52 protein-coding genes and 2 pseudogenes (2 of these 54 cut by a window edge) are annotated in these 56,744 nt (G+C 60.8%); 26 read left to right on the plus strand and 28 right to left on the minus strand.

Features of this window, described 5'->3' with window-relative positions:
- The 3 genes from PspCFBP13509_RS23620 to PspCFBP13509_RS23630 all read left to right on the plus strand — a co-directional run.
- Positions 1-77: the final stretch of an alkene reductase gene (locus tag PspCFBP13509_RS23620; protein ID WP_137212774.1), read on the plus strand. The gene continues 1,024 nt to the left of window position 1, outside the view; 77 of the gene's 1,101 nt are visible here — the last part of the coding sequence; its start codon lies off the left edge, out of view; its stop codon occupies positions 75-77.
- Positions 78-623: 546 nt separating this feature from the next.
- Positions 624-1,484, plus strand: a complete 861-nt coding sequence (locus tag PspCFBP13509_RS23625; RefSeq protein WP_242001098.1) for an alpha/beta fold hydrolase — start codon at positions 624-626, stop codon at positions 1,482-1,484.
- 22 nt (positions 1,485-1,506) lie between these two features.
- Positions 1,507-1,968, plus strand: a complete 462-nt coding sequence (locus PspCFBP13509_RS23630) for an SCP2 sterol-binding domain-containing protein (RefSeq protein WP_242001099.1) — start codon at positions 1,507-1,509, stop codon at positions 1,966-1,968.
- On the opposite strand, the gene PspCFBP13509_RS23635 is transcribed toward PspCFBP13509_RS23630, so the two are convergent.
- The 4 genes from PspCFBP13509_RS23635 to PspCFBP13509_RS23650 form a co-directional block, all read right to left on the minus strand.
- On the minus strand, positions 1,868-2,236 hold the full coding sequence (locus PspCFBP13509_RS23635; protein ID WP_137212775.1) for an NAD-dependent epimerase/dehydratase family protein: 369 nt from the start codon (positions 2,234-2,236) through the stop codon (positions 1,868-1,870). The genes PspCFBP13509_RS23630 and PspCFBP13509_RS23635 overlap by 101 nt on opposite strands.
- A gap of 54 nt (positions 2,237-2,290) precedes the next feature.
- Complete coding sequence (locus PspCFBP13509_RS23640) at positions 2,291-3,826, minus strand: amidase (RefSeq protein ID WP_137212776.1); 1,536 nt, start codon at positions 3,824-3,826, stop codon at positions 2,291-2,293.
- A 213-nt stretch (positions 3,827-4,039) separates the two neighbouring features.
- Positions 4,040-4,672 carry an ANTAR domain-containing response regulator gene (locus tag PspCFBP13509_RS23645; RefSeq protein ID WP_065926083.1) on the minus strand — a complete coding sequence of 211 codons (633 nt, stop codon included), beginning with the start codon at positions 4,670-4,672 and terminating at the stop codon, positions 4,040-4,042.
- On the minus strand, positions 4,669-5,817 hold the full coding sequence (locus tag PspCFBP13509_RS23650; protein WP_065926082.1) for a transporter substrate-binding domain-containing protein: 1,149 nt from the start codon (positions 5,815-5,817) through the stop codon (positions 4,669-4,671). Before PspCFBP13509_RS23650 ends, PspCFBP13509_RS23645 begins: the two co-directional genes overlap by 4 nt.
- 650 nt (positions 5,818-6,467) lie before the next feature.
- Here PspCFBP13509_RS23650 and urtA point away from each other — a divergent pair.
- The 11 genes from urtA (at position 6,468) to PspCFBP13509_RS23705 (ending at position 16,435) form a co-directional block, all read left to right on the plus strand.
- On the plus strand, positions 6,468-7,649 hold the full coding sequence (gene urtA, locus PspCFBP13509_RS23655) for an urea ABC transporter substrate-binding protein (protein ID WP_137212777.1): 1,182 nt from the start codon (positions 6,468-6,470) through the stop codon (positions 7,647-7,649).
- Between the two features lie 79 nt (positions 7,650-7,728).
- Positions 7,729-8,631: an urea ABC transporter permease subunit UrtB gene (gene urtB / locus PspCFBP13509_RS23660; protein WP_027603389.1), complete on the plus strand. Its 903-nt coding sequence runs from the start codon at positions 7,729-7,731 to the stop codon at positions 8,629-8,631.
- Between the two features lies 1 nt (position 8,632).
- On the plus strand, positions 8,633-9,781 hold the full coding sequence (urtC, locus tag PspCFBP13509_RS23665; protein ID WP_027603388.1) for an urea ABC transporter permease subunit UrtC: 1,149 nt from the start codon (positions 8,633-8,635) through the stop codon (positions 9,779-9,781).
- Positions 9,778-10,515 carry an urea ABC transporter ATP-binding protein UrtD gene (gene urtD, locus PspCFBP13509_RS23670; RefSeq protein ID WP_027603387.1) on the plus strand — a complete coding sequence of 246 codons (738 nt, stop codon included), beginning with the start codon at positions 9,778-9,780 and terminating at the stop codon, positions 10,513-10,515. The genes urtC and urtD overlap by 4 nt, the downstream gene beginning before the upstream one ends.
- 2 nt (positions 10,516-10,517) lie before the next feature.
- Positions 10,518-11,207, plus strand: coding sequence for an urea ABC transporter ATP-binding subunit UrtE (gene urtE / locus PspCFBP13509_RS23675; RefSeq protein ID WP_027603386.1), 690 nt, complete (start codon positions 10,518-10,520; stop codon positions 11,205-11,207).
- Between the two features lie 23 nt (positions 11,208-11,230).
- Positions 11,231-11,671 (plus strand): urease accessory protein UreE, encoded by a 441-nt coding sequence (gene ureE / locus PspCFBP13509_RS23680; protein WP_137212778.1) that lies wholly within the window; start codon positions 11,231-11,233, stop codon positions 11,669-11,671.
- Positions 11,668-12,423 (plus strand): urease accessory protein UreF, encoded by a 756-nt coding sequence (locus tag PspCFBP13509_RS23685; RefSeq protein WP_137212779.1) that lies wholly within the window; start codon positions 11,668-11,670, stop codon positions 12,421-12,423. The genes ureE and PspCFBP13509_RS23685 overlap by 4 nt, the downstream gene beginning before the upstream one ends.
- Positions 12,424-12,468: 45 nt before the next feature.
- Complete coding sequence (locus PspCFBP13509_RS23690) at positions 12,469-13,164, plus strand: urease subunit beta (protein ID WP_137212780.1); 696 nt, start codon at positions 12,469-12,471, stop codon at positions 13,162-13,164.
- A 3-nt stretch (positions 13,165-13,167) separates the two neighbouring features.
- A complete protein-coding gene (gene ureC, locus PspCFBP13509_RS23695) occupies positions 13,168-14,880 on the plus strand; it encodes an urease subunit alpha (RefSeq protein WP_065947804.1) in 1,713 nt (570 codons plus the stop codon).
- 26 nt (positions 14,881-14,906) lie between these two features.
- Positions 14,907-15,560, plus strand: a complete 654-nt coding sequence (gene ureG / locus PspCFBP13509_RS23700; RefSeq protein WP_027603381.1) for an urease accessory protein UreG — start codon at positions 14,907-14,909, stop codon at positions 15,558-15,560.
- Positions 15,557-16,435, plus strand: a complete 879-nt coding sequence (locus tag PspCFBP13509_RS23705; protein WP_083221215.1) for an urease accessory protein UreD — start codon at positions 15,557-15,559, stop codon at positions 16,433-16,435. The genes ureG and PspCFBP13509_RS23705 overlap by 4 nt, the downstream gene beginning before the upstream one ends.
- A 131-nt stretch (positions 16,436-16,566) precedes the next feature.
- Here PspCFBP13509_RS23705 and PspCFBP13509_RS23710 read toward each other — a convergent pair whose 3' ends face one another.
- The 3 genes from PspCFBP13509_RS23710 to PspCFBP13509_RS23720 are packed head-to-tail and all read right to left on the minus strand — an operon-like array spanning position 16,567 to position 18,307.
- Positions 16,567-17,406: an MBL fold metallo-hydrolase gene (locus PspCFBP13509_RS23710; protein WP_065926075.1), complete on the minus strand. Its 840-nt coding sequence runs from the start codon at positions 17,404-17,406 to the stop codon at positions 16,567-16,569.
- Between the two features lie 21 nt (positions 17,407-17,427).
- On the minus strand, positions 17,428-17,754 hold the full coding sequence (locus PspCFBP13509_RS23715) for a hypothetical protein (RefSeq protein ID WP_065926074.1): 327 nt from the start codon (positions 17,752-17,754) through the stop codon (positions 17,428-17,430).
- Positions 17,747-18,307: a sugar ABC transporter gene (locus PspCFBP13509_RS23720; protein ID WP_074845708.1), complete on the minus strand. Its 561-nt coding sequence runs from the start codon at positions 18,305-18,307 to the stop codon at positions 17,747-17,749. Before PspCFBP13509_RS23720 ends, PspCFBP13509_RS23715 begins: the two co-directional genes overlap by 8 nt.
- 157 nt (positions 18,308-18,464) lie before the next feature.
- On the opposite strand from PspCFBP13509_RS23720, the gene PspCFBP13509_RS23725 reads away from it, so the two are divergent.
- The gene (locus PspCFBP13509_RS23725; RefSeq protein ID WP_137212781.1) at positions 18,465-19,367 is read left to right on the plus strand and encodes a LysR substrate-binding domain-containing protein; all 903 of its coding nucleotides are present in this window, start codon (positions 18,465-18,467) and stop codon (positions 19,365-19,367) included.
- A 144-nt stretch (positions 19,368-19,511) separates the two neighbouring features.
- The gene (locus PspCFBP13509_RS23730) at positions 19,512-20,000 is read left to right on the plus strand and encodes a GNAT family N-acetyltransferase (RefSeq protein WP_074845701.1); all 489 of its coding nucleotides are present in this window, start codon (positions 19,512-19,514) and stop codon (positions 19,998-20,000) included.
- Between the two features lie 252 nt (positions 20,001-20,252).
- Here the strand turns inward: PspCFBP13509_RS23730 and PspCFBP13509_RS32255 are convergent.
- Both PspCFBP13509_RS32255 and PspCFBP13509_RS23740 read right to left on the minus strand, forming a co-directional pair.
- Positions 20,253-20,774: pseudogene (locus tag PspCFBP13509_RS32255) on the minus strand (methyl-accepting chemotaxis protein); the annotation flags it as partial.
- 1,390 nt (positions 20,775-22,164) lie between these two features.
- A pseudogene (locus PspCFBP13509_RS23740) lies at positions 22,165-22,299 on the minus strand (methyl-accepting chemotaxis protein); the annotation flags it as partial.
- 139 nt (positions 22,300-22,438) lie between these two features.
- Between PspCFBP13509_RS23740 and PspCFBP13509_RS23745 the strand changes: the two are divergent.
- The 10 genes from PspCFBP13509_RS23745 to PspCFBP13509_RS23790 all read left to right on the plus strand — a co-directional run bounded on the left by PspCFBP13509_RS23745 (position 22,439) and on the right by PspCFBP13509_RS23790 (position 34,406).
- Positions 22,439-23,431, plus strand: coding sequence for a SphA family protein (locus PspCFBP13509_RS23745; RefSeq protein WP_065926069.1), 993 nt, complete (start codon positions 22,439-22,441; stop codon positions 23,429-23,431).
- 55 nt (positions 23,432-23,486) lie between these two features.
- Positions 23,487-24,668 (plus strand): MFS transporter, encoded by a 1,182-nt coding sequence (locus PspCFBP13509_RS23750; protein ID WP_065926068.1) that lies wholly within the window; start codon positions 23,487-23,489, stop codon positions 24,666-24,668.
- A 48-nt stretch (positions 24,669-24,716) separates the two neighbouring features.
- Positions 24,717-26,165, plus strand: a complete 1,449-nt coding sequence (locus tag PspCFBP13509_RS23755; protein ID WP_065947809.1) for a carotenoid oxygenase family protein — start codon at positions 24,717-24,719, stop codon at positions 26,163-26,165.
- Between the two features lie 346 nt (positions 26,166-26,511).
- Positions 26,512-27,363, plus strand: coding sequence for a fumarylacetoacetate hydrolase family protein (locus PspCFBP13509_RS23760; RefSeq protein ID WP_137212783.1), 852 nt, complete (start codon positions 26,512-26,514; stop codon positions 27,361-27,363).
- A 2-nt stretch (positions 27,364-27,365) separates the two neighbouring features.
- Complete coding sequence (locus PspCFBP13509_RS23765) at positions 27,366-28,187, plus strand: IclR family transcriptional regulator (protein ID WP_065926065.1); 822 nt, start codon at positions 27,366-27,368, stop codon at positions 28,185-28,187.
- 21 nt (positions 28,188-28,208) lie between these two features.
- Positions 28,209-29,855 (plus strand): bifunctional 3-(3-hydroxy-phenyl)propionate/3-hydroxycinnamic acid hydroxylase, encoded by a 1,647-nt coding sequence (locus PspCFBP13509_RS23770; RefSeq protein ID WP_065926064.1) that lies wholly within the window; start codon positions 28,209-28,211, stop codon positions 29,853-29,855.
- 23 nt (positions 29,856-29,878) lie between these two features.
- Complete coding sequence (locus tag PspCFBP13509_RS23775; protein WP_065926063.1) at positions 29,879-30,727, plus strand: VOC family protein; 849 nt, start codon at positions 29,879-29,881, stop codon at positions 30,725-30,727.
- Positions 30,728-30,801: 74 nt separating this feature from the next.
- Entirely contained in the window at positions 30,802-32,280 is a 1,479-nt protein-coding gene (locus PspCFBP13509_RS23780) for an aldehyde dehydrogenase family protein (RefSeq protein ID WP_065947810.1), read from the plus strand.
- Between the two features lie 89 nt (positions 32,281-32,369).
- A complete protein-coding gene (locus PspCFBP13509_RS23785) occupies positions 32,370-33,368 on the plus strand; it encodes a helix-turn-helix domain-containing protein (RefSeq protein WP_137212784.1) in 999 nt (332 codons plus the stop codon).
- Between the two features lie 303 nt (positions 33,369-33,671).
- Positions 33,672-34,406: an EthD domain-containing protein gene (locus tag PspCFBP13509_RS23790; RefSeq protein ID WP_042727883.1), complete on the plus strand. Its 735-nt coding sequence runs from the start codon at positions 33,672-33,674 to the stop codon at positions 34,404-34,406.
- Between the two features lie 44 nt (positions 34,407-34,450).
- Here PspCFBP13509_RS23790 and PspCFBP13509_RS23795 read toward each other — a convergent pair whose 3' ends face one another.
- The 19 genes from PspCFBP13509_RS23795 to PspCFBP13509_RS23885 all read right to left on the minus strand — a co-directional run.
- The gene (locus tag PspCFBP13509_RS23795; RefSeq protein ID WP_083221216.1) at positions 34,451-35,584 is read right to left on the minus strand and encodes an FAD-dependent oxidoreductase; all 1,134 of its coding nucleotides are present in this window, start codon (positions 35,582-35,584) and stop codon (positions 34,451-34,453) included.
- A 315-nt stretch (positions 35,585-35,899) separates the two neighbouring features.
- Positions 35,900-37,369 (minus strand): NAD-dependent succinate-semialdehyde dehydrogenase, encoded by a 1,470-nt coding sequence (locus PspCFBP13509_RS23800; RefSeq protein ID WP_065926059.1) that lies wholly within the window; start codon positions 37,367-37,369, stop codon positions 35,900-35,902.
- A 16-nt stretch (positions 37,370-37,385) separates the two neighbouring features.
- The gene (locus PspCFBP13509_RS23805; RefSeq protein ID WP_137212785.1) at positions 37,386-38,402 is read right to left on the minus strand and encodes a dihydrodipicolinate synthase family protein; all 1,017 of its coding nucleotides are present in this window, start codon (positions 38,400-38,402) and stop codon (positions 37,386-37,388) included.
- Positions 38,403-38,431: 29 nt separating this feature from the next.
- Complete coding sequence (locus PspCFBP13509_RS23810) at positions 38,432-39,442, minus strand: ornithine cyclodeaminase family protein (RefSeq protein ID WP_137212786.1); 1,011 nt, start codon at positions 39,440-39,442, stop codon at positions 38,432-38,434.
- Between the two features lie 99 nt (positions 39,443-39,541).
- Complete coding sequence (locus PspCFBP13509_RS23815) at positions 39,542-40,492, minus strand: LysR family transcriptional regulator (protein WP_242001100.1); 951 nt, start codon at positions 40,490-40,492, stop codon at positions 39,542-39,544.
- Positions 40,489-41,220 (minus strand): FadR/GntR family transcriptional regulator, encoded by a 732-nt coding sequence (locus PspCFBP13509_RS23820; protein ID WP_027603329.1) that lies wholly within the window; start codon positions 41,218-41,220, stop codon positions 40,489-40,491. The genes PspCFBP13509_RS23815 and PspCFBP13509_RS23820 overlap by 4 nt, the downstream gene beginning before the upstream one ends.
- The gene (locus PspCFBP13509_RS23825; protein ID WP_027603328.1) at positions 41,217-42,002 is read right to left on the minus strand and encodes a cyclase family protein; all 786 of its coding nucleotides are present in this window, start codon (positions 42,000-42,002) and stop codon (positions 41,217-41,219) included. The genes PspCFBP13509_RS23820 and PspCFBP13509_RS23825 overlap by 4 nt, the downstream gene beginning before the upstream one ends.
- On the minus strand, positions 41,989-42,996 hold the full coding sequence (locus tag PspCFBP13509_RS23830; RefSeq protein WP_137212787.1) for an NAD-dependent epimerase/dehydratase family protein: 1,008 nt from the start codon (positions 42,994-42,996) through the stop codon (positions 41,989-41,991). The genes PspCFBP13509_RS23825 and PspCFBP13509_RS23830 overlap by 14 nt, the downstream gene beginning before the upstream one ends.
- Positions 42,987-43,979, minus strand: a complete 993-nt coding sequence (locus PspCFBP13509_RS23835; protein WP_137212788.1) for a fumarylacetoacetate hydrolase family protein — start codon at positions 43,977-43,979, stop codon at positions 42,987-42,989. The genes PspCFBP13509_RS23830 and PspCFBP13509_RS23835 overlap by 10 nt, the downstream gene beginning before the upstream one ends.
- The gene (locus PspCFBP13509_RS23840) at positions 43,976-44,548 is read right to left on the minus strand and encodes a cupin domain-containing protein (protein WP_065947816.1); all 573 of its coding nucleotides are present in this window, start codon (positions 44,546-44,548) and stop codon (positions 43,976-43,978) included. The genes PspCFBP13509_RS23835 and PspCFBP13509_RS23840 overlap by 4 nt, the downstream gene beginning before the upstream one ends.
- A gap of 62 nt (positions 44,549-44,610) precedes the next feature.
- Complete coding sequence (locus tag PspCFBP13509_RS23845) at positions 44,611-45,564, minus strand: PDR/VanB family oxidoreductase (RefSeq protein ID WP_137212789.1); 954 nt, start codon at positions 45,562-45,564, stop codon at positions 44,611-44,613.
- Entirely contained in the window at positions 45,564-46,607 is a 1,044-nt protein-coding gene (locus PspCFBP13509_RS23850; protein WP_065926053.1) for an aromatic ring-hydroxylating dioxygenase subunit alpha, read from the minus strand. Before PspCFBP13509_RS23850 ends, PspCFBP13509_RS23845 begins: the two co-directional genes overlap by 1 nt.
- Positions 46,604-47,677 carry an aromatic ring-hydroxylating dioxygenase subunit alpha gene (locus PspCFBP13509_RS23855; protein ID WP_137212790.1) on the minus strand — a complete coding sequence of 358 codons (1,074 nt, stop codon included), beginning with the start codon at positions 47,675-47,677 and terminating at the stop codon, positions 46,604-46,606. Before PspCFBP13509_RS23855 ends, PspCFBP13509_RS23850 begins: the two co-directional genes overlap by 4 nt.
- Positions 47,678-47,725: 48 nt before the next feature.
- On the minus strand, positions 47,726-48,925 hold the full coding sequence (locus PspCFBP13509_RS23860; protein ID WP_065947819.1) for an MFS transporter: 1,200 nt from the start codon (positions 48,923-48,925) through the stop codon (positions 47,726-47,728).
- A gap of 126 nt (positions 48,926-49,051) precedes the next feature.
- Positions 49,052-51,580, minus strand: a complete 2,529-nt coding sequence (locus tag PspCFBP13509_RS23865) for an efflux RND transporter permease subunit (protein ID WP_137212791.1) — start codon at positions 51,578-51,580, stop codon at positions 49,052-49,054.
- A 4-nt stretch (positions 51,581-51,584) separates the two neighbouring features.
- Positions 51,585-52,688 (minus strand): YCF48-related protein, encoded by a 1,104-nt coding sequence (locus PspCFBP13509_RS23870; RefSeq protein WP_137212792.1) that lies wholly within the window; start codon positions 52,686-52,688, stop codon positions 51,585-51,587.
- Positions 52,689-52,759: 71 nt separating this feature from the next.
- A complete protein-coding gene (locus PspCFBP13509_RS23875) occupies positions 52,760-54,124 on the minus strand; it encodes a DUF1329 domain-containing protein (protein ID WP_065926048.1) in 1,365 nt (454 codons plus the stop codon).
- Positions 54,125-54,136: 12 nt separating this feature from the next.
- Entirely contained in the window at positions 54,137-55,816 is a 1,680-nt protein-coding gene (locus PspCFBP13509_RS23880) for a DUF1302 domain-containing protein (protein WP_137212793.1), read from the minus strand.
- Between the two features lie 128 nt (positions 55,817-55,944).
- Positions 55,945-56,744: the 3' portion of an FAD-dependent oxidoreductase gene (locus tag PspCFBP13509_RS23885; RefSeq protein ID WP_065947821.1), read on the minus strand. Its footprint extends 325 nt past the window's final position; only the last 800 of its 1,125 coding nucleotides appear in the window; its start codon lies beyond the right edge, outside the window — the gene reads right to left on this strand; it ends in the stop codon at positions 55,945-55,947.

The raw sequence follows: 56,744 nt of genomic DNA on the forward strand, positions 1-56,744 counted from the left end.
CCACCCTCTACGGCGGCGGTGCGACGGGCTACATCGACTACCCGACACTGGCCGAATCAAGCGCTGCCACCAACTAGGCGGTGCCTGACCGGGCCAGGTTTTATTTGTGCATCCCTCTCACTGCGTGACCGAAGCTTGTATCCGGGAAGGTCCAGGTAACTCCGTATAAATGGCGCGCTTGGTGTCGTTACCTGTGTTCTGGCACCAAACGAGCCAGCGTCGATTACAGAACGATCACGACTGGGGGCACAAGGGGTAAGGCAGGAGCGCGCAAAAGGCTGGAAAGATGAAGTTGAATAACGATAAGTGCGACATCAATGAGTGCGTTGAATCAACCGCAGCCGCACCACCCGATACAGGACACACAGGCCCAGATCAGGATCAAGCGCCACAACGTGACGAAGCGACACCTGCGCAGTCACCGACCAGCAAAGTACCTGAAGACGCGGCTCAGCCTGTAATCGTCTGGCGTAGCTTGATGTTGCAGCAGTAACACTGCGAAGTCGCATTGCTCCGTCAACACCCGTCGCAGTGCAACCAGACATCGAGCCCGGTGCGGACAACCCGCGCGGGTGCAATCTGTACCCAAACAGCCATGGTTTGCTGCATCAGATGACAACCCCTTGGAAGACTTCAAAATGAGCTATAGCCATCTAACCGCTCCTACCCTGTATATCGACGTCGATGGCGAGACATTTGCCTATCGCCGCTGGGGCAATGACAAGACAGATCAGCCTCCGCTGTTCCTCCTCCAGCATTTCCGTGGCGGCATGGATCATTGGGACCCCATCATGACGGATGGGCTGGCGGCAGGGCGCGAGGTCATCCTCTACAACGGTCGCGGCATTGCCTCTTCTTCCGGAGAGCCGCGTAACCGAATTGAGCTGATGGCCGACGACGCTGCCGCAGTGATCCGCGCACTCGGTCTATCAACAGTCGATGTGCTGGGTTTCTCGCTTGGCGGTTTTATCGCCCAGGACCTGACACGACGCCATCCCGACCTCGTGCGCAAACTGATGCTGCTGGGTACCGGGCCTCGTGGCGGTAATCCGGACTCAGACCCTGGCGTGCTGGAGGCCGCACCACGGCCCATTCCCACAGTGGACGATTTTCTGTTTCTGTTTTTCGGTCGCTCCGAGGCGGCGCGGCAGGCAGGGCTCGCGTTCTGGGAGCGCCGTCATCAGCGTGTCGACCAGGATCCACCCAGCTCTGTGCAGGTGATGCAGGCACAGATCGAAGCCCACATGCACTTTATGCCCAAGCTGGACCCAAATGATCCCTTCAATCATCTGCGCGCTATCAAACAGCCAACGTTCATCCTGAACGGCATGAATGACGTCATGATTCCAACAGTCAACTCCTGGTACATGGCCCAGAACATCCCGAACGCCCAGTTATTCCTGTACCCGGATGCGGGCCACGGCGCCCAATTCCAATGCCCTGAGCGCTTTCTGAAACACGCCATCGCGTTCCTCAGCGAATGACAACTTACGGAGCCAGCACATCATGCTGAAGTTTAAATTTTTGTTGTGGGCGCTGACCAAGCTGTTTCAGCGGGCCATCAAGAAAAACCCCGGCTGCGCAAAATTTGTTAAAGGCAAGTCGTTGGTCTTTCAGATTCGAACAGAGGATGGCGTGGGTCGCTACTTCACCGTTGCGAACGGAAAGATAAAATCCGCCGCAGGTTTAACGCAAAAGCCGGCATTCACGCTGTCGTTTAGAAACACAGAAAGAGGCTTCGCCATTCTGTCGGCTAAAGACAGCAAGGATGAATTCCTGACGGGGTTGCGTACAGGCGATCTGAAAATCAGCGGTGATTTTGTCGAGGTGATGTGGTTCCAGGGATTAACAGAATACTTGCAGCCGGCTAAAGACCCCGCGCAGGTTTTTTCACGACGCCTTGCATCGTGCGGCTGCCGATCATCACGATTCGGGCGCCGGGGTGCAGCCTGGCGTGCAGGGTGTTGACCAAATGGCTCGCCGCCGCCACGTGAACCTGCCACATGGCTTGGCCATCCTGCGGCTGCAACTGCCCCAACGGGGCGGTACGCATGAAACCTGCCGCGTGGACGATGGCATCCACCGTTTCGATGGGCTGCAAGGCTTGATCCAAGGCCTGCAAGTCACTCAGATCGCATTCAGTCCAGTGAAAGCGCGGATGGTCGATACCGGCAGCGCGGCGACTCAGCCCCTGCACACGCCAGCCTTCTGCCAGCAGGCGTTGCGCGCTGGCCATTCCAGGCCCAGTCGCCAGCGAACGTATTCGCCAGCGCCTGGGCAGGCCATCGGTTTACAGCGCCGGGGGTTTAGGGAATACGCCGCGGGCGTGTTCGTAGGCCTGGGCAACGCGCAGTGCGAGGGCGTCCTGGAAGCGCGGAGCAACGATCATCATGGCGACCGGCAAGCCGTCCGCAAGCCCCGCCGGGATCGATGTCGCGGGGTGCCCCGTGAGGTCAAACGGCGCGGTATTGGCAAGCATGTCCAGTGCACTGTGCACGTACTCCTCCACGGGTGCGTCCGCGGCGGTCAACGGCGTGGCTACGAAGGGCATGGTGGGCATCACCAACACGTCAAAATCCTTGAATGCCTCGTCGTACTGGCGCGTCAGCTCCGGTACCAGCATCCGCGCCTTGGCGTAGTAGGCGCCATGCAGGTTTTTCAGGCTGTAGTGACCGGTCAACGCAACCGCTCGCACGCTACTGGACAACGCATCGGCGTGTTCGCGGCGTTTTTCGCCGAAGTAACTCATGATGTCCGGGTCGTAATAACCGTCGACGTTCATGCCGTAACCATTGCCCTGCAACATCTGATACGCCGCGCCGTCAGTGGCAATCACGTTCCACAGATCCAACGCCACGCCCGTGTGCCACGGCGCGCTTGCTTCGCCGACGCTGGCGCCCAGGCTTTCAAGCTGGGCAACCGCCGCCTTGACCAGGGCATCCACCTGCGGCTCGGACATTCCCGGGATCGCAAAACCTTCTCGCAGCAAGCCGATTTTCAAGCCGGCCACGCCCTGCTCCAGCGTCGCGAGGCAGTTGACCGCTGGCGGATTTTTCTGCCGGGAATCAAGCCCATCGGCCCCCGCAATGACATCGAGCATCGCTGCCACATCGCGTACGTTATTGGCCATCGGGCCCACATGGTCGATGGTCCGCTCAATCGGAAAAGCGCCGGTGTAAGGCACCAGGCCGTAAGTCGGCTTGTGCCCGACGATGCCGCTCCAGGCCGACGGCATCCGGATCGAACCGCCCTGATCGCCGCCGATGGCCATGTCGACTTGGCCAAGCGCCACCAGCACCGCACTGCCGCTGGACGAACCGCCTGCGTTGCGCGTCAGGTCCCAGGGGTTTTTAACCGGGCCGCTGGCGGAGGTAAAACTTGCCCCGGAAAAACACAAGTCTTCACACACCGACTTGCCCACCACCGTGGCCCCGGCCGCCAGCAAGCGTTTGACCACAGTGGCGTCTTCGGACGGGATATAACCGTCCAGGCTCAATGAGCCGTTAGCCATGGGCACGCCAGCCACCGACACATTGTCCTTGATGACCACCGTCTTGCCGGCCAACGGGCCTTGCGCCGCGCCGACGATTCGGGTTTTCACGTACCAGGCGCCGTGCAGGTTGTCTGCCTCGGCGGCTTTGTTGTATTCGCGTTCAGGCGGTTCCTGCGCGACGTTGGCAGCGTAGAGCGCATCGATGGCTTCGTAGGAATTCAACGTTTCATCGGCCAGGTTGAGGAAGGCCTCCATCTGGCTATCTGTCAGGTGATAACCGTGGTCTTCGGCGGCAATCAGAAAGTCGGCTTTGCTGGGGCGTTTTACGGACATGGTGTTCTCCAAATGACGTTAAGAACCACCCGATCTCGGGCGATCATTGACGCGCGCCACCCGTGCCCACTGCACAGGTTACGGCTCGCTCCGGAGGACTCCATTGTCCACGCCGGTCGCCACGCGGTGATCCATACCTGCCAAGGGAGGCGTATGGCAAACGTCCACGCAGAAGAGGATCAAGCCCTCACAAGCTTGATGCTCAAAGGCTGTTCAGGAACAGGCTTGTCGGAACAACTCATGGGCCTTGACCAGCGCTTCGGCGATTTTTTCCACCGGTTCGCGTTTGGCCATGGCTTGATCTCGCAAGGCGTTGTAGGCATCGGTCTCCGACATGCCCTTGGTTTCGATAAGGATTATTTTCGCCTGCTGCACAGTGCGCATGACCGCCATGCGCCCTTCCAGGCGCTTGACGTGCCGTTCCCGTTCGCGGGCCTTGCGTGACTGACTCAGGGTGATCGCCAAAGCGGTCAGCAAACCGAACGACTTCACGGGCGAAGGGATGACAGCGCAAGCGTTCAGTTGCACCAATGCCTCGACGATGATCGGGTTCTCATAGGCAATCACCGGAATGATCGGCGGCGTGCTGGCGTGCAGCAGCCATGGCGTGTTGGTCGACAGGCTTTCCGGCGACACCGCCAATACGATCACGTCCGCCTCGGCGCTCAAGCGCTCCGGAATCGGCCATTGCACACGCACCTGACAACCGATGCGCTGCAACTGCTCGATCAGGTTGCGTCCATCCTCGTCATCCGGGTGGATCACCAATACGCTGACATCGCGCAGGTCCTTGATGCCTGTCGCGCTGTCGTTGCGCAGGCGTTTCTTGGCGGCGCGCAAGGTCATGGACGTCTCCCCACCGAGCCGGACCATTCATTGAAATTGGGTGCAATGGCATAAGGGTCAGGCTTGAGTGCACTCTGGCTTTCGTAAAGGATGTCGAATTGGCCCTCGACGTTGGCCCGGCCAATCCGCGAAAACAGGTACGTGTGGTGATTGTTGGCATCGACCCGAATGCGTCCTTGTGGCGCTTCGAATTCCAGCCCGCGCATGGCCTGCAGCACATCCTCCACTTGCGTGCTGCCAGCTCGAATGATCGCCTTGGCCAGCAAGTGCACCTGAAAGTACGCCGCCTCCCAGCAACGGTCAGTGACCTGGTGTTGACCAAACAACTCGCGGTATTGGGCGATGCATTGGCGGTTGGTCGGCGTGTCCACCGACTGAAAATACGTAGCCGCCGAGATATGCCCAGTGCCCAGGTGAACCCCCATTTGCTGGATGTCGGTTTCGCTGGTCGTCAGGCTGGCAATCGGCATCACCGAGGGGTCGAAGCCTGCGTCGGCGTAGGCCTGGTACAAATGCCCCATGGTTTCGCCGACGACCGTCGAGAAAATAAACGAGGGCTTGAGCTCCCTGGCCTTGACCATCAGTTTGGCAAAATCTTCCGGACGTGCGTTTTTCAGCGGCAGGTAATACTCGCCCAGCTTGGTACCGCCACGCTCGTACAACAGGTCGCTCATCAAGCGATTGGTTTCGTACGGGTAGACGTACTCGGAACCGATCATCAACACGCGATTGCCGAAGTTGTCGAGCATGTAATTGCCCAGGGGCAAGGCATTGTGATTCGGTGTGGCGCCGGTGTAGATAATGTTGCGCGAATACTCGAAACCTTCGTAATACACCGGGTACAGCAACAGGGCGTCGTAGCGCTCGACAATCGGCAGTGCCGCCTTGCGTGCAGCCGAGGTGTAGCAACCAAAGAAAAACCGCAGGTGTTCTTCGCGGATCAGCGATTCGATATGCATGGCGTACAGCGCAGGCGTTGAATCGGGGTTGCGGGTGATCAACTGCAGCGGGCGACCACCGACCCCGCCTGCCGCATTGATCTGCGCAATTGCAAACTGCGCGCCGCGCATCGTCGAGCCCTCGGCAGCCGCCGTGACACCGGTATCGGAAAACAGACCGCCTATGCGGATCGACTGGTCAACCATGCCTATCAACCTTGTTCAACGTGAGAAAAGACACCCGCTCGTGGATGGGGGTCTGGAGGCCTGTGCAAATAATGATTGAGCGAGACGCCGTATAACAAAATGGCTGCTCTCAGGCGGGTTGTGCCTGGGGCTGGCGCGACAACACTGTCAGGGCCAGTCATGCGAGGGGCCTTCCACACCTGCCGAGAATGGGCGTGTGACAAGGGACCCTGCGAGGGTGTTGCCTGTCGCTCATGCAGATAGTGGGCCACACGCAATGGGCGAGCTGCACCCGCGGCGCCGGCCGGTTTCAATCCTTGCCGTGGAGCCCATCCATGCCGCCCACACGCTCACGGTATTGGTGCATTCAGGGTGCATTCGCGCCAAAGCAGCGCAGGCCAGTGACACGCGACAATAGATGCAGGCGTCACTCGCACGCCCCTTCGACTGCCCGGAAAACGCCCTGGTCGCAATTGGCACTGCCCTTGCTATAACTCTCCAGAGACATCGCGCCAGCTGTTTGCCCTACGCCCTCTTGGCAAGTAGGGAAGCACCTCGCGTACGACTGGATCGGACACAGCTGTCCCGCCAGATTCGGCACAAGAAGCCTGATTTCCCGACTATTGATTTAGCCGGGATGTCGGGCTTTTTTTATTCCTGGAGAGAAGTGAATGCACAACGACAAACGCCGTTTGATCAAGCATGCCCTGTTGCTGGGCGCCTTCAGCCTGTTGCCGTTTTCCCTGGTCAGCCAGGTGCAGGCAGCCGAGACCGTGAAGGTCGGCATCATCCACTCGCTGACCGGCACCATGGCCATCAGTGAGGCCTCGGTGGTGGACGCGGAAAAACTCGCCATCGACGAAATCAACGCCAGCGGTGGCGTGCTCGGCAAGACCATCGAACCGATCGTCGAGGACGGTGCCAGCGATTGGCCGACCTTCGCCGAGAAGGCGCGCAAGCTGTTGGAAAACGATCACGTTGTCGCTACGTTCGGCGCCTTCACCTCGGCGTCGCGTAAAGCGGTGTTGCCAGTGTTCGAACGCAACAAGGCGTTGCTGTATTACCCGACGTTCTATGAAGGCCTGGAAAAATCCCCGGCCATCATCTACACCGGCGCCGAAGCGTCGCAGCAAACCCTGGCAGCCGTCAGCTGGTTGATGGCCAACAAAGGCAAGACCGTCTACCTCGTGGGCTCGGACTACATCTGGCCGCGCACCACCAACAAGCTGGCACGGGCGTCGGTGACCAAGCAGGGCGGATCCATCGTCGGTGAGGATTACCTGCCCCTGGGCAACATCGAGTTCTCCTCGGTGATCAACAAAATCAAGGCCGCCAAGCCCGACATCGTACTGTCCACCATCGTCGGTGGCTCAAACGTGGCGTTCTACAAACAGCTCAAGGCCGCCGGCATCGACAGCAGCAACCAGACGCTGATGGCGCTGGCCGTCACCGAAGAAGAAGTCACCGGCATCGGCGCCGAAAACCTCACCGGCTTTCTCACCTGCATGAGCTACTTCCAGAGCCTGAAAAACCCGGTCAACGAGAAATTCGTCGCCGCCTTCAAGGCCCGCTATGGCGACAAACGCGTAGTCGGCGACCCGATGGCGGCCGCGTACACCGCCGTGTACCTGTGGAAGAAAGCCGTGGAAAAAGCCGGCAGTTTCGACGTCCCGGCCGTGATCGCCGCGTCCTCGGAGCTGACCCTCGACGCGCCTGAAGGCGAGGTCAAGGTCCACAAGGACAACCACCACCTGTGGAAGCGTGCGCGCATCGGCGCCCTCAACGCCCAGGGCCAGGTTGACGTGATCTACGAGTCCGCGCCCATCGAGCCTAACCCTTTCCCGAAACTGTGATGCAGGGTCGGGCGCGATCTGACTCGCGCCCTCTCCCGCCCACGCGGTCCGCCAACGTGCAGCGACAGGTAGCGACGCAATGACTTTCGATATTTTGGTGATGCAGGTCTTCAGCGGGTTTTCGCTGTTCTCGGTGTTGGTGCTGATGGCCCTGGGGCTGACCATCGTGTTCGGCCTGATGGGCGTAATCAACATGGCCCACGGCGAGTTGATGGCGATGGGATCGTACATGACCTACGTCACGTCCGTGGTGTTTGCGCGCTACTTTCCCGACTACATGGGCTGGTATTTCGTGATCGGCATCGGCGTGGCCTTCGTCGTGACCTTCGCGTTCGGTTTCCTGCTCGAGCGCTGCTTTATTCGCTTCATGTACAACCGCCCGCTCGACACGCTTCTGGCGACCTGGGGCCTGTCGCTGGTGCTGCAGCAGGTGTTCCGCCAGGTCTTCGGGCCCAAGGAAGTCAGCGTGCCCACGGTGCAATGGCTGCAAGGCGCGTGGAAGATCAGCGAAGGCCTGGAACTGCCGCTCAATCGGATTTTCATCATCGGCCTGACACTGGTGATCGCCGGCGCCGTGTTTCTGTTTTTGTACCGCAGCCGCTGGGGGCTGCGCATTCGCGCGGTGACCCAGAACCGCGCCATGGCGGGGGCAGCCGGCATTAACACCGCCCGTGTCGATGCGGTCACGTTTGCCCTGGGCTGCGGGCTGGCAGGGATCGCCGGCAGCTCGTTCACCATGCTGGCCTCGACCGGCCCGGTCAGCGGCCAGCAGTACCTGGTCGACACCTTCATCGTCGTGGTGTTTGGCGGGGTGGAGAGTTTGCTGGGCACCTTCCTGTCGGCCTTCGCCATCGGCCAGACGCAGATTTCGCTGGAATACCTCACCACCGGGTCCATGGCCAAAGCCATCACGCTGCTGGTGGTGATCGTGCTGCTGTTCTTCCGCCCCAACGGCTTGTTCGCCGCGAAAGTGAGACGCTGAGATGAACGATATGACTGAGACGCCCCTCACCCGCCCCAGCACCTCGACGCCGACCACGCGCCGGCTGCGCACCGGGTTGCTGCCGTTGCTCGAGCGCCACAGCCTGGTCTGGCTGTCGCTGCTGTTGCTGGTGATATTGCCCCTGAGCCTGGGCGACTTTCGCCTGGGCCTGGCCGGCAAATACCTGAGCCTGGCGTTCTGCGCCGTGGGCATGGTGATGATCTGGGGCTACGGCGGGATACTCAGCCTGGGCCAGGGCATCTTCTTTGGCCTTGGCAGCTACATGATGGCGATGTACCTGAAACTTGAAGCCACCGCCAACGACGAAGCGGCGAGCGCGCTCGCCGCCTTCTACGGCTCGGCGTTGCCGGACTTCATGATCTGGAACAGCGTCGACGCGCTGCCCTGGTGGTGGAAGCCTTTCGAGTCGGCGACATTCACCTTTGCGGCGATCCTCGTCCTCCCGGCATTGCTCGCGTTTGTGTTCAGCTACGCGTATTTCAAGAAGCGCGTGGGCGGCGTGTACTTCTCGATCATCACCCTGTCGTTGGCGGCGATCATGTCGATCATGATCATCGGCCAGCAAGGCTACACCGGCGGCGTCAACGGCCTGACCGACTTCAAGACCGCCTTTGGCCTGAGCCTGCAAACGCCTCAAACGCCCTGGATTCTGTACCTGATCACCACCCTGTTGCTGCTGGGCTGCGTGGCGTTGTGCGGGTTCATCCTGCGCAGCCGGCTGGGCAAAGTGGTGGTGGCGATCCGTGACCGTGAGGACCGCGTACGGTTTTCCGGCTACAACACGGCGCTGTTCAAAGCGTTCATCTTTGCCGTCGCAGCACTGATCTCGGCGCTCGGCGGGGTGATGTTCACCCTGCAGGTCGGCCTCGCGTCGCCGTCGCTGGTGGGCATCATTCCTTCGACCGAAATCGTGATTTACGCAGCCCTTGGCGGGCGTCTGTCGCTGGTCGGTGCGGTGTACGGCACGCTGTTGATCGGCGTGGCCAAAACCTACCTGTCGGAAAACTTCGTCAACTTCTGGCAGTACTTCATCGGTTTCCTGTTCATGGGCGTGGTGCTGTTCTTGCCGACCGGGCTGGCCGGTTTGCTGCAACGCCTTGGCCACAACAAACAGGAGGTGCAGTCATGAGTGGCCTGTTGCTGAGTGTCGAAGACCTCACGGTGTCGTTCGACGGTTTCAAGGCAGTGGACAGCCTTAATTTCTATGTCGAAGAAAATCAGGTGCACGTGGTGATCGGGCCTAACGGCGCGGGCAAGACCACCCTGCTTGACATGATCTGCGGCAAAACCCGCCCGAGTGCCGGCAGCATTCGTTTCAAGGACCTGCAACTGGCCAACATGATCGAATACCAGATCACCCGCGCGGGCGTTGGGCGCAAGTTCCAGAACCCTTCGGTGTATGAAGACCTCACCGTGCGCGAGAACCTCGACATCTCATCGCCCGGCAAACGCGGCATTTTCAACTGCCTGTTCGCCCGCAAGGACCCGGCCCTGCAAGCAGAGATCGAGCAGACCGCCGAGATGATTTTCCTGCAGGACCAGCTGGGGCGCAAAGCCGGGCTGTTGTCCCACGGGCAAAAGCAGTGGCTGGAGATCGGCATGCTGCTGATGCAGCGCCCGGAACTGTTACTGCTGGACGAGCCGGTGGCCGGCATGAGTGCAGGCGAGCGGGAAAAGACCGCAGGCCTGCTCAAGCGCATCGCCAAGGGCCGCGCCATGGTGATCATCGAGCACGACATGGAGTTCGTGAAGTCAGTGGCTGACAAAGTCACCGTCCTGCACCAGGGCAAAACCCTGGCCTACGGCTCGATGGATCAGGTGCAAAACGATCCTCGCGTCATCGACGTCTACCTGGGGCACTGAGCATGCTGACCGTCAATAACCTGAACGTGTATTACGGCGACAGCCATGTGCTGCGCAATCTCGACCTGACCCTCGCACCGGCCGAGTCCCTTGCGATCATGGGTCGCAACGGCATGGGCAAGACCACCCTGCTCAGAAGCCTGGTGGGCATGCTGCCGGCGCGCAGCGGCAGCATCACGCTGGCGGGCCGGGAACTCACCGCCAGCAAGAGCTATGAGCGGGTCGCCGCCGGGGTGGGCTTCGTGCCGCAGGGGCGGATGATTTTTCCGTACCTGACGGTGGAGGAAAATATCCTGACGGGCATGCAGGGCGCCCCTGCCGCACCGATTCCCGACTACATCTACGAGTACTTCCCGGTGCTGTTCGAGATGCGTCGACGCAAGGGCGGCAACCTCTCCGGCGGCCAGCAACAACAGCTGGCGATTGCCCGCGCGCTGGTCTCCAACCCCAAAGTGTTGATCCTGGATGAGCCGACCGAGGGCATTCAGCCGTCGATCATCAAGGACATCGCCCGGGCCCTGAACCTGCTGAAAAAAGAACGGGGATTTTCGCTGATCGTCTCCGAACAGGTGCTGTCGTTTGCGATGGCGGTGGCCGACCGTTACCTGATCATCGAGAAAGGCGAGTTCGTGCACAGCGAGGTCCGGGAAACCGTCGACCGCGAGCGCATCCTGCGCTACCTGACCATCTGAAACCGGACCTGGGAGCACACACCATGTTGATCCTCGACCGCATTCTGGGCCAGGCCAGCGACCCTGCCCTCGCCGACCGTTTGCATGACCTCAGCCACGCAGGCCTGGTCGAAACCCTCAGCCTGTCGGCCAGCGACATTCAGCGTCATCGCCTGCGCCTGGCCAGTGATCGCGGCACCGACTGTGCGATTCGGCTGGAGCGCCATCAGCAGCTGCGTAACGGCTCGGTGCTGATGCTCGACGGTCAGCGCGCCATCGTCGTGCACATGCAGGACGTGCACTTTCTCGACCTGCAACCGCGGGACGCTGCCGCCGCGCTGGAGCTGGGGTATTTCGCCGGCAACATGCACTGGACCGTGCGCTTTGCAGGCACTGCGTTACGGATCCCGCTGAATGGCCCGGAGGCCGACTACCTCGAGCGTCTGGCGCCGCTGCTCGCGGACGGCCGGGTGCTGCGCCTATGAACGCCGCACCGGCCGAGTTGCGCAGCAGCCTGTTGGCACTGCAACAGGCCGACAGTTTTTTCCCTGGTGGTGCGGTTGCCTGGTCATGGGGCCTGGAAACGCTGGTGGCCGATGCGCGCCTGGGGCAGAACGCCGCGATGACCGACCCCGTCCCTGTCAGGCGCCGTCAGCGCGGCCTGCAGAATGATTGCAGCGTTCAGGTGCGGGCCTTCGTCGAAGGTCAATTGCGCCATCGCTGGAACAGTTTTGACCGGGTGTTTTTATGCGCCGCCTGGCATGCAGCGGCTGACCTCGCCACCCTGATGGACCTGGACAGTCACATCGAGGCCCTGACCCTGGCCGAGGAACTGCGCCAAGGCTCACGTCGCGTCGGCCAATCGTTGCTGGGCGTGCATGTCGCGCTCGGTACCCCCGGCGCTGCCGCTTACCAGCAACACGTGCTCGCCCGGGCAACGCCGGGGCATTTGCCGGTGTTGCAAGGGCTGCTGTGGCAACAACTCGGCATGCAACTCGAGCACTGCCAACTCGCCGCCGCCCATGGGCTGTGCACCGGATTGGTCAGTGCCGCTGTGCGCCTGGGCGTAATGGGGCATGTGGATGCGCAGCGGGTGCTCACCGACATCCAGCCCTTGCTGCTGCAACTGCTGGCTCAGGCGCCACTCACCCTCGACGACGCCAGCGGCTTCACACCCATGGCCGAGATCGCCGTGATGCGGCACGAAACCCAGGACCTCCGTCTTTTCGCCAATTGAGGTGGCGGGCACGAAAACGCCTGCTGCCGACACAGGAGCTTGAACATGCTGCTGACGCCCACCGAACTTGAGCGGCTGACGCTATACACCGCCGCCGAACTTGCGCGCAAACGCCGCACCAAAGGGCTGCGCCTGAACTTTCCGGAAGCCTCGGCGCTGATTGCCGATGAGATACTGGAAGGCGCCCGTGAGGGTCGCAGCGTGGCCGAGCTGATCGGTTTCGGCTCGACACTCCTCAACACTGACGACGTCATGCCCGGCGTGGCCGATCTGCTGCCGGTGCTGCAGGTGGAAGGTACGTTCCCCGATGGCACCAAACTGGTCACCGTGCATCAGCCGATTCGACCCGGGCAGTTGCCGTTGGCCGTCATGCCGACGCCTGGGGAAATCATCTCGCCCGAGGGCGATATACAACTCAACAGCGGTCGCCCCACGACCACCGTACGGGCCATCAATACCGGCGACCGGCCGGTGCAAATCGGCAGTCACTACCACTTTTTCGAAGTCAACAAGGCGCTGGATTTCCCGCGCGCCGCCGCCTTCGGCATGCACCTGGACATTCCCGCGGGCACTGCCGTGCGTTTTGAGCCGGGGGAGCTGCGCGAAGTGCAGCTGGTGCAATTCGGCGGCACGGGGGACATCCACGGTTTCAGCGGTTTGACCAATGGCAACCTGCACGATCCGGCCTGCAAAGCCATCGCGCTTGATCGAGCCCGCGCACAACAGTTCAAGGGGGCGTGACCCATGGCAACAATGACGCGCAAGGAATACGCCGCGATGTACGGCCCCACCACCGGCGACGCGGTGCGCCTGGGGGATACGTCGCTGCTGGCCGAGGTGGAATTCGACTACGCGGTGCCCGGCGATGAATGCCTGCACGGCGGCGGCAAGACCCTGCGCGACGGCATGGGCCTGATGCCGGGGCATGACAGCGCAGACGGCGCGCTGGACATGCTGATCTGCAACGCGCTGATCATCGACCCGGTGATCGGCATCGTCAAAGGCGACATCGGCATCAAGGACGGCAAGATCGTGGCCATCGGCAAGGCCGGCAATCCGCAGGTCATGGACGGTGTCCATCCGCAATTGATCTGCGGCGTCGCAACCACCGTGCGCGACGCAGAAGGCCTGATCGTCACGCCGGGCGGGATCGACGTGCACGTGCATTTCGACTCGGCGCAACTGTGCGATCACGCGCTGGCGGCGGGCCTGACGACGCTGATCGGCGGCTCGCTCGGGCCGATTACCGTGGGGATCGACTGCGGCGGCGAATGGAACGTCGGCAAGATGCTGCAGGCCTCTGAAGCCTGGCCAATCAATTTCGGCTTTCTCGGCAGGGGCAATTCCAGCAAGCCGGAATCGCTGCTCGGCCAACTGCGCGGTGGCTGCCTGGGATTGAAGATACACGAGGACTGGGGCGCGATGCCCGCCGTGATCGATACCTGCCTCAAGGTCGCCGATGAATACGACTTCCAGGTGCAGTTGCACACCGACACCCTGAATGAATCGGGTTTTCTCGAAGACACCCTGGCCGCCATCGGCGACCGCACAATCCACATGTACCACACCGAAGGCGCAGGCGGCGGCCACGCCCCGGACATCATCAGCGTGGCGGGAAAATCCAATTGCATCCCCTCCTCGACCAACCCGACCAACCCGTACACCGTCAACACCTTCGACGAGCACCTGGACATGATCATGGTCTGCCATCACCTCAATCCGGACGTGCCGGAAGACGTGGCGTTCGCCGAATCCAGAGTGCGTCCGCAGACCATCGCCGCCGAAGACATCCTGCACGACACCGGGGCGATTTCGATCCTGGGTTCCGACAGCCAGGGCATGGGGCGCATCAACGAGGTGATCTGCCGCACCTGGCAGCTGGCCTCGAAGATGAAAGACCAACGCGGCCGTCTACCGGAAGAAAAAACCGGATTGGGCGACAACGAACGCATCAAGCGTTACATCGCCAAGTATACGATCAACGCTGCGCGGGTGTTCGGCATCGACAGTTACATCGGCTCGCTGGAGCCGGGCAAGCTCGCTGACCTGGTGCTGTGGCGGCCGGCCTTTTTTGGCGTCAAGCCTGAGCTGGTGGTCAAGGGCGGGTTTATCGTGCACGGCGTGATGGGCGACTCGGCAGCCTCGCTGTACACCTGCGAGCCGCTGATCATGCGCCCGCAATGGGGGGCCTTTGGTGAGGCCAAACAGGCACTGTCGGTGAATTTCGTCAATCGCCTTGCGGTGGAGGCCGATACCGCTGAGAAACTGGGCCTGAAAAAAGCCCTGTTGCCGGCCTTCGGCACCCGCACGCTGCGCAAGTCCGACATGTTGCACAACGACGCCTGCCCGGACATTCGCGTCGACCCCCAGACCTTCGATGTGTACGCCGACGGTGAGCGCCTGACCTGCGAGCCGGTCAGCGAAGTGCCCCTGGCCCAGCGCTACATGCTGCGCTGATCACAGCCAATAAAAGGAACCTGCTAATGAGCACTGCATTCAACGCCGCACCGCAGCCGCAACCCCACCCCGGCGCCGCGCGCGTCGGGATCGGCGGCCCGGTCGGCTCGGGCAAGACTCGCCTGCTGGAGCAACTGATTCCGCGCTTCATCGCGCGCGGCACCGAGCTGGCCATCATCACCAACGACCTGGCGACCCGCGAGGACGCCGAACGCGTGCAGCGCAGCGGCCTGATCGACCCACAACGGGTGCTCGCGGTGGAAACCGGCGCCTGCCCGCACACGGCGATCCGCGAAGACCCGACGCTGAACCTGCAAATGGCCGACGAGCTGGAAGCGCGATTCGAGAACCTGGACCTGATCCTGATTGAGTCCGGCGGCGATAACCTGGCCTCGACCTTCTCGTTGGATCTGGTGGATTACTGGATCTTTGTCATTGATGTCGCCGGCGGCGATGACATCCCGCGCAAACGAGGGCCCGGCGTGTTGAGCTGTGATCTGCTGGTGGTCAACAAATATGATCTGGCGCCCTATGTGGGCGTGGATCTGCCACGCATGCGTCGCGAGTCAGCCGAAGCCCGCAACGGCCGGCCCGTGCTGTTCACCAACTGCGCGACGGGTGACGGGGTCGACGCGGTCGTCGACGCCATCAGCCGCGCCGTGTTGTTTGACCGACCATGAACGCGCCGCAGGAACTGTTTCACCCGTTGATTGCACCGCCCAAGGCATCCTCGCAGGTGCAGGCCCGGATTGCCTTCAGCAAAGCGCCGTCCGGCGCCAGTTATATCAGCGAACAGCGCGTGGGCTATCCCTTTCATCTGGGCCGCACCCTGAAGCTGCCCGACGACCCGAAAGGCATGGCCGCCGTGTATGTGCAGTCTTGCTCGGGCGGGATTTTCGCAGGCCAGGATTTGCGGATGCACCTGCATGCCGGGCCGGACACTCAAGTGCATGTCAGCACTGGCGCGGCGACGGTAGCCCACAGTATGCTCGAGCAATCGGCACGGCAGACCGTCAGCCTCACCGCCGAACACGGAGCGCTACTGGAGTACCTGCCTATGGCGACGATCCTGTTTCCCCAGGCAAAACTGCACAGCCAGGTAAGGGTGAATCTGCACCCGGGCGCCAGGGTGATGCTGTGCGACGCGTTTTGCCTGCACACCCCCCAGGACAGTGCCGGCCTCTTCGATGTCTACCGCGCCGACCTGGAAGTGCGCTGCCCGGCAGGCCGCTTGCTGGCCGGCGATCGCCTGGCGCTGAACGGGCAAGACCTGCTGCGGCAATTACCGGGCGTCAGTGGTGCCTTCCAGACCCTGGCGACATTCATGCTCGTGGGTCAGGGCTTGCCTGTCGAAGCGCTGAAAACCGCATTGCGCAATGCCCTGCCCACTCACCCCGACAGCTATCTGGGTGTCAGCGCATTGCCCAACGATTGCGGGGTTTCATTACGCATCATGACCCTTGATGCCGTGTCACTGCGCAACAGCCTTCACATAGCCTGGGCGTGTGTACGTGAGCATCTGACCGGTGTGGCACCGCGTATGCGCCGCAAATGAGGAGTGACGATTGCAATCCACGCCGGCTGACGGCGTTCAGCGATTTTCTGTTCGACCGCTGGCAGGAGGCGCCGTGGGATCAATGACCTCATTCGCCGCAGCCGATGCATCGTAGGCATCTCGAACAGCCGCTAAGTTTCGTAGGAAATTTTGTAGGTCTTGCCTATCCGCTCGACATGTGCAAATCCAAGCTCGCCAAGGTGCATACCCGCGATAAGAATCTTGTCCGAGCTGACGACATCCAACAACTTTGAACGTGTGGCGGCGGAAAGCAGCGGGTCTTGGTCAAATGCAATGGATACGTCGGGACGCGCAATCTGGACTTGAGGGAAATGAACGATATCCCCCCAGATCAACAGACTCCTCTGATCGGATTCGAGGCGATAACCGGAATGCCCCGCCGTATGCCCCAGAAGGGGCGTCGCACTGATGCCAGGGAGGACTTCGTTATCAGTAAATGTGCGCATTTTCTCCCGATACTGATCGAACACCTTCCGAGCAAACAGAAAGTTGCCACGAGCACGCTCACTCGCTCGGCTGAGATTGCCATCGTCCTCCCAGAAAGAAACCTCACGCTGGTGCACGACCAACTCTGCATCGGGAAAGACAGCTGCCCCGGAAGAATCAACCAGCCCCCCAACATGGTCGGGATGTGCGTGAGTCAGGAGAATCGCGTCAATGTCAGAGGGTTGCACGCCAGCCAGTGCGAGATTGGCCTTCAGCTTTCCGCCCCACTGCTTGAAACCACCAGCCCCCGCATCGATGAGAATCGTGCGGCCCCTTCCACGCACCAGGTAACAGTTGATGTGGATCGAGGATGGGTCGCTCACGCCTGCGTCCTGCTGCAACTTGGACGCCTGCGCAGGATCGATATTGGAGAGGAGATCCAGACTTGCGCAAAGGTATCCGTCACTGATGGCCGTAATCGAAAACTCGCCGATCTGCTGGCCCGGAAATTTCATGTCGCTCATTGCAGCACTCCTTGCGCGTCATCAGTTCCGCGCGTAAATGGCAGCAGCTGGATAGCCGATGCAACGGATGCGCGCCGTTAGCCCCGCATGGCGCTCTACGGCCTCATCCAGTCGCGCCATGAAGACATCCATGACCGATGGCGTTCTGAGCGGTTCGAGGCGGTACCTGATTTCCGCGTAAGCAGGATGCCCGCGCCCTTGGCGAACAGAGACATAGATGACATGCACGTTGTCCAACGTAGCCTGGAGGACGTCCGTGCAAAGCCGAGTACATTCTTCAGTGAGTTCCGCCAGATTCGCCTCGGGCGGCATCTTTTCCGCCTGGATGAAGATTGTCAGGTTAGGCATGTCGGTTTTGCCCCGGCGTGTGGGGCAGTGCGCCACTGCCACTCGTCAACTGCGCGGTCATCGGAGCATAGAGGTGTACGTGGTTCGGAAGGGTATCCACATCGAGACGGATGGAGCTATCCAGCTTCGCCAGCCATCTGATTTCAGGGCACTTCTCCAATGCGACGGCGCGCATCCTATCAGGCGCCAGCCCCCTCTCGATGAGCGGCTCGGGACCGACTGCGCTTACGATCAGATGCTCGCCTTCACCGACGGCAGGCGCACGTTCAAGGGCGCCATACAGATTGCGGTGCCAATCGGTGATGTGCTGCTGCCAGCGTGCAAAATTGCCGCCGCCCTTCTGGCGATACTCATCGCCCTCAAGCACGGCCAGGCCGTCGATCGAATGCATGGCAAGGTAGACAGGGCAACCCGTGCTCAACGCCTTGAAGCGCTGCGAGGTATGGAACCCGCTCACGGAAATAAGCGCGGGTAGTTTTTCCAGGCTATAGAAATCATTCCACTCGGCTTCGCTGGCGGGGTCGGTAAAGCTGCACTCGACGGTATAGATCATGGATAACGTCGCGGCCGAACATCGTGTGTCCGGCCCTCCTTGTTGATGTTCCATCACGGTATGGCCTTGACATCAACGAATAAAGCGATTTTTCGGTATGCTTCAGTGATAAAAGCTCAAGCTTATCTGGATCACCACCCTTAGACCGAGAACGCTTATGCGAAAGAAGATCCCGAGCAGCACGGCATTGACAGCATTCGAGGCGGCCGCTCGTCACGGCAGCTTCGCGCGCGCGGCAGAAGAACTGTCTTTGACTGAAGGCGCCATCAGTCGCCAGATTGGCCGGCTGGAAGCCTTCCTCGGTGTCGCGCTATTCGAACGAGTCGGCAATCGTGTCCGGCTCCTGCCCAACGGGGAACGCTACGCGGCACAAGTTCGCGAATCGCTGGACCGCCTGGATCGGGACAGTCAGTACTTAATGGGGCAGCCGAACGATGGTGCGAGCCTGGACATCGCCACTATCCCGACGTTCGCGATGCGATGGCTCATTCCTCGCTTGACACGATTCCAGCAAAAGCATCCGAACCTCACTGTGCATTTGGCCGAGCGCATGGACCCCTTCGTCCTGGCCGGGAGCGGATTCGATGCTGCCATCCATTTCGAGCACCCAGCGTGGACGGGTATGCGGACTCACCACCTTTTGCATGAAGTGCTGGTTCCTGTTTGTCATCCTGCATTGCTCCAAGAGAGCACAGGAGCAGCAACACTGGACATGCTTCCACGCCTGCACCGACGGCAGAACCCGGATGCCTGGCAGCGCTATTCCCTGGAAACGGGGATCCCACTTACCAATCCAGCGATTGGTGCGCGCTACGATCTTCACGGCATGTTGATCGAGGCGGCATTGGCCGGCCTCGGTGTTGCGCTGGTCCCGCGTCTTTACGTTGAAACTGAACTGGCGTTAGGACGTCTGGTCGCTCCGTGGCCAGAGGGGAAAACCATTTCCAAAACCTTCTGCCTCATCCTCCCCGAGCCCATCGCATTGAGCAGAGAGCCAATACAAGCGTTTGCTCAATGGATGCTGGACGAAGCGAAGAAAGCAACGACGGTTGAGTCGTAGGGAACCTCCTTTTGCAGGCCTGCCACCAGGTTGTCCCATACGTTTTTATGTATGCATCGATGCATGCCCCCGGTAATCAGGCAAGGTGCTTGAGCAAATCTAGTTGAGCTAAAATGCCGGAAACACAGACCTCAAGGACGCGCGATGATATTGCAACACAGGCCAGTGAAGGCTGACGACATCAAAACTATCTGTAGCTTTCCCCTGAACGCTCGGGAACTGTTTTATATGTTCCCGAAAGCTCAATACCCTCTGACTGAAGCTCAACTGTCTAACGCTATTACTCAACGATTCGACTCCACGGTTGTCGAGACCCGGAACAGCGTTGTCGGCTTTGCTAACTTCTATCGGGCTGAAACGGGTGGGGTTTGCTGTATCGGCAATGTCATCGTTGCCCAAGAGGCACGAGGTAAAGGTGTGGCGACCTTCATCGTGGAGACGATGACAGCTCTGGCGTTCGACCGCTACGACGCCACAGAGGTGCAGATCTCGTGCTTCAATGAAAATACAGCAGGCTTGCTGCTTTATCCAAAACTAGGCTTCTTGCCCTTTGCTGTCGAAGAGCGAATCTCCCTGGATAGTCGTAGATCAGCACTCATCCATATGACCCGCAGCAGAGCGGCCCGAGCATAATACTCACCTTGAAAGCCCGCTTAATGCAGCTGCTTTCAGGTATTCAGTCAGTTGCTTTGGTTCTGCTGTATCAGTGCTGAATGGGCAGCGCTGTGCAACAAGGATCAAGGGGTAGGTACTGCATTACCTCAGGTGGAAACAAGCGTTACGGGGTTTGATAGGATATTTATTACTTCTTGTCGAAGCATCCTGCTGAGTAGCCCAGCGGTCGCGCATAAACGTCAGTCCGGCTGTGAAAAACTGTCGAATCCACTAAGCCGCAGAGAAGAACGCCACTTTAGCGGTAAGACGATCCGCTAAATCTGATAGCTCGATGCTGGCTGCTGCCACTTGGCGCGCGCCATTGGCCGACTCAACCGTCGAGCCATGAATGCGGTTGATGTTTTCAGCGACCTCATCGGTCACGCTACTCTGCTGCACGGAGGCACTCGCGATCTGGGCGTTCATATGACTGATAGCGGCAACCTGCTCACTGATCCTTGCCAACGCCTCCTGCGCACTGCGTGTTTGTGTGACCGTTTGGCTCGCCAACTCACAACTATCGCGCATGGTTTGAGATGCTGTTTCGGTACCCGATTGCAACGTACTGATCATCTCTCGAATTTCTTCGGTCGACTGCTGTGTCCGGTTGGCCAAAGAACGTACTTCGTCCGCTACCACCGCAAATCCACGCCCGTGCTCGCCAGCTCTAGCAGCCTCGATAGCTGCGTTCAAAGCAAGCAAATTGGTTTGCGAGGCGATGGAGTTGATTACGTCGATCACTGACGCAATATTTTCACTATGTTTGGACACCTGGTTCACGGTAGCAGTCGTTTGCTCGAGGGTTAATGCCAGCTGTTCGATAGCAACCGTGGTGCTTGCAACCAATTTGTTCCCACTTCCCACGTCAGTATCAGCCAACCGGGAGGCATCAGCTGCCTGCGCGGCATACCCGGATACTTCATTAACCGTCGCCGCCATTTGCATGATGGCTGCGGCTACCTGCTCGGCTTCGCGGGTTTGCAAGCTGGTCTGCTCATTATTAGCCGATGATGCGGCAGACAACTGGGTGGCCGAGTAATTGACTTCTTGGGCCGCCTTACGTACTTGACGAATGGTCTCTGCGAGATGGCCCAGCGTGTCTTTCAGGACGCCCATGACACTGCCGGGATACTCTGTGGAAATCGTTTGATTCAGATCACCAGCTGCCAGTCGCTCGATGGCCAATGCAACGTCTGTGGGCTCAGCACCCAGCGTGGATGTAACAAAGCGAATAAGTACAGCCGACAACGTGATGCTCAGCAGCAGGGCAATACCTGTCGCGATAAGCATCAGCGTACTGAACTGGCTGGCGGTTGCCTGCACTGCGCCCAACTTCGCCTTGATTGATGCTTCCTCGTAGTCGATCAATGCATTGACGCGCTTGAGCCACTCACTGTAATCCAAAGACGTTTGACGCATCAGCAGCGCCTGAGCCCCTGGTATGTCACCCGCCTGGCGCAGGGAGATTACCGCTCTGGTGGAGTTAAGGGTTTGTTGTTCGATGTCCTTGATAGCGCTCAGTAATCGAACCTCCTCGCCAGTTACGCTTGCGCCCTTGAACAACTGATCCATTGGAGCTGCCGAGTCAGAGTAGGCCTTTTCCAAGGCTGAGACTTCCGATAAGTGTTTTGCCAAATCCAAATCAGTCGTTACCAGCACGGCATCCCGAATAGCGATGGCACGGTTATGGACACTGCCTCGGAAATTGATTGCGTAGCGCTGCACCTTTGCGGCATTTTCGCTTACGTCGCCCAAGGTGGAGTCAATGAACGCAACGCGGTGAATGCCGATGCTGGTTATCAATATGAGCAGCGCCAGGATGGCCGCGAAACTAAGCCCTATGCGTGTGGCCAACGAAAGCGTTTTCTTCATGGAAATCTCGGAAACATGACCTGTACAGGCCTGTGTTGATTTGGAAGACGCGAACGGTGCTACCAGCCCATCACGCTTAATACCTCCACGATACGTAGACGCAGAATGGTCATCCAGTTAGTAATACGCACGGCCATGATAGCTCATAGCTATCATGGCCGTGCGCATGCTTCACAGTGGGCCTCGCGAGTTAGACAGCAGGTACCAAGGCAGAGAGCGTATGGGTAAACGTCACGCCTGAGGAGCTTCACCGGAACCGTACTTAGCGAGCAATCATCCCGGCAGCTTGTTCGGTTGCTTCAGTCGTGCGAGTTGCGAGCTTGCGAACTTCGTCTGCAACGACCGCAAAGCCACGGCCCGCTTCGCCCGCGCGCGCCGCCTCAATCGCCGCGTTGAGCGCCAAGAGTGTTGGGGATCATCGCCCCATCATGGCACGCTCAGTCAACTCTGGCCGTTGCGCTCAAGCATCACCCACCACCGGGACTTAAAGTCGAAGTGCCAGGGGACATTCCCCCGCTCACAATTCCAAGAATAGAGCCACTTCGATGAGTCTGACTAAATCTTTGCCAGCGTGCCTGGCACTCAGCTTCGCGTCATTTGCCGCCCATGCAGCCGACGGCCCTCCTCCACCGTCCGTAAGCCAACCCAGCGGTATCAACCTGGGCGGCACCAGCTTCTACGACGGGTTTGCGGGGCCACCCGGGCTGACTCACCAGACCTACCTGAAGTTCAGCACCGCCAGTAGCATCAGGACCAACGGCGGCAAGAAAAACGGCGCCTTCGATGACCCGAAGATCAACGTCATCACGATGATCAATCAGCTGAGCTACTACTCACCGGACACCTTCGCGGGAGGGGCACACCTGGGTTGGAGCCTGCTGGTCCCCGTTGTTTCCCTGGACGGCGATTTCGGTGACAACGGTGCCAAGCTCAAGGACAACGCTACCGGCATGGGCGATGTCACGGTCGGGCCACAGGTCCAGTTCGATCCGATCGTCGACGCCAGCGGCCGGCCGGTTTTCGTCCAGCGCATGGCCTTCGACATCATTCTACCAACGGGCAAGTACGACAAAGACAAAGACCTGAACCCAGGCTCCAACCACTTCTCCCTGAACCCCTACTGGGCAGCGACCTGGATGCCGGCACCCCGTTGGGAAGTAAGCTGGAGGCTGAACTATCTGTACAACTTCAAGAACGACGATCCGGCGAGCAGTTCGCAGCAGTTCTTTGAAGGGCAAGCGGTGCGCGACACCCAGTCAGGACAGTCGGCATGGGCCAACTTCACCGCCTCGTACGAAGTGTTCCCGAAGGTCTCGGTCGGCATCAACGGCTACTACTTCCGGCAGATTTCGGATGACAAGGTCAACGGCAGCACCCTAACCGACTCCCGGGAAAAGGTGCTGGGCTTTGGCCCGGGCCTGTTCTGGAAAATCACCGAAGACAAAGCCTTCTGGCTCAACACCTATAAAGAAACCGGCGTCGAGAATCGCTCCCGAGCGGATTACCAGGTGCAGGTTCGCTACGTTCACAAGTTCTGATTGACGTGTAGGCCGGCTCACGCATGAGCGGGCTCTTTACCTGAGGTGATGCTTCATGAACGCACTCGACTCCATCGACAGCAAAAAATCACTGGGCGCCATCTGCCTGATGATGGTCATTTCCCTGGGGACGCTGCAGATCCAGCCGATCCTGGGCGGTGCCTTGATCGACCAGCTCGGCCTGCCGCTCAATGCAATCGGCGCGATCTTCGCTGCGGAACTCATGGCGATGGCCATCGCCTGCGGGGTCTGCGCCCTGTTCATGGCGAGCGTCGACCGGCGCCGCTTCGCCCTGGTGGCCTTGTTGATCCTGGCATTGGGTAACCTGGTCAGCACACAACTGCACAGCCAGGCCGGACTGGTCATTTCCAGGATGATCTGCGGCGCCAGCGGCGGCGCGGTCATGGCGGTGGTCTATGCCACCGCAGCGCTGCGCACGTCCAAGGATGCGACCTTCGCGGTCATCAACATCGGCAACCTGCTGTGGGGCATGCTGCTGGTGACCTCCATGCCGCTGGTCCTTCAAACATTTGGCGTGAATGGGGCGTTTTCCCTGTTGGCGATCACCAGCGTGCTCGCGGCGCTGGGTTGCCGGAGAGTGCCCAAGCGCTACCCGGACGCCCATCGCGCGGCCAATGGCTCGATCCAGCCATTCGGTCTCACCGCCATGCTGTTGATCCTGCTGTTTGCCCTGCTGTTCTTCGGTCACTCGGCCCTGTGGGTGTACCAGGAACGCATCGGCAAGAGCATCGGCCTGGAGCCCCAGCAGATTGGCGGCATCCTCGGCGGCAGCATTCTTGCCGGTGCCCTTGGCGCCGGCCTGGCCGGTCTGATCGGACGGCGCCTGGGCCTGCTGTTTCCGCAACTGTTGAGCTTCGGCACGGCATTGCTGGCGACCTTGATCATGGTCTATGGCACCAGCCCCGTTGCCTTTATCACCACGGCCTGCTTGATCCATATGGTCTGGTTTTTCAGCCTGCCCTACCTGCTTTCCATGGCGGCGGAACTGGACCCTTCCGGTCGATTGGCGGGCCTGGGTAACGCCGCCATTTTCGTCGGCCAGGGGCTGGGGCCATTCGGGGCTGCGCTGGTCGTCGGCGAGGGACACTTCCGGGCGGTGGGGTGGCTGGCCGCTTCCGCCTATTTGCTAGCCTTGATTATCTCGTGCCTGGTCGTTGCCCGCTTTCGGCGCGGCGTAAAACCTTCCGGGCCGGCCATGTCTGCACAATCGGCCTGACGCTGCACCTTGCAAATGAATGAAACCGCACACTGATGAGATTGCCAGATGACCATTCAATACCCCCAGACACCTGAGTTTAGCGGCGCACTCTACACACCCAGCCGGGTGGAAGCCGACGTGTTTGACCTGGAGATCGAAGGCATTCTTCCCGCTTCGATCCACGGGACTTTTTATCAAGTCGCGCCAGACCCGCAGTATCCCCCCATGCTGGGTACCGATATCTTTTTTAACGGTGACGGCATGGTTAGCCGCTTTCATTTTGCCAACGGTAAGGCCTCGCTGCGACGCCGCTACGTGAAAACCGATCGCCTGCTGGCCCAGCGCCGGGAAGGTCGCTCACTCAATGGTGTTTATCGCAACGCTTTCACCAATGACCCCCTCGCGGCGAAAAACAACACCACCGCCAACACCACCGTCATCCCTCACAACGGCGTCCTGTTGGCGCTCAAGGAAGATGCCCTGCCTTGGGCGATGGATCTCGAAACCCTGGAGACCCTCGGCGAATGGACCTTTGATGGGCAGATCAAAGCCGCGACGTTCACCGCCCACCCCAAGCTCGATCCGGTGACAGGCAACCTGCTGGCCTGCAGTTATGAAGCCAAAGGCGACGGCACGCCAGACCTGGCCTACTTCGAACTCTCTCCGGACGGAAAACTGCTGCACGAGATCTGGTTCCAGGCGCCTTATGCGGCGATGGTGCATGATTTCGCGGTGACCGAACGGTACGTGGTGTTCCCGTTGATTCCGTTGACAGTGGACGTCGAGCGCATGAAAAACGGCGGCCCGCATTTCCAGTGGCAACCCGATCTGCCTCAGCTGTTCGCGGTCGTACCGCGTAACGGGTGTGCGCAAGATGTACGTTGGTTCAAGGGGCCCAAGGACGGCTTCCAGGGGCACACACTGAATGCGTTCGATGAGGACGGCAAGGTGTATGTCGACATGCCCGTCACCGGCGGCAACATCTTCTACTTCTTCCCCCAGGCCGACGGCTACGTACCACCGCCTGAAACCCTGGCCGCCAGCCTGATGCGCTGGACCTTCGACCTGAATGGCGCGCAGGAGAACGTTCAACCGCAGCCACTGACGGAATATCCCTGCGAGTTTCCACGGTGTGATGATCGCTACATCGGTCGAAAGTACCAGCATGGTTTTCTGCTCGCCTTTGATCCTGAGCGTCCTTACAACCCGGCGAATGGGCCGATTCCCTTCCAGTTTTTCAACCTGCTGGCGCACCTGGACCTGCAGACAGGTCGCACCGACGCCTGGTTTCCCGGCGACAGCGGATGCTTCCAGGAACCCATCTTCATACCGCGCTCGGCGGATGCAGAGGAAGCCGATGGCTACGTGGTTGCCATGCTCAACCTCATTGCCGAAGGGCGCAGCGAACTGGTCGTGCTGGACACCCGTGACATGGCCAGCGGCCCCATTGCCCGCATCAGGATTCCCTTCCGGATGCGCATGTCGCTGCATGGCTGCTGGGCACCAAGCGATTGATTGGCATCAGGCCCTGATATCCGTCAATTAAGCACAATCCCTGTGGGAGCGAGCTTTCTCGCGATGGCGGCGGTTCAATTACATGAGTATTGAACTGGCTGACCTCATCGCGAGTAAGCTCGCTCCCACAGGTTTAGAGCCTTTTGCTCACCTCTCGCGGCCCCTGCCATCTGCGGTGGCTGCCTGCCTCCCCGCCCTTTGCTCCCCAAGTCCGCCAAAGGGACAGTCGCGCAAAAAAACACATAAATTCCATATTTTAGGATTTTTGTATAAATCCCACTTTACAGGATTTTATAGCACGATTAGATTAACCCTCATTGCACCCTCCCTCTTCCTAGGAGCCTCCATGAAACTCACAAGCTTTATTGTCCAGGGCCGTAGCAGCTACGGCGTGGTCGAAGGTGATCAAATCATCGACCTGGAATCGCTCAAGCCAACCCTTGGCAGCGATCTAAAACAGGCTATCGGCCAGAACCGTCTGAACGAACTGAGCGCTGCGCGCCTGGCAAGCCTGCCGCGTATCCCCCTTGCTGAAGTGACGTTCCTGCCGGTGATCCCGAACCCGGGCAAAGTGCTGTGCATCGGCATCAACTACGCCACTCACGTGCGCGAAACCGGTCGGGAAATGCCGACCTATCCGATGATCTTTACCCGCTTCGCCGACAGCCAGACTGCCCACCTGCAACCCATCGTTCGCCCGACCGCGTCCCACAAGCTTGATTTCGAGGGCGAGTTGGCGGTGGTGATCGGTAAAGTGGCCCGCCACGTCAAACATGCCGAAGCGCTGGACTACGTGGCCGGTTATGCCTGCTACAACGACGGTAGTGTCCGCGACTGGCAGAAGCACACCATTCAGTTCGTCCCCGGCAAGAACTTCCCGAATACCGGCGGTTTCGGCCCCTGGCTGGTGACCGGCGATGAGATCGGCGACCCGCAGGATTTGGAATTGACCACCCGCCTCAATGGCGAGGTGATGCAGCACACCCGCACCAGCGACATGATTTTCGATGTGCGCCAGCTGATCGAGTATTGCTCCACCTTCACCGAACTCGCCCCGGGTGACGTAATTGTCACCGGCACCACCGGCGGCGTCGGTGCGTTCCGCGAACCACCGGTGTGGATGAAGCCGGGCGATCAGGTGGAGGTCGAGATCGCTGGCATCGGCACCCTGCGCAACAGCATCGTGGACGAGCAATGAACATGGAAAACCTACACACCCCTGAACACCTGCCCGAGCAGGATGGCGACAGCAAAGGCTCGAGCCTGGAGCGCATGTTGCGGGTACTCGACCTGTTCACCGAACAGAGCCCGATCTGGGCGGTGGACGACATGGGCGGCGCCTTGGGTTTTACCCGTTCGACGATCTACCGCTACGTGCGCGAATTGGCCGAGGCCAATCTATTGTTCCAGGTCGAAGCCGGGCGTTATGCCCTGGGCGCACGGATCATTACCTGGGACCGCCAGTTGCGCCTGAGCGACCCCCTCTTGCGCGCCGCACAAGCGCTTGAGCCCAACTTCCCACAGTGGAGCGAACAACAGGTCTGGCTGATCTGCCGGCTGTTCAAGGACCAGGTCGTGTGCATTCACCAGCACGGGGACTTGTTCAGCGAGGTCAGCTACTCCCGTGGTTCGCCCAGGCCGTTGTTCCTGGGTGCGACGTCCAAGGCGATCCTCGCCAACATGACCTCGCGTCAACACAGCCAGCTGTTTCTCGACCACCCCGAAGAGGCGCGCGCCAGTCAACTGGGCCAGACCTGGGAACAGTTCCGTCGTTCGTTGCAGCAACTGCGTCGCCAAGGCTATGTGGCCAGCGCAGGTGAAGTCGACGCGGGCGTCTATGGCCTGGCCGCGCCGATCTTCGATGGCGATGGCAAGGTCGTTGGCAGCATCAGTTGCGTGCGCCCGGTGCGAGAACGCGACAGTGCCCAGGAGGAGACACAAGGACAGCAGATCCTTGCCCTGGCCCAGGATCTGTCGCAACGCATGGCTGCGCTCGCCAACCGCGCCAAGCCATTGGGCTGAGCCATCCGGAAGGGAATAACAATGACAACCCTCAAACGCATCAACACCCAGGTACTGATCATCGGCGCCGGTCCTACCGGGCTGACCCTGGCCAACCTGCTCGGCCAAGCCGATGTGGACACCCTGATCATCGACCGCAAGCCGGGCACGGTTACCGAGCCACGGGCGGTTTCAATCGATGATGAGTCCTTGCGCACCATGCAGGCCATCGGGCTGGATGCTGCCGTGCTGCGTGATGTCGTGCCCGGCTACGGCGTGCATTACTTCACCCGGCCCGGCGGTCGCTGCTTCGGCAAGGTCGAGCCGACCGGCAAGCTGTATGGCTTCCCCAAGCGCAACGCGTTTCGCCAACCACTTTTTGAAAACACCCTCAGGCTAGGCCTTGAACGTTTTGCCAGCCTGACGGCTCGGTTCAGCCACGAGCTGGTGGAATTCACCCAGGACCCACACAGCGTGTGCGCGCTGGTGCGTGACGCCGAAGGGCAACTGATGGAAGTCCACGCGGCTTACCTGGTGGCATGCGACGGCGGGCGTAGTCCGGTGCGCAAGCAACTCGGGATCGAGATGGTCGGTTCGAGCTTCTCCTCACGCTGGCTGGTGGTCGATACCGACCAGGACGACGACCCCTTCTGGCAAACCCGAGTGTATTGCGACGCCAGGCGTCCGGTGGTGGAGGTGCCCGGCCCTCACCGTACGCGCCGATTCGAGTTCCTGCTCAAGCCCGATGAAACGGACGAACAGGTGCTCGACGAAACCTGCCTGCAAGCATTGCTGCGCCCGTTCAAGGGAGACACGCCGGTTTCCATCGTGCGCAAGACGGTCTACACCTTCCATGCCCGGGTCGCCGAGCAGTGGCAGGTGCAACGGGTATTTCTCGCCGGCGACGCTGCGCACCTGACCCCGCCCTATGCCGGGCAAGGCATGAACAGCGGCGTTCGCGATGCCCACAACCTGGGCTGGAAGCTGGTCGGCGTGCTGAAGGGAAAAATGGCGGAAAGCGCACTGCTGTCATACGAAAGCGAGCGTCGTGATCATGCGTGGGCATTGATCAAGTTGGCCTTGAACCTCGGCGTGGTCATGGCACCGGCCACCGTCCTGCGCGCTCGCTTGATCAGTGGCGCATTCGCCTTGATCGGCCTGTTGCCGCCGTTGCGCGATTATTTCCTGCAAATGCGCTTCAAGCCCAAACCCCGCTTCACCCGGGGCCTGGTGCTGACCGAGGGGCAAGCAGGCACCTTGTCCTGTGGACAGATGTTCCCCCAACCGAAGCTCACCGATGCCCACGGCCAGGAACGCCTGCTCGATGACACCATCGGCGCCGGCTTCGCCTTGATTCAATACGGCGACCCGACCCGCCAGCGTATCGATGAACTCAAGCATGATCTCTGGAGCCACCTTGAAGCCAGACGCATCCTGATCCTGCCCGCGTCCGTCCATGCCATACCGTCGATCCCGGGCTGCACGGTGCTTCAAGACCGTGAAGGCCAGCTCAAAACCCTGCTGGGCGATTCCCACCCGTTTCTGCTGCTGCGCCCGGATCGCTACATCGCGGCGATTTTCGACAAGGCGACCGAGACCCAGGCCGCAGAATCGCTGCAGTCACTGTTCGGCATCGCCATGCCCCACAACAGCGAAATCGAACCGAGCAGCGCGCCCGTCTTTCACTAAAACCTTCAAGCACAGAGGTGGTTATGCAAACACTCCAGACTTCCACACCTGCACGCCTGTGCTACCTGCACCTGGCGAGCAAGGACGCGCAACGGCAAATCGATTTCTATCGGCGGATGCTGGACATGGGCAGCCAGGCGCAAGCCGATGGCAGCTGGATGCTCAGCGGCCCGCAACGCGCCATGCTCGTTTCCCCCGCCGACCACAGCGGCCTGCTCGCGGCAGCGTTCGACTTGGGAAGCCAACCTCGACTGCAAGAACTGCGGGTTCGCCTGCTCGGCAATGGCTGCGTGATCGAAGAGACCAACTCGCCGCTGCTTGAGCCGGGGGCGTTCCTGATCCGCGACCCCCAGGGCCGGCAAACGATATTTGGCGTCGCTCCCCCTGCCCTCCACGCCCCTCACCCAGGCATGCCGGGTCGCTTGCAGCACGTGGTGTTCCAGACCACGGAGCTGGAAGCCATGATTGATTTCTACGTCAACACGGTGGGCTTTACCGTTTCGGACAATGTCGTGGACGAGCAGACCGGCCAACTCACGACGTGCTTCCTGCGCTCGGACGACGAACACCACACCTTGGCGTTTTTCCGCGGCTCGAAAAACGAGTGGGACCACCACTGTTACGAAACCAACGAGTGGAATGACATCCGTGACTGGGGGGATCGTTTCGCCAAGGAGCGCATCACCATTTTCTTCGGCCCCGGCCGACATGGGCCTGGCAACAACCTGTTCTTCATGGTGGTCGATGCCGATCGCAACCGCCTGGAGTTCTCGGCGGAGCTCGAAGTCACCGATGCCAGCCGCCAGCCCGGTGTCTGGGCACAGGAGGAATACACCCTCAATTCCTGGGGCCGCGCCTGGATCAGGAGCTGAGCAGTTTTCCCCATCGGCGTTTGCCCCCTTAATTTCTAAACGAGGCGACCACCTGCCTCCAAAGGTAAAAGACCATGACGACTCAACCGCTCGGGCCCTACGCCATCAACGGCAACCAATACATCAACGGTACCTGGCGTGCAGGGCGCTCCGCACGCCGCCTGGACGACCGCAATCCCTTCAATGGCGAACAATTGCTGGAGATGCCCCTGGCCTCGATTGCCGATCTCGACGACGCCTATCAGGCGGCGCAGCAGGCGCAGGCCGCGTGGGCACAACTGCACCCCACCCAGCGCAGCGCTCAACTTGAAAAGCTCGCCCAAGTCATCCAGAACCGCCGTGAAGAGATCATCGACTGGCTGATCGACGAGTCCGGCAGCACCCGGATCAAGGCGAGCATGGAATGGCAATTCACGCTGAACCTGGTGCGTGAATGCACGACGATGCCGATGCAGGTTGAAGGTCGAATCCTGACCAGCTACAAGCCCGGCGAACAGAGTTTTGTCTTCCGTGAGCCCTTGGGTGTGGTGGGCGTGATCAGCCCATGGAATTTCCCGCTGTACCTGAGCATGCGCTCGGTGGTGCCGGCACTCGCCCTGGGCAACACGATCGTGCTCAAGCCCGCCAGCGACACAGCGGTGACCGGCGGCCTGCTGATTGCCCACCTGTTCGAAGAAGCCGGCTTCCCCGAGGGCTCGCTCAACGTCGTGGTCGGCGCCGGCTCGGAAATCGGCGATGCCTTTGTCGAGCACCCGGTGCCGAGCCTGATTTCCTTCACCGGTTCGACGGATGTGGGACGCAATGTCGGCCGTATTGCCACCGGTGGCAAACACATCAAGCGCGTGGCCCTGGAACTGGGCGGCAACGCGCCGCTGGTGGTGCTGGATGACGCCGACATTGAAGGTGCGGCGCACGCTGCGGTGGTCGGGCGTTTCCTGCACCAGGGCCAGATCTGCATGAGCGTCAACCGGGTGATCGTCGACCGCTCGCTGTATGCCGATTTCGCAGCGCTGGTGGTGGAGCGCGTGCGCAACCTCAAGACGGGCGATCCGACCAAGGCCGACACGGTGATCGGGCCAGTGGTCAATCAGAGCCAGCTCGATGGCCTGCTGCGTAAGCTCGACGGTGCCCGGAGTGCTGGCCTCAAGCAGCTTTGCGGCGGCCCGGCATCCGGGCTGGTGCTGCCCGCCCATGTGTTCGGTGAAGTGGGAGTCGATCAGGAACTGGCCCGCGATGAAACGTTCGGCCCCCTGCTGCCGCTGCTGGTCGCAGAAAACGAAACCCATGCATTGGCGTTAGCGAACGCCAGCGAGTATGGCCTCTCCAGCGCCGTGTTCACCCGGGACATGGCCCGCGGCTTGAATTTCGCCCGGAGCATTGTGGCGGGCATGACCCATATCAACGACATCACCGTCGATGACCAACCCAATGCCCCGTTCGGTGGTGAAAAGAATTCCGGCCTCGGTCGCTTCAACGGTCACTATGCCCTGGATGAGTTTACCCGTGCCCATTGGGTGACCTGGCAGCCCGGAGGCCATCACTACCCGTTCTGAGTCTTTGGCACCCTTGATCACACCCGGATCGGGCAAATCGACCCCTTTGCCCGATCCGTCAGAAAAAGAATAATAAATAGAGGCGAAAAATGAACCATTTAGCCTGCGTGTCCACCGATCAGGTTGTTCGCTCCGACCGCTTGATGAAATGGAAAGAGTTCATGAGCGATCACCTGGGGCGTACGCCGGACTATATAAAACGGCTGGAATCGACGTTCATCGACCCGTTGCATGACAGCAACTTCCAGGGTCGGCTGGAGTACGGGGACCTGGGCCAGTTGCGTTTCTGTCGAATGACCGCCAGCGCCCATCGATATTCGCGCCACCTGAGCAAAGCGATTGATGCCCTCGATACGCCGCGTATGTTGATCATGCAGGTGGCTGGTGTCAGTCACTTCGAGCAGGGCCAGCAAAGTAGCGTGCTGGCCCCTGACGAAATGCTCTTGGTCGACTGCGGCAAACCTTTCAACGTGACCAGTATGCAAGGTTGCGAACACTTCATCCTGCTGTTCCAGGGGGGATCCGGGCAGCTCGCGCAAACCGCCGACATGCATCTTAACGGTCGCAATGGACTGGGGCGGATGCTCATGCACCTGATCAGCGATGCCTACAACCAATACCCCTTGCTGAACAACCATTCGGCCGGGCTGATCGGCGACAGCATCACCGGGCTACTGGATAACGCGCTGAAGAACAAGCAGGAAGAAAAGCAACTCGAACACGACTTCCGCTTCTTCAAGCAGAACCGCCTCAAAGCGTACATCGAGCGCCACCTGGCCGACCGCGACCTGACCATCGAACGCATCGCCAACGCCGAACAGTGCTCGGTACGCAGCCTGCACCGCGCCTTCCAGGATGAGCTGGGGTGCAGTGTCAGCGAGTACATCTGGCAGCGGCGCCTGTCACGTTGCGCCGAAGACCTGCGCAATCGGGAACATGCTCATCGCTCGCTCACCGAGATCGCCTACGCTTGGGGCTATGGCAGCAGCTCCCACTTCAGCCGGCATTTCAAATCGACGTTCGGCATGTCGCCCAGACTGTTCCGCGACACTGCGAGCGGCAGTCGGGAGAAATCAACAGCGGCTTGAGCCAGTTTCCAATTCATCTGGGTTCACGATATCCCCTGTGGGGGCTGAGCTTGCTTGCGGTTAATTTTCTTTGCCATAGATTCACCGCCAAATCGGCTCATACAAAACGCTCAAAATCCAAAGCTGACTCAAGGCTGGTCAAGCATGTTATTGCGCGATACCTACCAGCACGAATACCGATTGGTTTGCGGGTTAAACCTGGCCTTATATTTTGGTGTTGAAAAACAATCAGATGAATTACAACAGCATGAAGTGCATTTAAGGTTCAGGCGCCCTTCACCCTGCCAATAGCGAGAACGCCTCATGATCAAAATCCTAGCCGCTGTACGCAGAAAACCCGGAATGACGCATGCCGAGTTTATAAACTATGTAGAGCACACCCACGGAGAAATCGCTAAAGCCAAACCGTTAGGCGTCAAACGGTACGTGCAGAACCATGTCATCGACGCGGCTTTCGGGGTTGACGCCGACAGTGCCTACGCACAGTCCTTCCACAAAGACTCCATTACGGAGCTGTTTTTTGAAGACGTGCCAGGTTTGATTCGCACCTTCAGCGATCCCTATACCCAGCAAACCGTGGGCCCTGATGCAAAGAACTTCGCTGACCTTTCCGAGCAGCTCGCTCAATTGATGGATGAAGCGGAGACGGCTAGCACCGCTACAGCGCCTCTCCCATGGAAAGTGATGATCCTGCTGAAGAAAAATCCATCCATGGCGCTCGATCGTTTTTTCGACGCTTGGGACGCAGCTCACGAGAGCATTACCCGCGAACAGCCCGACTTCCAGAACGCCCTACGCCGGTATGTTCGCTCCCGGTATCTGCCCGAGGGTGACAAGGTGACGGCCTATTTCGGGCCAAACATCGCCGTATACGAAGGCGCCTCTAGCCTGTGGTTTGAAAATGAAGCGGATTTTTCGACCTTTCGGCAGTATCAGCGAGCGCTGTTTCAAAAACTTGCCGAGGACGGCGTGGCGCTGACGTCGGCGTCTTTTTTCGCTTACGTCAAAGAGGTCGTTATTTTCGATCACTGCTCCTAACGACCAGAAGCGCGACCCTTCTCATCCAGCAGGGTCGCAATCAATCAGATAGGCTCAGCCAGCGTCGCAGTGGACTCACGCATGATCTGCGCATGCTCTTCCTTGTCCCCGCCACTTTTCTCTATCTCGCACAGACGCGCGGAGTTCTCGACCACGAGTTGGCAACGCTCCCAGCGCCGCGTTTCGAAACGGCTCAGGGCCGTCTGTAGATTGCTATTGCCGAGCAACTCTTCGGCAAGCACGATGGCGCTCTCAATACCGATGCCAGCCCCGGAAGCCAGGTGCGGTGTGGTGGCATGCACCGTGTCTCCGATCAGCACGATTCGGCCCTTGTGCCAGGGCAACGGCACCAACAAATTGGACAGCGGACGATAGTCGATATTGGCGTCCGCCTCGTACAGTTGCGGCACCAGCGTTTGCAGGATCGGAGCTGGGAACTCACTCAACAGGCGCGCCATTTCACCCGGCCAACTGGCCGGGTCGATCCACTCGGAAAACTCGCGGCTTTCCATGAGGAACATGTACATGTGCGTTTCGGAGATTGGATTGACGCCAACCTTGGTGCTACCCAGCCAATGAGTGGGGCGCACGATTTCCGGCGGACGCTTCAGCACCGCGCGCCAGACGCTCTGATGAATGGGTTTTGGCGAGGGTGCTTCCGGGAAAAACTCCTTTCGCGTGCGCGAATGCACGCCGTCAGCGGCGACGACCAGGTCATAGCGTTCAGTGGTCCCGTCGGTGAAAGACACATCAATGCCATCATCATGCTCGATGACGCTGTCGTAGGTGATGCCCAGGCGCACACGGGTCCCCACTTCCCGCGTCCTGTCGGCAAATATTCGAGCCAGTACCGGGCGCAGGATGCCGCCACCACAGGGAATCGGCTTATCGCTGACCGGCGGTCGAAGCGCCAATTGCACGATCAGGTCGCCCACCGGTGAAAACACATCGAAATTGGTCGACAGGTACCCTTCCCCGGCGACCCTTTCCAAAATCCCAACCGTATCAAGCGCTCGCAGCGTGGGCCCACTGAGCGTAATCCCCGCTCCCAAAGGACACCACAATGGATCGATTTCGACGAGGTCCACTTCGACGCCCTGGCGGGCGAGCTGGATAGCCGCGGTCATACCGGAGAACCCTCCCCCGATCACCAGGACCTTGTTGACTGCTGCAATCATCACGCTCTCCTAATTATTCTTATTCACTCGGGCAGACATTGCATGGCGCACCAACGAGCGCTGCGGCGTCATTGCGTCAATGCCGCAGCAACATGGAATGCCGACGAAAAATGCCGGATCAGCCACGAGACTATCGAATCGGCTATCAGGGCTGAAATCGCTTTGCACAATCCGAGGTATCGCTGGCGGCGATGGGTCTCGCAGGTAAGCCGGGGGCATTGCTCGGAGTGCCTGCCTTTGCGGCAGAACAAATACAAAAGCCGATGAACGACGGCTCACACGAACCGCCGTCCACCGGCCTTTAACGACGGTTGTTTACACGCTTTCCAAGCCATCCCAGCAGAGGTATTTAACCTCTAGGAACTCGTCTATTCCCAGGTGAGATCCCTCTCGCCCAAGACCGCTCTGCTTCACGCCACCGAAAGGTGCGACCTCATTTGAAATCAAGCCACAGTTGATGCCCACCATGCCCGACTCGATGCGCGCGGCGTTGCGCCAGATACGCGCCGCGTCACGGCTGAACAGATACGCGGCCAGGCCAAACTCGCTGTCGTTGGCCATGGCAATGGCTTGGTCATCCGTGTCGAAACGCACCAGCGGCATGACCGGGCCGAAGATCTCCTCACGAGCAACCCGCATCCCATGGGTCACATCAGCCAACAAGGTGGGCTCGAAAAAACACCCGCCCAGCGCATGGGGCTTGCCGCCAGACAGCAGTCGAGCGCCTTGGGCCAGCGCATCATCAACCAGCGCCTGGGATTTTCGTACCGCCGCGTCATCGATCAACGGCCCGACTTGTACACCCGGCTCCAGACCATTGCCCAGCTTCAGGCGTGCCATGCGCTCGACGATGCGTTCGGCCAGTGCGTCATAAACCGCGGACTGCACCAGCACCCGATTCGCGCCGATACAGGACTGTCCACCATTGCGAAACTTGGCCAACATCACCCCGTCAGCCGCAGCATCCAGATCAGCATCATCGAAGACAATGAACGGGGCGTTGCCGCCCAACTCCATGGAGCATTTCTTGACCGTCTGCGCCGCTTGCGCCAGCAGCAGCCGGCCCACTTCCGTGGACCCCGTGAAGGTGAGCTTGCGCACCAGCGGGTTGGCCGTAAGCTCACCGGCAATGTCGCGGGTGTCGTTGCCAGTGATCACACTGAAAACGCCGGCGGGCACGCCAGCGCGCTGCGCCAGTTCGGCGAGTGCCAGCGCGGTCAGCGGTGTCTGGCTGGCCGGTTTCACCACCATCGTGCAACCGGCCGCGAGGGCCGGAGCGGCCTTGCGTGTAATCATCGCAGCGGGGAAATTCCAGGGCGTGATCGCCGCGCAGACGCCGATGGGTTCGCGCAGGACCACGATGCGCTGAGTGTCCTTTACGCCCGGAATCAGATCACCGCGCACCCGTGTGGCTTCCTCGCCAAACCAGCGCACAAAAGACGCCGCGTAATCGACTTCACCCCGCGCCTCCTCCAGTGGCTTGCCCTCCTCCAGGGTAATCAGCGTGGCAAGGTCCTCCCGATGTTCAACCATCAACTCATACCAGCGGCGCAACACCTCGCCACGGCGTTTGGCCGTCAGGCGACGCCATGGGCCAAAGGCCTCATTCGCCGCGTCGATGGCGTGCCGAACTTCAGTTTCACGACAACGCGGCAACTCGGCCAGCACCGTTTGGTCCACCGGATTACGCAGCGTGTAGTGACCGTGCGGCGTCTCGGTCAGCCACTCACCGGCGATATAGGCACCGTCACGCCACAGTGTGGGATCTTTAAGTAAATGCTTCACTGTGCAACCCTCCTGATCAGCACGGATGACGCCCGATCATGAAGGCGCTGTCAGGATCCGAAGTCACCGGCAACCCCGACGCAACCAACCCTTGACGCAGCGACTTCATGAAGCGATCCGGCACGCGCATCGCCGGGGCACGCAGTGGGCCGCCGTTGAAGCCGGCGAGCCAATCCTGGTATTTCCACATCGTGCGATTGAGCACACCAGTGCCGCCGGCATAGCTTTGCGCGGCGGCGCCGTTGGCGCTGCGTGCCGGATTGACCTTCCAGTACAGTTCCATCGCCTCTTCAAAGCGGCCCGTGCGTGCCAGTTCGAAAGCTTTCGGGTAGTAGTCGCTCATCCAGGCGGTGTTGCTGGTGCCGGAAAACTGCAACTTCATCAGGCTCATCAAGGGGATTGCGTCGCCTTCGATCGGGCAACTGATCACCACCTGATCACGGAAGTGGTAATACATCTCGCAAATGCCCGCCGGCAGCGGGAACCCTTGCTCGGATTTGATGGCCGCGATATTCGGGCAATCGGCCAACAGCCGACGGACCAACTCCAGCGACATACCCGCCGGATGCACGCGCTCGAAGCCCCAGAGCGGAATCGGGAAGAGCATGACCGCGAGGTCCGTGGCATCGCAGAACGACTTGGTGTAGTCGTAGATTTCCTGCTCGCTGGTCGGCCAGAACTGCGGCGGATAGGAGAGTAGGACGATATCAGCGCCGGCATTCTCGGCAAGCTTCACCGCCTCGATGTTCTCGGCAAGCGTGCCAAAAGCCGCGTGGAAGAACAGGAGCAGGTTTTTCCCCGACTCACGGGCCCAGGCGGTGAACTGTGCGTTCTCCTGGGGAGAGATCGCCAGCTCGCTGCACAGCAACGTGGCGCTGTAGCCCAGGCCGACCGTATGTTCAATGTCGTGGCGTATGCCACGCTCATTGAGACGCTTCAAATCAGCACTGAAACTTGGGATGGTGACAGCCGAGCAGCCCACCAGGTTTTCCCGCGCCCAGGCACGGGCATCCGCTTTCTTGTATGTGGCCATGATGATGTTCCTTTGCACAGTGAAGGGAGTTATTTCGAGACAGGGACAATGCTGGCGGGCAACTCGATGCCGAGGCCTTGTTGCCGGGCGCGCTCGTACAGCGCTTGGGCGATGACGACGTCCTGCAGCGCCGAGCCAACAGACTTGTAGAGAACGATGTCGCTTGCGTGCTGGCGCGGTATGACACGGCCCGCGACGAGGTCCGACAGCGCGACCAATTTGTCGGCGACATAAACGCCGGCACTGATCGCCGCAATGGCGTCACCGGTATCGTGAAGCACCTCTTGCGGCATATCGGCGACGATGCAGACGGCTCGCTCCATCGTGACCGGGTCAACTTCCCGTTGCTCAGGCAAGGTGGAACCCAACGACACAACCGTGGCCCCCGGGCAAAGCCAGGTGCCTTGCAGGACCGGAGATTCGTCACGACTGCGGGCGGCACAAATCACCACGTCGCAATCCTGCACAGCTTCTTGCGCGCTGTTCACCGCTTGGATCTCCAGCCCTGGCCTGAAGCTCTCGGCAAAACGCTCGCGGCTAGCGGGCGTTGGACTGAATACCCGGACATGCGCCACATCGCGCACGGACTTGAGGCAGTCCAATGCGCCACGGGCCTCAAACCCCGAGCCAATCACCCCCACCCGCAGCGCGCGCTTGGGCGCCAGTAAATCGACTGCCAGCGCAGCGGTTGCCGCGGTGCGCAAACCCGTCACCCGGTTGCCGTCGATCAGGGCACTGAGCGCCATGGTTTTCTGATCGAACAACGCAATCAGGTAGCTGGCGCAGCGCGCCCGCATGGAGGCTGCGATCAACTTGCAGCCCATATGGCCGCCAGCCGGAGGTACGGCAGTCAAACTGCGCAGCCAGATGCCATCGCCCCGGGCCATGGAGCGAGGCGGCACCATGGCATCCGATGCAGGGCGTGCATACGCCTCGGCGAGCGCGGCGACGGCGGTGCTCCAGTCGGCGAGCGAGGCCACATCGGCGTCACTGAGAAAAAGCGTCGGGGCAATGACTTGGAGTTCTTGGGCGTGATGCATGGCGCAAACCTCGCAATCGGGGATCAGTCGTTGGTTGACTGACACCCTACGAGGCGCGCCCCCCACCGAATACTGCTGGGGATGCAAAGCAGCTATCGCTTAAATCGATGGCATGGACAGATTGCAAATCAGCCGTCGCACTTCACGGGAAGCACGGGTCAAGGGGCGCCGGGGCGATTCGACCAGCACGACAAAGCGCTCCAACACGGGCTCTATAATGCGCGATGAAATAAGTCGTTGATCCAGTGAGCCCGGCAACACCGAGGCAATCGCATAGCCTCCGCCTGCCGCGACGACTTCGTACTGGAGCTGGACCGAGTCGGCTTCCACGGCCACGCACAGTTCCACGCCTTGCTCCGCAGCCAAATGATCGAGCCTGGCCCTCAGCAGATGCGGCCGCCCAGGCACGACCAATGGCAACCCAGATAGATTTTCCAGCGCAATATCTCGATTTCCGAGCAGAGGATCGGCGACGGGTCCTACCAGGTGCAGCGGTAGCCTGGCCAACAGATGAGCTTGGCCGACGCTCGCCTCGCTCTCGCGCAGCACCAGCGCCATATCCAGACGACCATCGTGCAACTGCTCTTCGAGTTGAGCACTGGCGCCCTCGATCAGGTGCAATCTCACCCCGGGCATCTGCGCGCGCACCGCAGAAAAGAGCGTCCCCGCAAACCGGCGCACCGCGGAAGGCAACATGCCCACAACTACCTCCCCCACCGGCTTTCCACGCAGGTTGCGAATGTCATCGACAAGGCTTTCAGCGTTCGCCAGAAGATCCGATATACAGGGCAGCAACTGCTCGCCAAATTCGGTCAGAACCACCCCACGTCCGTTGCGATGGAACAGGCGTTCGCCACATTGCGATTCGAGCAGGGCAATATTGCGACTCACCATGGACTGCGGCATGTCCAGCAGTACGGCCGCTTTGCTGAGACTGCCAGCCGCCACGACCCGGACGAACAAAGTCCAGCGGGGATCGATGATGGTGAGCGCCGTGGCAGTAGGCTGCGTGGCCATGTCCGGCACCGGGTAGCTCTGGTTCTGCGTCATGTCATCAACTCTTGGCGGGCCTGGTGCAAGTATTCGCGACTGTCCTGGAGATGCAGGCGCATCGCGGCACGCGCACACTCAGTGTCCTGATGGAAGATCGCCTGGTAAATCTGCTCGTGCTCGCTTTGCATGCGCTGTTCGTAATGCAAAGGCTCATCGTGAAACAGACGCGCAGAATCCAGTCGGCTGCGGGGGATGATGACCTCGCCCAGGTTGAGCAGTGTGCTGGCGATGTAGGGGTTGCCGGTCGCCTGGGCAATGCCCAAATGGAATTGAAAATCCAACGCCGCCCGATCATTGACGCTGACATCCGGCTGCCCGAGCTGATCGAGAAGTGCCCGCAACCCCGTCAACTGATCCGTGTTGCGTCGCTGGGCCGCGAGCCCGGCGGCTTCGACCTCAAGACCGATCCGAAACTCCATGATCGCCAGCGAATCGGTGATGAGACCGATCGTCTCCGGGTCGATGAAGGCCCCCAACGACAGGGCGCTACCGCATACAAAGGTCCCTATGCCGTGGCGTGTCTCGACCATTCCCCCGGCCTGTAGACGCGACATGGCCTCGCGCACCACGGTCCTGCTGACGCCATGCTCCAGCATCAGGGCCGACTCGGTGGGCAACTGTTCACCGCCACGCAGCCGTCCCTCGATAATGTGCTCCGACAGCAGCGCCTCAAGCCCCTGGGACAGGCTAGCGCGCTTTTTCCCACCGGCAGCCGGCACGCTCATTCCTCGAAAATCGCTACGGCGCGGACGAAACCGGCCGAAGCGTGCCTGATCTTGTAGGGGAAGCAGGACACCTGGAAACCATGGGCCGGCAGGCATTCCAGGTTGGCCAGCTTCTCCATCTGGCCGTAACCGATGTCGCGTCCGGCCTTGTGCCCTTCCCAGATGATCGAGGCGTCGCCTGTGGCGGCGAAGCGTTCGCGTGTGTACTTGAACGGCGCGTCCCAGCTCCAGGCATCGGTGCCCACCACGCGCACGCCGCGTTCCAACAAGTACAACGTGGCCTCACGGCCGATGCCAACCCCGGCGTCCAGGTACCCAGGCTGGCCAAACAGCGCGCCGGCACGGGTATTGACCAGGACAATGTCCAGCGGCCGTAGAACATGGCCAATACGCTCCAGCTCTGCTTGCACTTGGGCAGCGCTGACCACATGGCCATCCGGCAAATGACGAAAGTCCAGTTTGACGCCGGGTTGCAGGCACCAGTCCAGCGGCAACTCGTCGATGCCAAACGCCGGCTTGCCACCGTCCGTGGTCGAGGCGTAGTGCCAAGGGGCGTCCATGTGCGTACCGCTGTGCGTGGTGATCTGCAGGCGCTCGGCCGCCCAGGATTCGTCGCCAGGCAGTTGCGCCTTGGACAGGCCGGGAAACATCGCGGCCATCTCCGGCCAGCCTTGCTGATGGTCCATGTAGTCGATTTTCGGCAGCAATGGCGGCGGATCGGTGTAGGGGTTGTTGTCCAGGGTGACGGACAGGTCCACCAGGCGACGTTTAGCTGTTTGCATGATCAGTCACTCCAAGCGCCACCCGTCCACGCATACGACGCGCCGGGGCAGCAGCGTTCAAACTGTTTCGTATCAAGGCGCCGGCAGAGCCGTCATGGCGAAAGCCAAGGGCGCGGGCCAGAGGGGTTTTCATTGCAGGGAAGTTGCCGAACAACGCTTGCAGCCCGGCATCCGGCGCGAAGCTGATCAGCGCGCGGCGTTCCTGGCCGTAGGCTGCGGCCAGGGCATCGATGACCTGGGCAATGGACAGGTGCAACAGCGGCAGTTGCCAGACACGTGACGCGCCGAGCTCGGCCGCCGGCAATTCGGCGGCCCGCAGCAGGTTATCCACGCAACACCGCACGGACATCCACCACGCCTGCGCCTGCGGCGACACCGGGCAGCAATACGGTTCACCTTGAGCGAAGGCGTAAAGTAGATCGCTCATGAACGCCGAGCGCAGCCCATTGGGTTCACGTGGACGGGCGACGATGCCGGGCAGGCGCACGGCACGACCGTCCACCTCGCCCCGTCGGGCAAGGTCATTGATCGCCATTTCCACCATTGCCTTGTGCGCACCGTAACTCAACTGCGGGTGCGGCACGGCACGCTCATCCATGCGAGCCGGCAGGTCGCCGCCGTACACCGCCACGCTGCTGGCATACACCAGCACCGGCGTACCAGGCTGCTCGCGCAACTGGTCAAGCAACTCCAGGCTTGCCAGCAGGTTGACCTGATAGCCCAGTGAATAGTGCTGCTCGGCCGCGCCACCCGGGATGCTGACCAAGTGAAAGACCACATCGATGCCATCGGCCAAGGCCCGGCGCAATAACGCGGCGTCGGTGACACTGCCGCAATGCCGGCGCAGGCGCTTATCCTCTGCAAACCCCACCAATTCCTTGTCCAGTAATATCAACGCGCTGATCGACCGGCCTCGCAACTCATTGGTTTGGAGCAATCGTTTCACCAACGCCCGGCCGACAAAACCATTGGCCCCGGTAATCATTACGCGCATGGGAGGCCTCCGCGCACGATGCACTGGTCTATCGCCCCGAACACCGACTGCCCTTGCAGATCGAAGACCTCCATGCGCACGCGGTCGCCAAAGCGCATGAAGGACGTCTGTGGCGCGCCGTGCTCAATCATCTCAACGGCACGACGCTCGGCGATGCAGGCCGCGCCGACCGTGGGATCGGCATTGGAAACGGTGCCGGAACCGATCACGCAGCCGGCCCTGAGTCGCCGGGTCAGCGCCGCATGGGCGATCAATTGATGAAAGCCGAAATGCATGGCGCCACCGTGGGCATGACCGAACCACTGGCCATTCCATTCGACCCTCAGCGGCAAGTGCACACGCCCGTCGCGCCAGGCCTCGCCCAACTCGTCGGGGGTGATCGCCACCGGGGCAAAACTTGACGAGGATTTGGCCTGGATAAAACCGAAGCCGGTCTTCATTTCCCGAGGGGCGAGCGCACGCAAGCTGACGTCGTTGACTTGCACGATGAGCCGGATATGGCCGGCGGCCTCTTGCGCCGAGCAACCCATGGGAACCTCATCGACCACCACGGCGAATTCACCTTCGAAGTCGATGCCATGGGTTTCACTGGGCAGCACGATGTCGTCGTGAGCCCCCAGAAAGTCATCGCCACAGCCCTGATACATCAGCGGCGTGTGTTCAACACCTTCGATCGGATCCAGCCCAAAAGCCTTCTGCATCCGCTCGCCATGACTGAGAAAAGACGAGGCGTCCAGCCACTGCCAGGCACGTGGCAAGGGTGCGGCGGCTTGCTGCGGATCAAAGGTGAAGGCACCGGTCAGCGTGCCTTCGTTCAACGCGTCATACCGCCTGCGCAAAGCCGTTTCGACGCTCGGCCAATGCTCGATAGCCTCCTGCAGCGTCGCGGCGATATCGCTGGCCTCCACCGCCCAGGCCAAGTCGCGCGACACCACCAAGAGGCGACCGTCGCGGCTGTGATCTTTCAGGGTGCTGAGCTTCATGCCGGTTCTCCTTGCAGCTCGGGGGCGAAGCGGCCATCGAGCAGCACGAACAACATGCGCGCCATCTGCTCGGTGCGATTGCTCCAAGCGTGGTTGGTGCCGCGCTGCACGACGATGTCACCGCGCTTGAGGTGCACTTCCTCGCCATCGAGCACCAGCCAGACCTCACCCTCCGTGACCACGCCGTAATCGAGGGTTTCGGTGCGGTGCATCAGCTTGTGTTTGGAATCAGCCTGCCCCGTGCCGGCGTGGGCCTGGCCAATTTCGGCGAAGGCCGCCGCGGCATCCTCGGCGCTGACCTGGTTCTGCACGCTGTCGGGCGGAATATCCACCACACGGATGACGCTGCCCAACGGCGCCGGACTCAACTGAAGCGGCTTGCGAGTGGGGTCATCGCCGTTGTCGAGTACGGCGGGGCTGGCGCCACTGTTCCAGATCTCATGGAAGACCGTACCGGGTACCGCCTTGAGCGCAAAGCTGTTGGGCGTCGGTCCGCTGAGCGCGATCACCGCCTGGCCTTGGACATCATGCCCGGTGACCACGCGTTTGAAACCAGGAAGTTGTTGCATGTTCGACTCCTTAATCAGTTGGCAAAACACCGCAGCGGGTAGAGATGAATCAGTGGAAAACCTTAAAGATCAAGCACCAACCGGGCGCTCCTGGCACGCGAGCAACACGGCGTGAACTGGTCGTTGCGGGCCCGCTCGGCATCGGTCAAGAACATGTCGCGGTGTTCCGGTTCGCCTTCCAGCACGCGCGTAATGCAGGTGCCACAGATGCCCTGCTCGCAGGACAGGGGAATATCGATTCCCGCTTCCAGCAGCACCTGGGCCACGCTGAGCGCGGCCGGCACTTGGAAACACTGTCCGGTGCTTGCCAGTTGCACCTCGAACCCGCCCGCCTCACCCGCCGGGGCAGCGGCGGCGGCAAAGTACTCACGGTGCAGTCGCGCCTCGGCCCAGCCCTGCTCGCGAGCCGTGCCGAGCACGTGTTCCATGAAACCGTTGGGGCCACAGACGTACAGGTGACGGTCGGCGGCTGGCCCGGATAAAACCCGAGCGGCGTCGAGACGCTGGGCATCCTCGCCATCGTCCACATGAACCTGCACACACTTGGCAAACGTCGAATGGCGCAGGTACTCGATAAAGGCCATGCGCCCGACCGAGCGACCGCAATAGTGCAGCTCGAAAGGCGCGCCGATCCGCGCCAGGCGCTCGGCCATGCAGAGAATCGGCGTGATGCCGATACCGCCGGCGAACAGCACGCTGTGCCCCGCCCCATGCTCAAGCGGGAACAGATTGCGTGGCTCGCTGATGCGCAGCCGGCTGCCTTCGTGCACTTGCTGGTGCATGGCCTGCGAACCGCCGCGAGACGCTGGGTCGAGCAACACTCCCAGCAGGTAGCGGTGGCGTTCTTCCGGGTGATTGCACAGCGAGTACTGGCGCACCAGGCCATTGGGCAGGTGCACGTCGATATGCGAGCCAGCGCTGAAGGCAGGCAGCATGGAATTTTCGACCGGGGCCAGTTCGAAGCTGTAGATGCCCTCGGCTTCGAGGCGCTTGCGAGTGACGATGACTTCAATCATCACTGGGCACCCGCAGGCTGTTCGGCAGCAATCATGCGGTCGAGGACACGCCGCGCCCGGACCGCTCCTGCATCACCAATCAGCAGGACCGGCTTCAAGTCCCAGAACGATGCAGCGCCCATCATGCGCTGCTGCGCCTCGAGCATTGGCAAGTCTTCATCGGCAAAGGGCCGGCTGATCGCGGCCGCCTGCTCATCAGCGAATCTCTCGGCAAATTCGCCCATTGCCTTGGGGAAACAGACTGAGAACCAGTAGTGAGTCGTGGTCTCGGTCTCTGGAGTGAACAGATGCGGAATCGGTGTGGAAACGCCCTTATCCCTGGGGAGCCCGGTCGCCACGGCGCCGGAAAACAGCAACATGTTCGCCGGAGCATCCCAACGCACATCGATCCAACGGTCCACCGGTGTGCCCTGAGGAATGTTCCAGGCGGTGTAGAGAAACTCCGGCATGATTTCCGCAACCGTCTGGCGGTTGGACCAAACGGTGTTGCCCTCCTCTTGCACGCTGGTCAACGCGCTCTTGACGCCATCGCCACCCAGCGTAGACGGGTGCAAGAATTCGATATGACTCAGGTCCATGATGTTGTCGGTTTCCAGCACGTAGTTGGCTCTGGCGTGCAGGTAGCGTTTGCCGACATACCAACGGTCTTCATCCATGCAACTGAAATCCGGAATCAGCGTCGCATCGGCCAGTTGTGCATCGCCCATCCAGATCCACAGCAGGCTGTAGCGTTCAACCAGCGGGTAGGCCTTGACCTTTGCCGCCTTGGGAATTGCACCATCACCATGAGGGTTATGCACACAGGTGCCGCTGCCATCGAATTCCAGGCCGTGGTACGGACAACGCACCGCATCGCCTTTGAGGATGCCCATGCCCAGGGGCGCGAAACGGTGGGGACAGCGATCGGCAATGGCTTGGGCATTACCTTGGGTGTCGCGAAAAAACACCACGGGTTCATTGAGCAAGGTTCGTTGGAACAACTCGCCAGCCTTGATCTCGTTTCCCCAGGCGGCCGCGTACCAGACGTTGCGTAGAAAGCTCATCGCAGTTCCTCTTTTTCATAGTTTGATGACCGACTGGCTTGCGTCTCCGCTCGCTCGGCTTCCATCAATCGACGCAGAATACGTCGACAGCGCACGGCCCCTGCATCGACTGGCAGCAACACAGGGTTGAGGCCAAGCAGTTCAACCTCACCAATCTGGCGCTGTTGAGCCTCGACCATGGGTTTGTCTTCACCGGCGAAAATACCGATCAACATCTCCTGGACGAAGGCATTCAACTGCGCATTGTCCTGCTCGAAACTGCGCGTGTTGGCAAAGAAATAATGGGTGTTGGCCGCGTCCTGCGGCGTCATCAGATGCAGGTTCCATGTCACTGGTCCCTCGGCCCTGGGGCGCCCTGGCGCCGTGGCGCCACTGCCGAGCAGCATCAGGCCGGGGGCGTGCCAGATGACTTCGGCCCAGACGTCTGCCCGGCTCGGATCTTCAAGGTGAGCGCCGAAAGCCGGCGGGGGCACATCGTCCGGCGCCCACCAACTGATGCGTACGCGATCGTTGGGCAATTCCTCGATGGTGGCTCGGGTGTGTGACAACGCCCCGCCACCGAGCGTATCCGGGTGCAGGAAATCAACATGGCTCAGGTCCATGATGTTGTCGGACAGCAACTCGTAGTGCGCACGGGTCGGCAAATACCCATGCCCTTTGGCATGGGTGGGCGCCTGCTCGAAAAAGGAAAAATCAGGAATCAAGGCATCGCTGGCCAGGTGACGATCGCCCGGCCAGACCCAGATCGCCCCGTGGCGCTCAACGGCCGCGAAACCGCGAACACAGGCGGCCTTGGGGATGTTTCCTTCGCCATGGGGATTGTGCGTGCATTGGCCACTGCCATCGAAACGCAGGCCGTGGTACGGGCACTGGACGCTGTCGCCGACAACCTTGCCCATGTGCAGCGGGGCAAAACGGTGCGGGCAACGATCGGCGAGCGCCTGGATCACACCGTGGCTATCGCGAAAGAACACGATGGGTTGCTCGACGATGGTTCTGCCCAGCATGCCACCTTGCGCCAGCTCGTCTGCCCATCCAGCGATGTACCAGGTGTTGAGCAAATAACTCATGCGGTTCTCCTCGTTGTTCTTATTGTGTTGAAGCGTCGAATGGGCAGGTCAGTGCTCAGGGTCTGCGGCCACCGCAGTGGCAAAAACAGACCCGCTGCCACGCAACCGAAGGCAGGCCAGGGCTACCACCAGTTGAACGCCCGCGACGATGCCCAAGGCCGCTGGCAAGGCGCCGATTACGCCGCCGGTGATCGCCAGCACCACCAGCGGGCTGGCGAACTCACCGGCGAAGAACATCGCCGTGAAGCCGCCGGCCGCGCGGCCGCGCTGCTGGAAGTCGACCTGGCTCATGATCCAGGTGAGCAGGGTCGGCATCATCAGGCCGATGCCCAGACCGTTGATCAGGACGGCGATCACCACCAGCCCGTGACTGTCGGCTACCGCCAGCAGCCCGCCACCGATCCCGGCCGCGACGAAGGCCAGGAGCATCTGCCGCTGCGCCGGCACACCGCTCAACAGACGAAAACTCAGGGCGCCGACCAATACGCCGAACTGACTGGCGCCCATGGTCAGGCCGATCTGCTGCGAACCTTCGACATGCAGCAGGTTAAGCAGGTAACCGACTTGTACCGGCACGATGAACAGGCTCAGGCCCGCCAGGAATGCCAGGGCATACAACGGTGCCAGCGGGCGCCAGGGTAATGCCCTGCCCGCCGTTGTGAGGGTGGCCGCCTGCGCACGCGGCTCCCATAGCAACCAGGCCATCAGCGGCAGGAACACCAGCCCCAACCCATACAGGGCAAACGGGGTACGCCAGCCGTGCTCGCCGAGCACTCCACCGATGGCAATGAAGATCGCCGCCGACAATGAGGTCGCGACCATTTGCAGGGCGAACATGCGTTCACGTCGCGCGCCGCTGTAGTAGTCGCCCATCATCGTGGTGCAGCAGGTCATGATCGCCGCTTCGGCCACACCGATGCCGGCGCGGCTGATCACGATGACCTGCAGCGACTCCAGCCATAGCGGCAGCACGCCGCAGACGGTGTAGAGCACCATCGCACCGATCAACAACGGTTTGCGCCCCAGCCGGTCAGCGATGATTCCGGCCACGGGAGCCAACAACGCAATCATCAACGCCGGCAGCGTCAGGGCGATGGGCACCAGCACGGCCACACCCGGTGTGTCGGCGAAGTGTTCCTGCATACGCGGCAGGACGGGGGCCAGCAGCACCGCACCGAGCACTGGCAGGCAACTGCCGAGCAACAGCAACAAGGATTGCGGTAGCCGCGCCTGGCGTTCAACGTTCATCGCACACCTCCGCAGGTTGCGCCGCGCAAAATGCCATACCAAAGGCGCTCAGGCCGGCGATGAGGTCGAACCATAGAGACTGCTGGAACAAATGCACACGAGGCATGGGAACGTCCTTTTTTGTTGTTATGACGCGACGGGATTGGCGTCTTTTATCGTTTGATCGTGCTCTGAAGTCAGGCGTAGCGAGTGCTTCACGCAAGCCCCCTCCTCGGCTACGGCAGGCATCATCGGCAAGCTCGTCGAATGGCTGGGTCTGGCTTCGGCCTGCCCCGCGCTCACCCGCTTGCTCGGCAACAGGAAGTGAGCCAGGGCTGGCAATAGAACCAGCGCACCGACCATGTTCCAGACGAACATGAAGGCCAGCAGCACGCCCATATCAGCCTGGAACTTGATTGGCGAAAACATCCAGGTGGCCACGCCGATCGCCAAGGTCACGCCAGTCAGCATCACCACCTTGCCGGTGGACAGCAGTGCCCGGTAATACGACTCAGACAAGCTTGTGCCCTGGCGCATATGACCGAGCAGGATGCTCATCACGTACAGCGCGTAGTCGACGCCGATGCCCACGCCGAGGGCAATCACCGGCAGGGTCGCGACCTTGACGCCGATGTTCAGCCAGACCATCAGCGCCTCACAGAGGATCGATGTGAGCATCAGCGGAATCACCGCGCAAATCGTGGCGCGCCAGGAACGGAAGGTGATCAGGCACAGCAGGATCACCGCGCCGTAGACCCAGAACAGCATTTCGCGGTTGGCCTGCCTGACGACGATGTTGGTCGCGGCCTCGATCCCGGCATTGCCAGCGGCCAGGAGGAACTGGACGTCATCGGTATTGTTCGCCGCGGCGAATTGCTCGACGTGATCCACCAGGCGGCTCAAGGTTTGCGCCTTGTGGTCGGAGAGGTAGACGTACAGTGTCAGCAGGCTGCAGTCTTCGTTGTACAAACCGCGCGGTGCCCCGGCGGTGACCATGTTGAGCATCGCCTGGTTGTTCTGCAGCTCATACCATTTCGGGCTGCCTTCGCTCAGGCCCATCAGCATGCGGCGGTTGAGCAACGCCAGGGAATTGGTCGAATCGACACCCGGCAAGGTGCGCAACTGCCAGTCGAGGGCATCGACCTTGTTCAGGATGTCATAGCGCGAACAGGCGCTGGCGGGTGTCTTGATCATGACCGCGAACAGATCGCTGCTGGCGCCGTAATGCCGGGTCAGGAATGCATCATCCTGGTTGTAGCGCGAGTCGGCCCGCAGCTCAGGCGCGCCCGCATCCAGGTCACCGACTTTCAATTGCAGGCTGACGATGAAGCCGAGCGTCGCCAGCGCCAGGCTCAGGGCGATGCACAGCGCCGCCCACCGGCGCTGGGTGAACAGGTCGAGGAAGCGCCAGAATCCGTGGCGATTGTGGCCGGCCAGTTCGGCGTGCTCGCTTTTCAGGCTCAGTTGCGCCGCACGGCGGCTGACCCCCACATAAGAAAGCAATATCGGCAGCAGGATCAAATTGGTGAAAATCAGCACCGCCACGCCGATACTGGCAATCATCGCCAGGTCCTGGATCACCTGGATCTTGATGATCATCAGCACCGCGAAACCGACCGCATCACACAGCAGCGCGGTGAGGCCGGCGAGAAACAGGCGGCGGAAGGTGAAGCGTGCGGCGACCACCCGGTGCATGCCGCGCCCGATATCCTGCATGATGCCGTTCATCTTCTGTGCGCCGTGGCTCATGCCAATGGCAAACACCAGGAACGGCACCAGCACCGAATAGGGGTCCAGTTGATAATTGAGCAGCGGCAGCAAGCCGAGCTGCCAAACCACCGCCACCAATGAGCAGAACACCACCAACAGAGTGCTGCGAATGCAGCGGGTGTACCAATAAAGCACCACCGTGGTGATCAGGATCGCCACGGCGAAGAACATCAGGATTTGCCGTAGGCCGGCAATCAGGTCACCGACTTTCTTGGCGAAACCGGTGATGCGGATGTCGATGCTGTCGCTCTGGTATTGGCTGCGCAATGATTCCAACTGTTGCGACAGTTGGCTGTAGTCCAAGGGTTTGCCGTCCGGGGTGCGCTGCAGCAGCGGTACCTGGATGATGCTCGAAGCCTGGTCGAACGCCACCAACTGGCCGATTTCGTTGGACAACTGCACGTTGCGCCGCAATGCCGCAAGGCTCGCTGCGCCGCCATCGTAGTTATCCGGAATGACCGGCCCACCCTCCAGGCCCGCCTCGGTCACCGCCACCCAGCGCGTGGCCGGCGTCCAGAGCGATTTCATGTACGCACGGTCGACACCGGGCAGCAGGTAGATCTTGTCGCTCAACGCCTGCAGGGTCTTGAGGTAGGCGCTGTCGTAGATGTCGCCATGCTTGTTGACCACCGCGATACGCACCGCATTCCCCAGCCCGCTCAGCTCCTTCTGGTGCTCCAGGTAGTTGGCGATATAGGGCTGATGGGTGGGGATCATTTTTTCGAAACTGGCATTGAGCTCGACACGGCCGGACTGCCAACCCAGCACCAACGTGGTCGCCAGGCACAGCAGCAACACCCACAGGCGATGGTTGAACAATGCGCGTTCGAGCAGCGAGCCGGAGCGCGGATCAAAGTCATCGACCGCATTTGCTGGGGACTGGGGAAAACTTCCAGGGGACTTCATAACCTCACTCCGAAGCGGCAGTGGCTGGCTGCGCAAGACGCTGCAGCCCGGTGAAACCGGCAACGATCAAGCTGCCATCGGCGGCCTCGATCACACTTGAAACAGGTTTGCCCAAGGGCGTTCCCAACGGCAGCAGCGCCGCCCCGGTCTGCTCGCTGTTGCGAAACAGCATGCCGCCCTGGTTGACCAGCAGTAGTTGGCCGTCGGCCAGGCGTGTGGCGTCGTTGAAGGAGATCGGTACGGGCACCGAAAGACGCTGGAAACTTGCGCCGGCGTCGTGGGAGACAAAGGCATTGCCCTTCAGACCGGCGACCATCAGCGCGCCATCCGCGCGGTTCTGCAGGGTGAAGAAACTACCTTCGTAGGGGCTGTCCAGTTGACTGAACGACAGCGCATCGTCGTCCGAGCGTGCCAGGTAGCCCTGCTCGCCAGCCAGGAACCAACGTGTGCCGTGGCGACTGATGGCGTACAGGTGCAAGCCGTTGGGGTTGGCAATTTGCCCCATCAGCGATTGCCAGGTGGCGCCACCATCGGTGGTCAGCAGCGCCAAACCGTAGGCACCGACGATCAGCCCGCGATGTGCGTCGACGAACTCCAGTGCCAGAAAGGGTTTGTCTGGACCATCGGCGACAAGACGCTCGGCATTTTGTACCCGTATCAGGGCGGCATCCGGGTCGACAGCGGTGGCTTGTTCCGCCTTGGCGGCGTCCAGTTCCAGCTGTGCCACGCGTACGCCGTCGAGCTGCAGCGTCCAGTGCTCGCCGCCGTCCAGCGTCGCCAGCACCACGCCCGCATGACCGACTGCCCAGCCCTTTTGCGCATCCACGAACCGCACCGCCGTCAGGCTGACCGAAACCGGTACCGAAGCCTGGTGCCAGCTTTGCCCATTGTCGTCGGAGAACAGCACCAGGCCGCGCTCACCCACGGCCACCAGGCGTGTGCCGGCACGCGCCAGGTCGATCAATACGCCGTTCTGCGCAGCCGGTACCCGCATGGCCGGGGTATTGAGCGGCACGCCCACCGCTGCCGACCCGGCCAGACACTCGCTCGTGGCGAGGGGCAAATACAAGGCCAACAGCAACGCGCTCGCCTGACTGATTCTGTTCATAACCTACCTCGGACAAACACTCGTATCCCAAGGGCAGACCGGCAGGCCTGCCCTTCACTCTCGGCTCAGGTCTAACGCACGCCACGCCCCGCCATCGCCGCGGGCGAGAACTCCGAGGACTTGTAGCGATCGACCGCGCGATACTGATCCGGCAACCCGGCATAGAGATTCTGGATAAACCACGCACCGGAGGTCAGGTCATAAAAACCTGAAGAGAGTTGCACCAGCCCAGGCAGGTCGGGCAATACGGAAGGCAGCGACCAGAGGGTCTTGGCCAGTTGGCCGCTGGCATCCCAACGGTCGCCGAGCAGGGCTTGCCAAGTGTCTTCATCGAGGTAGTAACGCCCCTTGGGCAACTGGTGGCGCTTGCCGGCGGCCACCGTCGATTCGAGCACCCAGACGCGGTGCAATTCCCAGCGCACGTAGTCCGGGTTCAGATGGTGCTTGCCCAGCAGGTCCTGCGGCTGGGCAGCGTTTTGCACCTTGTTGGTGTTGTAGGGGACATACATCTCCTGCTTGCCCACCAGTTTCCAGTCGAACCGGTCCGTGCGACCACCCCACACACTCAACTCATCGAAGGACATGACCCCGGCAGTGGACGGCGTCGGCGTATCGCAGCAAGCGTTGGGCAGCGTGCGTACCCGGCGTTGACCGCTCAGGTAGACATGGGCCTGGGATTTGTCACCGTTGATGTTTTCACGCCCCAGGATCTGCTCACCGGCACGAATCGCCGGGCCGAGATTGACAAAGTGCACCTGCCAGTAGTCGCCCGAATAGTTCTCAGGGCCGCCCTCCTGAAAGTAGTAGGGCATTTCCTGGGTCAACAGGCCGTCGCTGGTCATCACCTGGTTGCCGTCAGCGGTCATCAGATAGTGGCGAAAGTGCCCCGCCACCGAAGTGCCGCGCCAGTTCAGCACATGGTTCCAGATGGCTTCGGTACCATTCTGTGGAATCGGGAACGGGATCCCGCCATAGGCACCGTCGGGGATCAGTCCGGCGCTGCTGTCGACCAGTTTGGCGCGGGTCGCATTCTTGAACGTGTTGTCATAGACCCACTGCGGCGCGGCCGCCGTGCGCCGGGTCGGATAGACATCGATGCGATAGGTGTCCGGGAAACGCTTGAACAGCTCCTTGGTGCCGTCGCTGAGTTTGTCGGCGTACTTGGCCAGGTTCTGGGCGGTGATGCTGTACAAGGGTTTGTCCGCAGCAAATGGATCGCTGCGTTTGCCGCCCGAGACGTAGCCTGGATCAACCTTGGTGTAGCCACCGTCCCAGGCCGGAATACTGCCGTCGGCATTGCCGGCTTTCTCGGCACCGAAGGGCGTCAGGGTCTTGCCCAGCGCGGCCGCTTGTTCGGCGCTGGCGGCCAAGGCCATCGGCGCGGCAGCGGCCAGCAGGGTTAAGCACAAGGCCTTTAGAGTGAACTGAATGGTCATGCGCAAATCCTCTTAGAACGTGGTCTTGACGGAGAAAGCCAGGTAATCCCGATCCTTCAGCGACTGCTTGTAATTGAACTGGTTGGCGGCGTTGAGGCTGGTGTCCTCGGGACCGTAAAAGTGGGTGTAGGTCAGCCCCACCGTCACTTGGTCCAAATAGGTGGCGGAGACGCCGATGTTCATGTCCCCGCCTCTGTCGGGGCCGAACCCGCTGATCACAGCCGACTTGCCCATGGGGAAATAGCTGATGCCCAGCGGCACGCTGATATCCACGCCCGGAAAGAACTGGCGATAGGTGGGCGTGTAAACCAACTTCAAGCCCAGGCCATCATCAGTGGCGTTAGGGTCTAGGGCGGCGCGGTTCCTGGTTACGGCGAGCAGGCGGTTCCAGGCGATTTCCCCTACCAGGCTGGCTTCATTGGCGACAAAGGAAGGGCCCAGCGATGCCAGGACATTGAGGTTGACGTGAGCCGTACGGCCGACGGCATAGAGGGCGTTATCGTTGTTGTCTGCCTCGACGCCCGCCAGGACGGTTTGGGCGTCAGACACCAGCGGCATGTTCCAGCGCATCGATGCCTCGCCGGCAAAGCTGTATTCGCCCACGGAGGTCGCGAAACTGGCCCCAAGGACACGGATATCTTCCGGGTAAACCCAGGAGTATTCGCCGACTTGCCCGGTACTGAAGTTCGGCCCGGTGGCATTCGGCCGCAAGTACAGCATTGGGGTTTTCTCGTGATATTGGAGCGCGTAAAGACCGTAATCCGTCGTCCCGGTGTTGTACTTGAGCTGCAGGCCGCCCTGGCCGGAACTCCTGGCTTTCTTGTCCTTGCCATGGAAAAACGCAGCCGGGCTGTTGGCATTACCGCCGAGGAAATCCGGGAACGGCCCGCCGGTGATCAGCCGTTCATTGCCGTCGCCGATGGTATCGCTGGTGGAGAAATAGCTACCGGCGCCCGGCAAGCGGGTGGCTTCCCACTCCAACTGGTAGAAGGCGCCCAATGACACATCGTCGGTTAGTTGGTAGGCGGTCGAGAGCTGGTTGACCGGTCGGGTGATTTCCTTGAATTGGGTGTTGGGCACCGATTGCGCCTTGACCACGTCCACCGGCGCCATGGCTCCGGCAATGCCGTTGCCGCCGAAGAACAGGCTCTCGCCCCAGATCAGCCCGTGGCGCCCGGCGCGAACCGACAAGGTACGGTCGGCCAGCTCACCGTTCCAGTAGACGAACGCATCCAACAGTTCACCGTCACCGCCGTGCAGTTGACGGGTATCACTGGTGAACTCGTTGAAACCCACCGAACGCTGGTTGGCACTGGCCGCGTCGTTGTTGTCGTTGCGGTCCTGGTAGACAGTGTCGTACCAGGCCGCACCGCTCAGACGGGCACCAAAGTTGTGAAAACCGATGTCCAGTTCGGAAAGAATATCCAGGCGATTGGAGATCAGGCCCTTGCCGAAGTTGTGATCACCGTCATTCTGGTTCAGCGCCGTCTGCCCCTCGCTAAGCTTGCTGCTGGGCTCCTTCAGGCGCCAGGCCGCGCTGTACTTCAGCGTGTTGTCCCAGCGCAAGCTGAGATCGGGACTACCGGTGTCGATCTGAAAGGCCTGGGCAGCCGAAGCGCCAAGCCCCAGGCTGGCCGCAAGGGTCAGGGTGAAGGGGACGCGCCGCGACGCAGCGAACTTGCGAGTAGCCATCGAAGTAACCCTCTTTATTGTTGTTGTATGTCAGCTCTTCTGGTGGAACGGCGCCCGCAGTCGAACCGGGCCAAGCCTGCACAGGCATGAAGCATCCATGGGAGAGCAAATTCAGTTTTGCCGGCGCCTCAGATAGGCGCTGCCGTGACGTCGAGCATCCGCCTGACCAGGCCGATCCGGTCGAAGCTGCTGTCGTGGGCCATTTCCTTGTCACCGGCCAGCACCGAGCTGTCGCTGATGAATTTGCAGCGCTCATAACGGCGCGCCATAAAGCGTTGGAGCTGCTGTTCGAGGCTGCCGCCGGCGATCAACTCTTCGCCAAGCACGACAGCATCTTCAATGGCCATGCCGGCCCCTTGGCCCAAGTGCGGCGTCGTGGCATGCACTGCGTCGCCAATCAACACGACACGGCCGCGGTACCAGGGCTCGCTGACGAACAGCACCTCCAGCGGCTTGTAGACCACCTGGTCGCTGTCGGTTATTTGCTCGCGCAGTTCGCCGATCAGCCCGGTGAAACCACTCAGGCGCTGGCGCATCTGGGTCGCCAGCGTGGCAGCCTCCATCCTGGGGTTGGCGGGCTCATGGGAAGTCACGAACAGGTACATCTGGTCGCGGCCCAGCGGCACCAGTCCGGCGTTACCGGCAGGTCCCTGGAAGGTGGCCAGATGATCAATTCCAGCGGCACGAGGAAAGTTGTAGCGCCACACCGATTGACCGGTGAAGCGCGGCAGGTACTGCTCGCCAAACAGCAGACCGCGCAGGTGGGAGTACAGGCCATCGGCGCCGACGACCAGGTCGTAGCGACCGCGACTGGCATCGGTGAACAGCACATCGACGCCCTCGCCCATCTGCTCCAGCGACTCGACACTCAGGCCCAGACGAACCGAGACGCCAAGGGCAGCAACGGTTTCGCTGAGGACTTGATGCA

It is taken from the genome of Pseudomonas sp. CFBP13509 (genome assembly GCF_005233485.1).
Classification (GTDB): domain Bacteria; phylum Pseudomonadota; class Gammaproteobacteria; order Pseudomonadales; family Pseudomonadaceae; genus Aquipseudomonas; species Aquipseudomonas marginalis.

Coding starts and splice junctions, on each gene's coding strand:
- PspCFBP13509_RS23840 (WP_065947816.1), bottom strand. CDS start 44,548: ATGCAACAACTTCCTGGTTTCAAACGCGTGGTCACCGGGCATGATGTC.
- PspCFBP13509_RS23825 (WP_027603328.1), bottom strand. CDS start 42,002: ATGCAAACAGCTAAACGTCGCCTGGTGGACCTGTCCGTCACCCTGGAC.
- ureE (WP_137212778.1), top strand. CDS start 11,231: ATGTTGATCCTCGACCGCATTCTGGGCCAGGCCAGCGACCCTGCCCTC.
- PspCFBP13509_RS23755 (WP_065947809.1), top strand. CDS start 24,717: ATGACCATTCAATACCCCCAGACACCTGAGTTTAGCGGCGCACTCTAC.
- PspCFBP13509_RS23845 (WP_137212789.1), bottom strand. CDS start 45,564: ATGATTGAAGTCATCGTCACTCGCAAGCGCCTCGAAGCCGAGGGCATC.
- PspCFBP13509_RS23810 (WP_137212786.1), bottom strand. CDS start 39,442: ATGCATCACGCCCAAGAACTCCAAGTCATTGCCCCGACGCTTTTTCTC.
- PspCFBP13509_RS23765 (WP_065926065.1), top strand. CDS start 27,366: ATGGAAAACCTACACACCCCTGAACACCTGCCCGAGCAGGATGGCGAC.
- PspCFBP13509_RS23835 (WP_137212788.1), bottom strand. CDS start 43,979: ATGAAGCTCAGCACCCTGAAAGATCACAGCCGCGACGGTCGCCTCTTG.
- PspCFBP13509_RS23690 (WP_137212780.1), top strand. CDS start 12,469: ATGCTGCTGACGCCCACCGAACTTGAGCGGCTGACGCTATACACCGCC.
- PspCFBP13509_RS23880 (WP_137212793.1), bottom strand. CDS start 55,816: ATGGCTACTCGCAAGTTCGCTGCGTCGCGGCGCGTCCCCTTCACCCTG.
- PspCFBP13509_RS23805 (WP_137212785.1), bottom strand. CDS start 38,402: ATGGCCACATACAAGAAAGCGGATGCCCGTGCCTGGGCGCGGGAAAAC.
- PspCFBP13509_RS23865 (WP_137212791.1), bottom strand. CDS start 51,580: ATGAAGTCCCCTGGAAGTTTTCCCCAGTCCCCAGCAAATGCGGTCGAT.
- PspCFBP13509_RS23850 (WP_065926053.1), bottom strand. CDS start 46,607: ATGAGCTTTCTACGCAACGTCTGGTACGCGGCCGCCTGGGGAAACGAG.
- PspCFBP13509_RS23795 (WP_083221216.1), bottom strand. CDS start 35,584: ATGATTGCAGCAGTCAACAAGGTCCTGGTGATCGGGGGAGGGTTCTCC.
- PspCFBP13509_RS23725 (WP_137212781.1), top strand. CDS start 18,465: ATGCGAAAGAAGATCCCGAGCAGCACGGCATTGACAGCATTCGAGGCG.
- urtD (WP_027603387.1), top strand. CDS start 9,778: ATGAGTGGCCTGTTGCTGAGTGTCGAAGACCTCACGGTGTCGTTCGAC.
- urtB (WP_027603389.1), top strand. CDS start 7,729: ATGACTTTCGATATTTTGGTGATGCAGGTCTTCAGCGGGTTTTCGCTG.
- PspCFBP13509_RS23715 (WP_065926074.1), bottom strand. CDS start 17,754: ATGCCTAACCTGACAATCTTCATCCAGGCGGAAAAGATGCCGCCCGAG.
- urtC (WP_027603388.1), top strand. CDS start 8,633: ATGAACGATATGACTGAGACGCCCCTCACCCGCCCCAGCACCTCGACG.
- PspCFBP13509_RS23770 (WP_065926064.1), top strand. CDS start 28,209: ATGACAACCCTCAAACGCATCAACACCCAGGTACTGATCATCGGCGCC.
- PspCFBP13509_RS23790 (WP_042727883.1), top strand. CDS start 33,672: ATGATCAAAATCCTAGCCGCTGTACGCAGAAAACCCGGAATGACGCAT.
- PspCFBP13509_RS23760 (WP_137212783.1), top strand. CDS start 26,512: ATGAAACTCACAAGCTTTATTGTCCAGGGCCGTAGCAGCTACGGCGTG.
- PspCFBP13509_RS23745 (WP_065926069.1), top strand. CDS start 22,439: ATGAGTCTGACTAAATCTTTGCCAGCGTGCCTGGCACTCAGCTTCGCG.
- PspCFBP13509_RS23855 (WP_137212790.1), bottom strand. CDS start 47,677: ATGAGTTATTTGCTCAACACCTGGTACATCGCTGGATGGGCAGACGAG.
- PspCFBP13509_RS23730 (WP_074845701.1), top strand. CDS start 19,512: ATGATATTGCAACACAGGCCAGTGAAGGCTGACGACATCAAAACTATC.
- PspCFBP13509_RS23685 (WP_137212779.1), top strand. CDS start 11,668: ATGAACGCCGCACCGGCCGAGTTGCGCAGCAGCCTGTTGGCACTGCAA.
- PspCFBP13509_RS23775 (WP_065926063.1), top strand. CDS start 29,879: ATGCAAACACTCCAGACTTCCACACCTGCACGCCTGTGCTACCTGCAC.
- PspCFBP13509_RS23630 (WP_242001099.1), top strand. CDS start 1,507: ATGCTGAAGTTTAAATTTTTGTTGTGGGCGCTGACCAAGCTGTTTCAG.
- ureC (WP_065947804.1), top strand. CDS start 13,168: ATGGCAACAATGACGCGCAAGGAATACGCCGCGATGTACGGCCCCACC.
- PspCFBP13509_RS23860 (WP_065947819.1), bottom strand. CDS start 48,925: ATGAACGTTGAACGCCAGGCGCGGCTACCGCAATCCTTGTTGCTGTTG.
- PspCFBP13509_RS23785 (WP_137212784.1), top strand. CDS start 32,370: ATGAACCATTTAGCCTGCGTGTCCACCGATCAGGTTGTTCGCTCCGAC.
- PspCFBP13509_RS23750 (WP_065926068.1), top strand. CDS start 23,487: ATGAACGCACTCGACTCCATCGACAGCAAAAAATCACTGGGCGCCATC.
- PspCFBP13509_RS23820 (WP_027603329.1), bottom strand. CDS start 41,220: ATGAGCGTGCCGGCTGCCGGTGGGAAAAAGCGCGCTAGCCTGTCCCAG.
- PspCFBP13509_RS23650 (WP_065926082.1), bottom strand. CDS start 5,817: ATGGTTGACCAGTCGATCCGCATAGGCGGTCTGTTTTCCGATACCGGT.
- PspCFBP13509_RS23710 (WP_065926075.1), bottom strand. CDS start 17,406: ATGAGCGACATGAAATTTCCGGGCCAGCAGATCGGCGAGTTTTCGATT.
- PspCFBP13509_RS23870 (WP_137212792.1), bottom strand. CDS start 52,688: ATGAACAGAATCAGTCAGGCGAGCGCGTTGCTGTTGGCCTTGTATTTG.
- PspCFBP13509_RS23780 (WP_065947810.1), top strand. CDS start 30,802: ATGACGACTCAACCGCTCGGGCCCTACGCCATCAACGGCAACCAATAC.
- PspCFBP13509_RS23815 (WP_242001100.1), bottom strand. CDS start 40,492: ATGACGCAGAACCAGAGCTACCCGGTGCCGGACATGGCCACGCAGCCT.
- PspCFBP13509_RS23830 (WP_137212787.1), bottom strand. CDS start 42,996: ATGCGCGTAATGATTACCGGGGCCAATGGTTTTGTCGGCCGGGCGTTG.
- PspCFBP13509_RS23705 (WP_083221215.1), top strand. CDS start 15,557: ATGAACGCGCCGCAGGAACTGTTTCACCCGTTGATTGCACCGCCCAAG.
- urtA (WP_137212777.1), top strand. CDS start 6,468: ATGCACAACGACAAACGCCGTTTGATCAAGCATGCCCTGTTGCTGGGC.
- PspCFBP13509_RS23720 (WP_074845708.1), bottom strand. CDS start 18,307: ATGATCTATACCGTCGAGTGCAGCTTTACCGACCCCGCCAGCGAAGCC.
- PspCFBP13509_RS23645 (WP_065926083.1), bottom strand. CDS start 4,672: ATGACCTTGCGCGCCGCCAAGAAACGCCTGCGCAACGACAGCGCGACA.
- PspCFBP13509_RS23635 (WP_137212775.1), bottom strand. CDS start 2,236: ATGGCCAGCGCGCAACGCCTGCTGGCAGAAGGCTGGCGTGTGCAGGGG.
- PspCFBP13509_RS23875 (WP_065926048.1), bottom strand. CDS start 54,124: ATGACCATTCAGTTCACTCTAAAGGCCTTGTGCTTAACCCTGCTGGCC.
- urtE (WP_027603386.1), top strand. CDS start 10,518: ATGCTGACCGTCAATAACCTGAACGTGTATTACGGCGACAGCCATGTG.
- ureG (WP_027603381.1), top strand. CDS start 14,907: ATGAGCACTGCATTCAACGCCGCACCGCAGCCGCAACCCCACCCCGGC.
- PspCFBP13509_RS23640 (WP_137212776.1), bottom strand. CDS start 3,826: ATGTCCGTAAAACGCCCCAGCAAAGCCGACTTTCTGATTGCCGCCGAA.